This window comes from Curtobacterium sp. MCLR17_031 (assembly GCF_003234775.2).
Taxonomy (GTDB): Bacteria; Actinomycetota; Actinomycetes; order Actinomycetales; family Microbacteriaceae; genus Curtobacterium; species Curtobacterium flaccumfaciens.
On sequence record NZ_CP126270.1, the window covers coordinates 1,018,295 to 1,075,965 of the forward strand.

Here is a 57,671-nt window from a genome sequence, read left to right on the forward strand (position 1 = left end):
TCGTCCGGGCAGGGGGCGGCGCAGGACGACCAGACGACGCCGACGGCTGCGCCTGCCGCTCCCGCTGCGCCCGCCGCTCCGGCGCCCGCCGCGACGGTGGCCCCGGCGGCGCCGGCTGCGGGGGACCAGAACGGGAAGTGATCGTCTGACACCCTGGAGGCCCGGTGCCGGTCCGGCGGACCGGCACCGGGCCTCCAGGGCGTTGTCCACAGCCGCGCCTGCGCGCCCGACGCAGCCAATAGACTGTGGGGCATTCCACGAACCGATCGACGGAGCACCATGCCTGACATCACGAGCGAGCAGGTCGCGCACCTGGCGAACCTCGCACGTATCGCACTCACGCCCGACGAGATCGAGAAGCTGACCGGGGAGCTGTCGCACATCGTCGAGAGCGTCGCCAAGGTCGCCGAGGTCGCGACCGACGACGTCCCGGCGACGAGCCACCCCGTGCCGCTCGGCAACGTCACCCGACCCGACGTGGTCGGCACGACGCTGACGCAGGAGCAGGCGCTCTCCGGGGCGCCCGACTCCGACGGCGAACGGTTCCGCGTGACCGCCATCCTCGGCGAAGAACAGTAGGGCGAAGAACAGTGACTGACGACATCACGAAGCTGAGCGCCGCGGCGCTCGCCGACGCCCTCGTGGCGCGCGACGTCTCGAGCGTCGAGGCCACCCAGGCCCACCTCGACCGGATCGCCGCCGTCGACGGCGACGTGCACGCGTTCCTGCACGTCAACCAGAACGCCCTGGCGGTGGCGAAGTCGATCGACTCCCGCCGTGCCGCGGGCGATGACCTCGGGCCGCTCGCCGGTGTGCCGATCGCCGTCAAGGACGTCCTGTGCACGCAGGACATGCCCACGACCGCCGGGTCCAAGATCCTCGAGGGCTGGGTGCCGCCGTACGACGCCACCCCCGTCGCGAAGCTCCGCGCCGCCGGCCTCGTGCCGCTCGGCAAGACCAACATGGACGAGTTCGCGATGGGCTCGACCACCGAGTTCTCGGCCTACGGGCCGACCCGCAACCCGTGGGACCTCGACCGGATCCCCGGCGGGTCCGGCGGTGGCTCGGCCGCTGCGGTCGCCGCGCACGAAGCCCCCTTCGCCCTCGGTTCGGACACGGGTGGCTCCATCCGTCAGCCGGGTGCCGTGACGGGCACGGTCGGTGTGAAGCCGACCTACGGCGGGGTGAGCCGCTACGGCGCCATCGCCCTGGCGTCCAGCCTCGACCAGATCGGCCCGGTGTCCCGCACCGTCCTCGACGCCGCGCTCCTGCACGACGTCATCGGCGGGCACGACCCGAAGGACTCCACGTCCATCCCGGACGCGTGGCCCTCGATGGCCGCCGCCGCACGCGAAGGGCTGCAGGCGGACACGCTCCGCGGCCTGCGCGTCGGCGTGGTGAAGGAACTCGCCGGGGGCGACGGGTTCCAGGCCGGTGTCACCCAGCGCTTCCAGGAGACGGTCGCGCTGCTCGAGTCGGCCGGTGCGGTCGTCGTCGAGATCGACGCCCCGTCGTTCGCGTACGCGATCAGTGCGTACTACCTGATCCTCCCGGCCGAGGCGTCGTCGAACCTCGCCAAGTTCGACTCGGTGCGCTTCGGCCTCCGGGTCACGCCCGAGAACGGTGCCACCGTCGAGGACGTCATGGCCGCCACGCGTGAAGCCGGCTTCGGACCCGAGGTCAAGCGGCGCATCATCCTCGGCACCTACGCCCTGAGCGCCGGCTACTACGACGCCTACTACGGCTCGGCGCAGAAGGTCCGCACGCTCGTGCAGCGGGACTTCCAGGCCGCCTTCGAGCAGGTCGACCTGCTCGTCAGCCCGTCGGCGCCGACGACCGCGTTCCCGATCGGTGAGCGCATCGACGACCCGCTGGCGATGTACCTCAACGACCTCACGACGATCCCGGCGAACCTCGCCGGCGTCCCCGGCATGAGCATCCCGAACGGCCTCGCGCCCGAGGACGGCCTGCCCGTCGGCGTGCAGCTGATGGCGCCCCAGCGTGAGGACGCCCGGCTGTACCGCTACGGTGCCGCCCTCGAGCGTCTGCTCGAACAGCAGTGGGGCGCGCCGCTCATCGCGTCCGTCCCGGACCTCGACCAGAGTCAGCAGTCCGCTGCGCAGGAAGGTGTGATCTGATGGCGCAGAAGGACGCGCTGATGGACTTCGACGAGGCGCTCGAGCGCTACGAGCCGGTGCTCGGCTTCGAGGTCCACGTCGAACTCGCGACGAAGACGAAGATGTTCTCGGACGCCCCGAACTTCTTCGGCGGCGAGCCCAACACGAACGTCACCCCGGTCGACCTCGGGCTGCCCGGGTCGCTGCCGGTCGTGAACGCACAGGCCGTGCGGTACTCGATCCAGCTCGGGCTCGCGCTCGGCTGCTCGATCGCCGAGTCCTCGCGGTTCGCCCGGAAGAACTACTTCTACCCGGACAACCCGAAGAACTACCAGGTCTCGCAGTACGACGAGCCCATCGCCTACGAGGGCGAGGTCGAGGTCGAGCTCGCCGACGGCACGATCTACAACATCCCGATCGAGCGCGCCCACATGGAAGAAGACGCCGGCAAGCTGACGCACGTCGGCGGTGCCACCGGCCGCATCCAGGGTGCCGAGTACTCGCTCGTCGACTACAACCGTGCCGGTGTGCCCCTGGTCGAGATCGTCACGAAGCCGATCTTCGGTGCCGAGCACCGTGCCCCCGAGCTCGGTGCCGCCTACGTGCAGGTCATCCGCGACCTCGTCCGGGCGCTCGGTGTCTCCGAGGCACGCATGGAGCGCGGCAACCTGCGGTGCGACGCGAACATCTCGCTGCGCCCCCGCGGGCAGGAGAAGCTCGGCACCCGCACCGAGACGAAGAACGTCAACTCGTTCCGCGCCGTCGAGCGTGCGATCCGCTACGAGATCCAGCGCCAGGCCGCGATCCTCGCCGCCGGTGGCACGATCACGCAGGAGACCCGGCACTGGCACGAGGACACCGGCCGCACCTCGGCCGGTCGTCCGAAGTCGGACGCCGACGACTACCGGTACTTCCCGGAGCCCGACCTGCTGCCCGTCGTGCCGGACCCGGCCGTCATCGCGGAGCTCCGTGCCTCGCTGCCCGAGGCCCCGGTCGCACGTCGCCGTCGCCTGAAGGGTGACTGGGGCTTCGCCGACCTGGAGTTCCAGGACGTCGTCAACGGCGGGCTGCTCGACGAGGTCGAGGGCACCGTCGCCGCCGGCGCCGCACCACAGGCCGCCCGCAAGTGGTGGACCGGTGAGATCAGCCGCGTCGCCAACGCGCAGGACGCCGCTCCCGGTGACCTGGTGTCGCCGAAGCACGTCGCCGAGGTCATCGCGCTCGTCGAGTCCGGCGACCTGACCGACCGCCTGGCACGCCAGGTGCTCGAGGGCGTCATCGCGGGCGAAGGTTCGCCGGCGCAGGTCGTCGAGGCCCGCGGGCTCAAGGTCGTCTCGGACGACTCCGCTCTGACGGCCGCGGTCGACGAAGCACTCGCGGCGCAGCCCGACGTGCTGGCGAAGATCCAGGACGGCAAGGTCCAGGCGGCCGGCGCGATCATCGGCGCGGTCATGAAGGCCATGAAGGGCCAGGCCGACGCCGCCCGCGTGCGGGAACTCGTGCTGGAGCGCGCGCAGCAGTCGTAAGCGGTCCCACCACGGAGGGCACGGCACCGATCGGTGCCGTGCCCTCCGTGCGTCCCGTCGCCGTGCGTCCCGTTGCCGTGCGCATCCTGGGGACGCGTCAGCGATCCGGTGACAGGATGAGTCGTGTCCGCAACGATCCGCGCCATCGGAACCGCCGTCCCCGAGACGACCCTCGACCAGCCCCGGGTGCGTGACCTGTTCTCCGCCCAACCCGACCTCGGGCGGCTCGGCAAACGGCTCGTCCCCGCCGCCTTCGACGGGTCGGCGGTCGACCAGCGGCACACCGTCCTCGAGGAACTCGACTCCGCGCGTGCCGGTGGGGCCTTCCGTGACGACGACGGCACCCTGCGCTCGCCGTCCACCGGCTCGCGCAACGACCGGTACCGCGAACTCGCCCCGCCGCTGTTCGTCGCGGCCGCCCGTGACGCCGTCGCACGCGCCGGCATCGCGCCGGAGGCCGTCACGCACCTGGTGACCGTGTCGTGCACCGGGTTCACGCAGCCCGGGCCCGACATCGACGTCGTCGAGCAGCTCGGGCTCCCCGGGGGCGTCTTCCGGCACCACATCGGCTTCATGGGCTGCTGCGCCGCGTTCCCCGCGCTCCGGATCGCCGCGGCGTTCGTCGACCAGGACCCGGACGCCGTCGTGCTCGTCGTCTGCGGCGAACTCTGCACCCTGCACGTCCGCGCCTCGAACGACCCCGACCAGATCGTCGCGAACAGCGTCTTCGGCGACGGTGCGGCCGCCGCGGTGGTCGCCCGCGACGGAGCCGGTCTGCGCTTCGACGACTTCACGACGGCCGTGGTGCCCGAGGGGGCGTCCGAGATGGCGTGGAACATCGGGGACGAGGGCTTCGAGATGGTCCTGTCCACCGCCGTGCCGAAGCTCGTCGGCCTGCACGTCCCGAGCGCCGTGCAACCGCTGCTCGACGGCGGGCCGGCGTCGGACGTGCCGGTGTGGGCGGTGCACCCGGGCGGCCGGGCCATCCTCGACCGCACGCAGGAGTCGCTCGGCCTGCCCGACAGCGCCATGGAGTCGAGCCGGCGGGTGCTGCGGGAACACGGCAACATGTCGAGTGCCACCGTGCTCTTCGTGCTGCGGGACGCCGTCGACGCCGGCCTCGAGGACGGCAGTGCCGTCGTCGCGCTCGCCTTCGGCCCCGGCCTCACCGTCGAGAGCGCACGGCTCACCGCGGTGCGGACCGAGGCGTCGCTCGCAGCGGAACCCGCGGCGTCGCCCGCGGCGGAACCCGCGGCGGAACCCGTCGTCGCACCCGCCCGCGTGCCCGTCGCGACCACGGGCACGGCGTGAGCCGTCAGGACGGCGGCACCACGGGCCTCCCGGCCGTCGACCTGCGCACCCGCGCGCTCGACCTGACCGAACTGATGGACGACCCGGACTGCGACCCGCGCGCCCTCGCGCGCACGTTCCGGCGCTTCGCCGTCGTGAACGCGCTCGTGAGCGGCTGGCGTGCGGCCTGGCGGTCCCACGTCGTGCCGGCCCTGCCCGCCAGCGGGCGCGGCCGGGTCCTCGACCTGGGGTGCGGCGGCGGCGACCTGGCCCGCTCGCTGGTGCGGTGGGCGGCGAGCGACGGTTTCGACCTCGAGGTCGTCGGGGTCGACCCGGACGAACGAGCCATCGCCGCGGCACGGCGGTCGTCCCCGACCGGTGTGACGTTCCGGCAGCAGTCGAGCGGTGACCTGGTCGCGGCGGGTGAGCGGTTCGACGTCGTCGTGTCGAACCACGTGCTGCACCACCTGGGCGACGAGGAGCGGCGGGGGTTCCTGGCCGACTCCGAACTGCTCGCGAGCGGGCGCAGCCTGCACTCCGACATCCGGCGGTCGCCCGCGGCCTACCGGGCGTACGCGCTGGCGTCACCGCTCGTGGCGGCGGGGACGTTCATCCGCGTCGACGGCCTGCGGTCGATCCGCCGGAGCTTCACCGTGCCCGAACTCCGCGAGGTGCTGCCCGGCGGGTGGCGGGCCGAGGCGGCTGCGCCGCACCGGGTGCTGGCGATCCGCGACGCGTGAGCGGGCGGGCCGCCGGTTGTCCGACGCGACCAGACGACGGACGGGAGGCCCGTGGCGACGCCGCCACGGGCCTCCCGTCCGCTTGCCGCTGCGTCCACGACGCGCACCGCTACGGCCGCAGCAGCACCTTGATCGCCCGGCGCTCGTCCATGGCGCGGTAGGCCTCGGCGGCCTCGTCGAGCGGCAGCTCCAGGTCGAAGACGCGACCGGGGTCGATCGCGCCGGACAGCACGTCGGGGAGCAGCTCGGGGATGTACTTCCGGGCCGGGGCCATGCCGCCCGCGATCGCGATGTTCGTGTCGAACAGGTAGCGCGTGCCGATGGTCGGCACCCCGTGCGGGACCCCGACGAAGCCGACGTTGCCGCCGGGGCGGACGGAGTGCAGCGCCTGGTCCATGCTCTCCTCGGTGCCGACGGCCTCGACGGCGCAGTCGGCCAGGTCGCCGCCGAGCAGCGCGCGGACCGCCGCGACGCCATCGTCGCCGCGCTCCGCCACGATGTCGGTGGCACCGAACTCGCGGGCGAGTGCCTGACGGTCGGCGTGCCGGCTCATCGTGATGATGCGGTCCGCCCCGAGCCGCTTCGAGGCGAGCACGGCGGACAGGCCGACCGCGCCGTCGCCGACCACGACGACGGTCTTGCCGGGGCCGACCGCTGCCGACACGGCGGCGTGGTGGCCGGTCGAGAAGACGTCGGACAGGGTGAGCAGCGACGGCACCAGGGCGGGGTCGACCGGGCCGGGGACCGCGACGAGCGTGGCGTCGGCGTCCGGGATCCGCACGTACTCGGCCTGTGCGCCACCGACGGGGTCGCCGTACGCGTCCGTGCTGCCGAACCCGGACAGGTGGTCGCAGCCGGTGGTCATGCCGTTGCGGCAGGCCTGGCAGGTGCCGTCGTTCATGGTGAAGGGGGAGATGACGAAGTCGCCCTCGTGCAGGCCGGTGACGTCGTCACCGACGGCGACGACCTCGCCGACGAGCTCGTGGCCGATCGGCCGCGGCTGCTTCGTCTCGGTGACGCCGCGGTAGGGCCAGAGGTCCGATCCGCAGACACAGGCCGCGAGGACCTTGACGACGACGTCCTTGCCGGACAGGAGCCCGGGTCGGTCGCGCTCCTCGACGCGGATGTCGTTCGGGGCGTGGATGATCGCTGCGCGCACGGGCGGGCCTTCCGTCGAGATGATGGGGAACCGGCGCGGTCGACGTCGTCCGGGCCGTCGTCGACAGTACCCTCGTGCGGGTGGACGACGACCGGTACGGCGGCGATGTGCTCTCGGGGGACTGGCGCTCGCGCGGGGTGAAGAAGGTGCGGCAGGTGCCGCTCGAACGGGACATGGTGCTCGAGGACCCGGACTCCGGGTGGGCCGGTGCCGTGGTGGGGCTCGAGGCGGGCAACATCGCCCTCGAGGACTGGAAGGGCCGTACGCGCTCCTTCCCCTTCACCGGGCAGTTCCTGCTCGAGGGTGAGCTGGTGACGCTGGGGCGGCCGTCGGCGCCGGTCGGGCGGTCGGCCGGGGGTGCTGTTGGGGCTGGTTCCGCTGGCCGTGCGGGTGCCGCGGGTTCCGTCGGTGCCGTCCATGCGGACTGGAGGCCCGGGGGCGCGCCCGCCGTGCGGCAGGCGTCCGACGGTGGTCGTCTCCGCACCGCGTCCGGATCGTTCGCCGTGGAGTCGCAGCGTGCTCGGGTGGCGCTCCCCAGCCGCATCATGGTCGAGGGCAAGCACGACGCGGAACTCGTCGAGAAGGTGTGGGGCGCCGACCTGCGCGTCGAGGGCGTCGTGGTCGAGGAACTCTCCGGCGTCGACAACCTGGCCGCCGTGCTCGACGAGTTCCAGCCGACGCGGGAGCGCCGGGTCGGGGTCCTGGTCGACCACCTGGTGCCCGGGTCGAAGGAGTCCCGCTTCGCCGACGCCGTGATGCGTGGCAAGTGGGGAGCGCACGTGCTCGTCGTCGGGCACCCGTTCGTCGACGTCTGGCAGTCGGTCAAGCCGGCGCGGGTCGGGCTGCGGGCGTGGCCGACGATCCCGCGCTCGATCGAGTGGAAGGCGGGCATCTGCCAGGCACTCGGCTGGCCGCACGCCGAGCAGGCCGACATCGCCCGGGCGTGGCAGCGGATCCTCGGGCAGGTGCGCACCTTCGCCGACCTCGAGCCGGAGCTGCTCGGCCGCGTCGAGGAGCTGATCGACTTCGTGACGGAACCACAGGCCTGAGAACCGGCGTATTGCCCGACCGGCGCGGTGTGCCGGGGGTGATCCGCGCCTCCAGGCCTACTGTTGAGGGATGGACGGCATCGACGGTCGCGTGCGGGGCGCGGTCGACCTGTGGTTGCGCTGGCTGCCGCGCTGGCAGATCGGGACCGCCCGCCCGCGCACGCGCATCTGCCGGAAGTGCACCGGGTCCCCGATCGCCGCGGCCGCGGGGTTCGGACCCGACGTGCCGCACGCCGTCCAGCACGCGCTGATCGGCCGGATCTCGACGATCGTCGAGGACGCCGTCGACGACTACACGGCGAAGAACCTGCCGCTGCTGCAGCGGGAACTCGAGCGGGCGGCGGCCCGGAAGCGGCACGCGGGGTACCAGCCGGCCGAGGGGTTGTCGCCGGAGTTCCAGGGCCTCGACGTGGACCCTGAGCCGTCGCCGGGGTCGCCGTTCCTGTTCACCCTCGGCGAGCTGGCCGGCACCGGTGCGGGGGAGCAGACGCCGCGCGAGCCGCTGTCCGACGAGGCGAAGGCTGCGCTCCGGCACGAGATCGCGCTGTCCGACGAGTGTGCGCGGTCGACCGGCACCGCGGTGTGCCTGGCGCTCATCGACCACCGGCCGCGGATCGCCGAGGCCGTCGAACGGCTCGTGGAGCCCCAGATCGAGGCGCTGGTGTCGGACATGTTCCGCGGGTTCGACGGGCCGGAGGACGGCCCGCGCAGCGGGTTGTTCTAGGCGCGGGCGCGGGCGCTGCGGGTGCGAACGGTGCGAGGTTCCGTACTCGGTGCGAGCGTCGTCTGTCCGCACCGAGCACGGAACCTCGCACCGTTCGCACGGCCCCTCGCACCGTGCGAGGTCAGCGGGCCAGCGGGCCGGCGTCAGCGGGGGAGCAGGGTGCGGCCGGGGATCACGGTGCCGCGCAGTGAGCGGTGCTCGACCGGGCGCGTGGGGTCGTCGATGCGGCCGATCACGAGGTCGATGGCTTCGCGGCCGATGCGCTCGATCGGTTGCTCGAGGGTCGTGAAGCCGATCCAGTCGCTCGCCAGCGGGTAGACGCCGTCGAACCCGGTGACGGAGAGGTCGCGCGGGACCTCGACACCGCGGCGGGCCAGCGCCTCGCACACGTCGAGCATGAGCCGGTCGGTCGGGCACATCACCGCGGTCACGCCCGACTCCTGCACGGCGTCCACCAGGTCGGCGGCGAGGTCGTCGGGTGGCCGCACGAAGCTCGCGTCGATGTCGATCACCCGGATGCCACGTGCTCGGAGTCGCTCGAGCATCGCCGACGACCGCGCGTGCTGCGTGATCGCGTTGTCGAGCGGGACGGTGAACACCACGGCCGTGGTGTGGCCGGCATCGGCGACGGCGTCCGCGATGGAGGCCCCACCGTCGACCTCGTCGCAGTAGACGCTCGAGAGTGCCGGGTGCAGCTCGGGCCGACCTGCGACGACGGTGGCGATGCGGGGCGCGAACTCGGCGATGTCGGCGGACGGCATCAGCCCGCTGCACACGACCAGGCCGTCGACGCGCATCGACACGAGTGCGGCGAGGGCAGACTTCTCGTCCTCGACCCGACCGACGCCCGTCGTGGTCACGACCCGGTACCCGAGTTCCGATGCGCGGCGCTCCATCACGGCGTGCAGTGCGGTGTAGACCATCGACGAGGCGTCTCGGACGAGCATCCCGATCGTGTTCGTCCGCCCGCTGACCAGCCCGCGAGCCATCGCGTTCGCGACGTACCCGAGCTCGGCTGCCGCTCGTTCGACGCGTTCGCGGGTCTCGTCCGAGAACCGTCCGGTCCCGGAGAGCACGCGGCTCACCGCCGACTTCGAGACCCCCGCACGTGCGGCGACGTCGAGGATCGTCGGCTGGGAACCGCGGCTGCCGTTCACGCGTCGGACGCTGCGGCGTCCTGCCGCGACCGCGACCCGGTGAAGCGGAGCACGGCGCGGGCGATCGCGCGCCAGCCGAGCAGGAACACCCCGAGCACGATCGTCGCGACGATGACGAACGAGATCGGCAGCGGGTTGCCGTCGACGTCGCCCTGCCCGGTGGCGACGCGGATGGCCAGACCGACGAAGACCGTGAGGACCCAGACCACGACGCCGGTCGGCCAGAAGCGCAGCGGTCGAGCCCAGGCACCGCTCGTCACGTACCCGATCGCCCAACCGGCCAGGAACGGGTACGCGGTGGTCCAGAGCTCCAGTGCCGTGTTGGCCTCACCGTGCGACGAGCGCCCGATGAGTGCGAAGACGACGATGAGGACGACGTCGATGACGGCTGCGAGCCAACCCCAGGTGCGTGCGTTCACCCGCTCATTCTCGCAGCTGCTGATTCATCCGCTTGCGACTGTGGACGGATGCGGCTGTCCACAGTCTGATCCGGCTGCACTCGCACCGTGCGAGGTGTCCGCCAGCATCCGGTGCATGGCTGCTCATCCCCGTTTCCCCGCCGTCCCCGACTGCACGGTCCTCGTCGCGCACGAGTCACGGCCGGACGAGGCCGCGGCGATCCGGGTCCGGGCCCGCGCCGGGGAACTGGTCCGCATCGCGCACGGCCGGTACGCGGACGCCGAGCGGTGGAAGGGCCCCCGCCCCGAGCAGCGGCACCACGTGCTCGTGCGATCACTCGTCGACCGGATCAGACCCCGCTTCGTCGTGTCGCACCTGTCGGCGGCGGCGGTCATCGGTGTGCCGCACGTGGGTCGGTGGCCGGAACGAGTCCACCTGACCAGGCCCGGGCGCGATGCGCGGAGGACCAACGCGACGTTCGTCGTGCACGCCGACTTCGACTCGTCGATGGCGGGCACGTGGCGTTTCCGCGCGGACGACCTGACCCTGACGGGGTTCGACCGGACGGCCGTGGACCTCGCCATGACCTTGCCGACGACGGAAGCGGTGGTGGCCCTCGACCGGCTCCTCGCCCTGGGCGCGGACCGCGACGCCGTTCTGGACGGGGTCGCGCGGCGGGGACGGAAGGGCCGGTGCCGGGCTCTGCGGTCCGTCGGTTTCGCGGACCCAGCCGCTGACTCGGTCGGGGAGTCGCTGGTCCGGGTGCGCCTGGACGAGTACGGCGCTCCCACCCCGGTGCTGCAACGACGCTTCACCACCCCGGGCGAGCCGGACATCGTCGTGGACTTCTGGCTCCCGGACCAGGGCGTGGTGATCGAGTTCGACGGCGAGGTGAAGTACCGCGATCCAGGGCTCCGCGGAGGACGGTCGGCGGAGGACGTCGTCATCGCGGAGAAGTACCGCGAGGACCGCTTGCGCTCCTTCCCGGAGGTACGCGGTGTGATCCGGTACGGCTGGAAGGACGTGTGGGACGAGTCCGCGTTCCGCGCCAAGCTCCGGAATACCCGGGTACCGATGTCGCGGTGACCTCGCACGGTGCGAGGGGCGGCGCGAACGGTGCGAGGTTCCGTACTCGGTGCAGGGATCCAGGGCGGGCACGGAGTACGGAACCTCGCACCAGACGCACAGCACCGCGCCCGCACGCACCCACCGCACGCCCGCACCCGGAGTTCACCCGGCGGCGACGCCGGCGGCACCCGGAGTTCACCCGGCAGCGCCACACTCGACCCCAGCGCGGGAACGTTCCCACACGGCCCGCACGTACGACGCCCCGCACACCCGCACACCCGCACGCCCATAAGCCCCCACCCCCGCACAACCCCACGCACCACGGAACAGGGAGAACCCACGTGAAGACCCGAGTCCTCGCCGGCCTCGCCATCGCGGCAGCCGCGACCGTCGCACTCTCCGGCTGCGTCCAGAGCGCCAACGCCTCGAACGCCTCCGACACCGACGGCACCACCGACCTCACCGTGTTCATCAGCGGCGACACCAACGTCCAGGACCTCTGGGACAAGTCGCTCATCCCCGCCTTCGAGAAGGCCAACCCGAAGATCCACGTCAGCACGAGCATCGACCTGCACGGCGAGCACGACGCCCAGACGCAGGCGAACCTCGCCACCGCGGTCAAGGCCGGCAAGTCCGTCGCGTACGACCTCGTCGACGCCGGCTTCGTCACCACCGCCGGCAAGGCCGGGCTGATGGCGCCGGTCAGCGACAGCTCGATCCCGAACCTGAAGGACGTCCCGGACGCCACGAAGCAGCAGGGCGGCGACAGTGCCATCCCGTACCGCGCCTCGAGTGTGCTGCTGGCGTACGACGCGAAGAAGGTCACGGACCCGCCGAAGACCCTCGACGACCTGCTCGCCTGGATCAAGGCCAACCCGGGCGAGTTCGCCTACAACTCACCGTCGTCCGGCGGTTCGGGTGGCTCGTTCGTGGCCACGGTGCTCGCGAAGTACCTGACGCCCGCCGAGCAGGAGACGATGCAGACGAAGTACGACAAGTCGCTCGAGTCCAAGTGGGACAAGGGCTTCGCGGCCCTGAAGGACCTCGGCCCGTCGACGTACCAGAAGGGTGTCTACCCGAACGGCAACGACCAGGTCGTGCAGCTGCTCGGCAGTGGCCAGATCGCGATGGCCCCGGTCTGGAGCGACCAGTTCATCACCTCGCAGAAGACCGGCATCATCCCGAAGACCACCAAGGCCGTGCAGATCGAGGACCCGTCGTTCACCGGCAGCGCGAGCTTCCTCGGCATCCCCAAGACCGAGCCGAAGGCCAAGAAGGCGGCAGCCGAGAAGCTCGCCGACTTCGTGCTCAGCGCGAAGGGGCAGCAGCTCGTCGCGAGCGCCGTCTCCGGCTACCCGGTGATCCCGCTCGACAGCCTGCCGGCGTCGGTCGCCGAGCAGTTCGCCGACGCGAACCCCTCGCAGCTCCGCCTCGGGTTCCAGAGCGACTTCGCCGCCGACATGAACGCGGCGTGGGACGCGAAGGTCCCGCAGTGACCCAGACCGTCCAGGACGGCCCGGCAACCGGCCGGGAGGCCCGTGGCGACTCCGCCACGGGCCTCCCGCCCGTCCCGCCCCACGCCCAGGGCCCGGCGCACCCCGCCAGTGGGCGCACGGCGCAGGAGCGGCTGGCCCGCCGCCGGCGGTGGCAGGGCCTCGCCCTCGTCGCCGCCCCGGTGCTGGTCGTCGTCCTGTTCGTCGGCGTCCCGGTGGTGAACGCCGCGTTGTTCAGCCTCGGGTTCACCGGCGGCCTGAACCAGGCGCTCGCCGACATCGGCGGCGACACCGTGCGCGGCTTCTCGTTCGCGGTCTACGCGACCCTGCTCGGCAACGCCACGTTCCTGCGTGACCTGGTCGCGACGCTCGGGGTCACCGCGCTGTCGACCGGCCTGACGGTGGGGCTCGCCGTCGTCGTCGCGGTGATCCTGCGGCTCCGCGGCGGCTTCCTCGGCAAGACCCTCAGTGTCCTGGCCGTGGTGCCGATCTTCGTGCCGGTGGTCATCGCGAGCTGGTCGATCCTGACCTTCACCGACGCGCAGGGGTTCCTCCGGAGCCTGGGTGCGCAGTTCGACCTGGATGTCCCGGTGTGGGGCTACACCCTCGTCGCCGTGGTGTTCGGCAGCGTCTGGACCAGCCTGCCGTTCGCGGTGCTGATGATCGCCGGGGCGCTGCAGGGCACCCCGGACGCCCTGGTCGAGGCCGCGAAGGACGCCGGGGCGAGCACCTGGCGCGTCGTCTGGCAGGTGCTCCTGCCGATGGCCGCGACCCCGCTCGTCATCGCGACGACGTTCACCGTGATCGGGGTGCTCGGTTCGTTCACCGTGCCGTACTTCACCGGTCCGAACGCGCCGACGATGCTCGGCGTCGACATCTCGAAGTACTTCCAGGCCTACAACCGTCCGCAGCAGTCGACGGCGATGGCGTTCATCGTGTTCGCGTTCGCCGCGGCCGCGAGCGTCTTCTACCTCCGCTCGACGGTCCGCTCGAACGCGGGCGAGCTCGACAAGAAGCGTCAGGAGCAGCAGTGATCAAGCGTCTGACCGGCAACGCCCTCGTCTGGGCGACGGCGATCGTGCTGGCCGTGTTCATCCTCGGGCCGCTCGTCTGGCTGGCCGCCCGGGCCTTCGCCACGACGTGGACCTACCCGAACCTGCTGCCCGACGGCTGGACCCTGCAGTGGTGGGGCACCGTGTTCGAGGACCGCAGCCTGGCCGTCGCGGTGCAGAACTCGCTCGTCCTCGCCCCGCTCACGGTCCTCATCGCCGCCGTGGTCTGCCTGCCCGCCGCGTGGGCGATCAGCCGCATCGAGTTCCCGGGGCGGCGGCTCGTGCTCGTCGGGCTGTTCGCCACGAACGCGTTCCCGAAGATGGGCCTCTTCGTCACGATGTCGGCGATGTTCACCGCGCTGAACCTCATGAACACGGTCACCGGCATCCTGATCGTCCACGTCCTGGGCTGCGTCGTGTTCATGACGTGGCTGCCTGCCGCAGCGTTCTCGGCCGTGCCGCGGTCCCTCGAGGAAGCCGCCCGCGACGCCGGGGCGAGCCGCTGGCGCACCTTCTGGAAGGTGACGTTCCCGATCGCCTGGCCCGGGATCCTCGTCGCGATGGTGATGTCGTTCCTGGCGTCCTTCGACGAGGCGCAGGGCACGTACCTGGTCGGCGCCCCGACGTACATGACGATGCCGACGGCGATGTACTCGCTCGTCCTGAACTCCCCGCGCCAGGTCTCGGCGGTGTTCGCGATCGCGCTGAGCATCCCGTCCGTGGTCCTGCTGCTGCTCGCCCGGAAGCACATCATGGGCGGCCGACTGGCGGACGGCTTCCAGATCCGATGACCCACACCAGCACGAAAGGCGACCAGATGACGGACGCGACGCTCGTCTCGGAACGCGCACCGGGCCTCCAGGCCGACGGCAGCACGACGGACCGGACCCGATCCGGCGGCCTCACCATCCGCGGACTGCGCAAGACGCTCGGCGGGCGCGACGTCGTCGCCGGCATCGACCTCGACGTCGCGAAGGGCGAGCTCGTCTCGCTCCTCGGGCCGTCCGGCTGCGGCAAGACCACGACGCTCCGGATGGTGGCGGGGTTCCTGCCCGCAGACGGCGGCGTCGTGACCATGGGGGACCGCGACGTCACGTCGCTCGGTCCGGAGCGCCGGCCGAGCGCGATGGTGTTCCAGAACTACGCGCTCTGGCCGCACATGACGGTGACGCAGAACGTCGCGTTCCCGCTGCGGACCCGACGGGTGCCGAAGGCGCGGGTCGCCGAGCGGGTGCGCGACGCGCTCGAGCTCGTCGGCCTCAGCCACCACGCCGGCTCGAAGCCGACCGCGATCTCGGGCGGTGAGCAGCAGCGCGTGGCCCTGGCCCGCGCCATCGTGCAGGAGCCCGACGTCCTGCTCCTCGACGAGCCGCTGTCGAACCTCGACGCGAAGCTCCGCGTGAGCGTCCGCGACGAGATCCGCCGCATCCAGCAGCGGCTCGGCATCACGACCGTGATCGTCACGCACGACCAGGACGAAGCGCTCAGCATCTCCGACCGGATCGCCGTGATGCACGACGGCCGCATCGAGCAGATCGCGACCCCGACGGAGCTCTACGCCCGCCCCGCCACGAGCTTCGTCGCGTCGTTCATCGGGTCGACGAGCGTCGTCACCGGCCGGTTCCTCGCCGGCACGTCGGTCAGCCCGACGGCGGCCGACACGGTGGTGATCCGCCCTGAGCAGGTCGTGCTCACCGACGACTCGCCGATCCGCGCGACGGTCGCGCGGGTGCTCATGCGGGGGCACTTCGCCGAGGTCGTGCTCAGCACCGACGGCGCGGAGCTCCGTGCCTACGTCACCGGGCCACCGCCCGCGGTCGGCACCGAGACCGGGGTGCGCCTGGGTGAAGTGCTCGTCCACCGCGACGGCGTGCTGCTCGAGGTCGCCCGATGAGCGCCGGGGTCCCGACGTCGGTTGCGGCCGTGTCGGCTGCGTCGGCTTCGGCTTCGGCTTCGGTTGCGTCTGCGGCTGCGGCTGCGGCTGCGGTCGACCAGGTGGTCGCCACCAGTCCGGACGGGAGGCCCGGCGTGCGTCCGCCACGCCTCGTCGCCCACCGCGGTGCGCCGCGCGTCCGGCGTGAGAACACCCTGCCCGCCATCGCGGTCGCCGAGGCGCTCGGCGCCGAGGTGATCGAGGTCGACGTCCGTCGCACCGCCGACGGCGTCGCCGTCCTGCTGCACGACGAGACCCTCGGCCGGATGTGGGGCGACGCCCGCCGGGTGTCCGACGTCGACTGGTGCGACGTCGCCCGGCTCGGCAACGGCCTCGACCGGATCCCGCGGCTCGACGGCGCGCTCGAACGCCTCGACGGCTGCCGGTCCACCCTGCTCGTCGACCTGACCGACGCCGAGGACGCCCTGGTCGCCGCCCGCACCGTCGCGGGCTTCACCGGTTCCACCGCGGTGGCCTGGTGCGGGGCGCCGGCGGCGATGGCGGCCGTCCGCTCCGTGCTGCCCGATGCCGACGTCTGGCTGGCGTGGGAGTCGCTCGACCCGCCGGTGTCGGCGGACCTCGAGGCGCTTGAGCCGTCGACGCTCAACCTCGACGTCGCGTTCCTCACCCCGCGCACGGTCGAGGTCGCGCACGCTCTGGGCCTGCGCGTCGCCGTCTGGACCATCGACGACGTCGAGCCCGCGATCTGGGCGGCCCGGCTCGGTGTCGACTCGATCACCACGAACGACGTCGGGTCCATCGGAGCGGCCCTGTCGGCGGCCGAGCGCGACGGCTGGTCCGAGCGCGACCGGGAGCCCACCGAGACCGAGGTCGCTTCGCGCGCCCAGGCCCTGGCCCACCGCATCGCCCACGAGGTCATCGCCTACACGCGTGAGCACCCGGTCAGCGTGGTCCACACCAAGGCGAACCCCGCCGACCTGGTCACCGACGTCGACCGCCTGGTGGAGCAGCACGTCCGCTCCCGAGTGCGGATGGTGTTCCCGACGCACGGGTTCACCGGCGAGGAGTACGGCGAGGCCCCCGGCGACCGGCACCGCTGGTTCCTCGACCCCGTCGACGGCACCACCAACCTGGCCAACGGCGTGCCCTGGACCTCGATGTCGCTCTGCCTGACCCGTGGCGGCCGTCCGCTCGTCGGCGTCGTCGCGGACCCCTGGCGCGGCGAGGTGCTCGAGGCCCGACGCGGCCGCGGCGCCACCCTGCGCGACCGCCAGCTCCGACTCGACGACACACCCCGTCCGCTCGCCGGTGCCGTCGTCGGCACCGAGCTCGACGGGCACCGCCCGTGGCCGGGGTTCGGGGCGTTCCTCGACGCCCTGGCCGACCGGTCGTGCACGCTCCGGGTGCAGGGATCGGGGACATTGACGATCGCGCAGGTCGCGGCCGGGCGGGGGATCGGCGGCTGTGTCTCGGCGTTCAACCCGGTCGACCACGGCGCCGCGGTGCTGCTCGTGCACGAGGCCGGGGGCGTCGTGCTGACGCCGTCCGGCCCCGTCGAGGGCTTCCCACCCGTGGGGGAGCCGTTCCTCGTGGCGCACCCGGGGGCCGCGGACGAACTGCACGCGGTGTGGACGGCGGCGCTCGCCGCGGGGTGAGCCGCGCGGCGGGGCGGGCCGGAGGCACGGTGCGGGGTCTGCGATGCGGTGCGGGGTTGGCTGGCGGGTGCGGTGCTGCAAGCGCGCACGTGGCTGGGAACCGCGCACGGGGTGTGCAGGTGCGCACGGTGCGGACTGGAGGCGCGGTGCCAGCCCGGCACGCGCCTCCCGGCCGACTCTGAGCGGGCGCTCAGTCATCCGACGCCGGGGGTTCGTAGTGTTGCAGTCCACGACGGGTCCGACCGGGCCCACCGTGCACCCGAAGGAGCATCGACCATGGGATTCCTCGACCGCCTGCTCGGACGTCCGGAGCGTGACCGATCCGCTGACGCACAGCAGAACCAGTGGGGGCAGCCGCCGCAGCAGCAGGGCTACCGGTACGGCCAGCAGTCCTACCAGCAGCCGGCACCGTCCGCACCGCAGGGCGCAGGCGACCAGTACGGCGTCCCGCAGTGGGGCGGCTCACCGACGCAGCAGCAGGGTGCGACGACCGACGACGAGCGTGCGGTCGAGCGCTACCGCTACCTGCTCCGCACGGCACCGCCGGAGCGCATCGAAGAGGTCCACGCCGAGGCCTTCGCCAAGCTGACCGACGAGCAGCGGCGCATGGTCTACGACGAGTTCACCCGGACCGCGCCTCCCGGTGAGGCGCCCCGTGGTGACGACCCCCGCTCGCTCGCCCAGTCGGCGACCCGCTCCGAGATCCGCCAGCCGGGCTTCATGGAGCGCTCGCTCGGTGGCGTCGGCGGTGGCGGCGGACGCTTCGGCGGCCAGCGCGGCGGTCCGTCGTTCGGCAGCATGATCGGCGCCTCGATCCTCGGGACGGTGGCCGGCTACGTCATCGGTTCGGCGATCATGAGCGCGTTCCTGCCGGACCCCGGTTCGTTCGATGGCGGTACCGACGCTGCGGGTGACGGTGGTTCGGAGGACACTGGTGCTGAATCCGGTGATGCCGGGGCGTCCGACGGCGGCGCATCCGACGGCGGCGGCTTCGACAATGCGGGCTGGGGCGACAGCGGATCCGACTTCGGCGGTGGCTTCAGCGACTTCGGTGGTGGTGACTTCGACGTCTGAGTGACGTCCGTCGCTCCACCGGACCCCCGGGTACCCACCGTGTCCGACGAAGGAGCGACATGGCCATCATCGAAGCCTCCGGGCTGACCAAGACCTACAAGTCGAAGTCCGGGCCGGTGCACGCGCTGGCCGGGCTCGACCTGTCGGTGCCGCAGGGCACCGTGAAGGCGCTGCTCGGGCCGAACGGCGCCGGCAAGACCACGGTGGTGAAGGTGCTGACCACCCTCATCACGCCCGACTCGGGCACCGCGACGATCGACGGCATCGACGTGATCGCCGACCCGCAGGCCACCCGGCGGTCGATCGGGGTGTCCGGGCAGTACGCGGCGGTGGACGAGAACCTGACCGGGTTCGAGAACCTCGAGATGATCGGGCGGCTCTACCACCTGGGCCGCCGGACAGCGCGCGACCGTGCCCGGGAGCTCATCGACGTCTTCGACCTGTCCGAGGCGGGCGACCGTCCGGTGAAGGGCTTCTCCGGCGGCATGCGGCGACGCATCGACCTCGCCGGGGCGCTGGTGATGAACCCGCGCGTGCTGTTCCTCGACGAGCCGACGACGGGCCTCGACCCCCGGAGCCGTCTGGCCCTCTGGGGCATCATCGAGGACCTCGTGGCCGAGGGCGCGACGGTGCTCCTCACCACCCAGTACCTGGAAGAAGCCGACCGGCTCGCCGACGACATCGCGGTCATCGACGACGGCGCGGTCATCGCCGAGGGCACCGCGGACCAGCTCAAGGCGCAGGTCGGCGGGCACCGCGTGGTCGTGACCCTGGTGGACGAGGCCGACGGCGACGCGGCGACGACGGTGCTGCGGCGGTACGGGGTCGGCGAGGTCGAGACCTCGGGCGACGGCCGAACCCGTGCCATCGCGGTGGAGGCCGGTCCGGCAGCCCTGCAGCGCGTGCTCGCCGACCTGGGCGAGGCCGGCATCGAACTCCACGACGCCGGCATGCGGCGCCCGACCCTCGACGACGTCTTCCTCCGCCTGACCGGACACGCCGCGACGGACGACGACGCCGGCGCACCCGCGGCCACCAAGCAGAAGGAGACGGCACGATGACCACCACGTCCCTCGCGCCGGGCCGCCAGCTGCCCGTCGTCGTCACCTCACCGCTCGCCGTCTGGGTCGAGGACGGCTGGACCGTCACCAAGCGGAACCTCATCAAGCTCAAGCGGTCGCCGGACATGCTCGTGTTCGCCGTGCTGCAGCCGATCATGTTCGTGCTGCTGTTCAGCCAGGTCTACGGCGGCGCCATCCAGGTGCAGGGGACCGATTACACGCAGTTCCTGATGGCGGGGATCTTCGCGCAGACCGTGGTGTTCGGTGCGACGTTCTCCGGGTCGGCGATGGCGCAGGACCTGAAGGAGGGGCTGATCGACCGGTTCCGCACGCTGCCGATGTCGGCGTCCGCGGTGCTGGTCGGGCGCACCAACTCCGACCTCGTCCTGAACTCGATCTCGATGGCGATCATGATGCTCACCGGGCTGGCGGTCGGGTGGCGGGTGAACTCGTCGCCGCTCGAGTTCCTGGCCGGCATCGCCCTGCTGCTGCTGTTCAGCTACGCGTTCAGCTGGGTCATGGCGCTGCTCGGCATGAGCGTCAAGACGCCCGAGGTCATCAACAACGCCTCGTTCATGATCCTGTTCCCGCTGACGTTCATCTCGAACGCGTTCGTGCCGAGCGACACCCTGCCGCTGGTGCTGCGCGTGTTCGCGGAGTGGAACCCGGTGTCGTCGCTCGTGCAGGCCGCGCGAGAGCTCTTCGGCAACGTCGGGTCCGCGCCGGTGCCGGACATCTGGACGATGCAGCACCCCGTGCTGACCGTCCTGATCGGGATCGCCGTGATGCTCGTGGTCTTCGTCCCGTGGGCGGTGAACAAGTACACCAGGATCAGCGCGAAGTGAGACGGATCGGGTCCGCGTGGGCGCTCAGAGCAGCTTGCGCTGCAGCGCCCACGCGGTCAGCTCGTGCCGGTTCGACAGCTGGAGCTTCCGCAGGACCTTCGACACGTGCGTCTCGACGGTCTTCACCGAGATGAACAGCTCCGTCGCGACCTCCTTGTAGGCGTACCCGCGCGCGATGAGCCGCATGACCTCCTGCTCGCGGGCGGACAGGCGGTCCAGCTCGGCGTCGTGCTGCGCCGTCTCGCCGCTGACCGCTCCGAACGCGTCGAGCACGAAGCCCGCCAGGCGCGGCGAGAACACCGCGTCCCCGTCCGCCACACGGGTCACGGCCTCGGCGACCTCGGCACTCGACGAGCTCTTCGTGATGTACCCGCGGGCGCCGGCGCGGATGACCCGCACCACGTCGTCGGCGGCGTCCGACACGCTCAGCGCGAGGAACCGGGTGTCCGGGTTGTCCGGGGCGGACCGCGTGATGACCTCGGCGCCGCCGCCGCCGGCGCCGCCCGGCAGGTGCACGTCGAGCAGGACGACGCGTGGGCGGGTGGCCGCGACGAGCGTCACGGCTTCGTCGACGGTAGCCGCCTCACCCACGACCTGGAGGCCCGGTGGCAGTCCGGCGCGCACGCCGGCTCGGAAGATGGAGTGGTCGTCGACGATCGCGACGGTCAACGGGGCGGGCTCGGTCATGCGTGCTCCTCGTCGTGCGCCGCGGGTGCGAGCGGCAGGGTCAGCCGGACCTCGGTGCCGGTGCGGCCCGGCCCCGGTGCGATGGTCGCGTGGCCGCCGAGGCGCTGCATCCGGCCGACGATCGACTCGCGGACGCCGTACCGGCCCGCGGGCACGGAGTCGACGTCGAAGCCCGGGCCGCGGTCGCGGATGCTGAGCTCGACCCGGTCACCGGCGGTCTCGGCGTACACGCTCACGGTCCCACCGGCGTGCCGGGCGGCGTTGAGCATCGCCTCGCGGGCGGCGGCGACGAGCCCGTCCGGCAGGTCGCTGCGGGCGGGTCCGACCGCGATGACCTCGATGCGGGCGGGGTACTCGGCCTCGATGTCCACGGCTGTGTCCCGCAGCTGCGCGCCGAGGTCGCGCGCCGGTTCCGCCCGCTCGGTGAAGAGCCAGGACCGCAGTTCGCGCTCCTGCGCCCGTGCCAGCCGTGCCGCGTCCGAACCCGGCTCGGCCTTCTGCTGGATGAGGGCGAGGGTCTGCAGCACCGAGTCGTGCAGGTGTGCCGCGAACTCGGCCCGCTCGAGGTCGCGGACGCGGGCGGCGCGTTCCTCGGCGAGGTCGCGGACGAGCCGGACCACCCACGGGGCGACCACGACGGCGACCCCGACCAGGACGGCGACCGCGGCGGTGAGCACGGTCCAGACGTTCGGGCGGCTGCTCGTCGTGAAGAACAGCAGGATGCCGAGCACGACGAGCACCAGGGCCCCGAGCGCCCGGACGACGAGGGCGGAGGACCCGGCGGTGCGGACGTTGCGGAGCGCGTCGAACTGCCGCCAGGCGAGTGCGGCACCGGTGACGACCACGACGCCGGGCACGACGAACTCGAGGGGGACCGCCACGCCCATCCGCGCTGCGACCACCGCGCCGGCGGCGGCGAGCAGTGCCACGCCGAGCAGGATCTCGACGACCGGGGCGCGACGGGCGGACACGGGGTCGTCGTCGTCTCCGTCGACGGCAGGCGTCAAGAAGGACTTGAGCGGTGCGCGGCCCGAGGCCGAACCGGCGGGCGCACTCGGGACGGTCGCCCAGAGCCAGGCGTAGAGCAGCAGCCCGGCGCCACCGCAGACCACCAGGACCGCGGTGGCGAGCCGGACGGCCCCGACCGGCAGCCCGGTGTGCGCCGCGAACCCGCTGCAGACCCCGCCGACGACCCTGGGGGTCGGGCGCGTCATCGTCGCGGTGGCCATGGGGCAATCCTGGCACCCGGACGGCCCCCGCAGCAGGGTCCGGGGCCGGGATCAGGGACCGGTCAGGGGGAACCCCGATGGTGTCGGCGCAGCACAGCCGGGATGCTGGTGGCCATGACCGATCACCAGCACGACTCCGCTCCCGGCACCGCCGCCGGCAGCGCCGACTCGACAACCCGGTTCTTCGCCTGGGTCCGCGGCCTCGGCATCGCGCGCACCGACGACCGCTGGCTCGCCGGCGTGTGCGGTGCCGTCGCCCGCCGCACCGGGCTCGACCCGCTCGTGGTCCGCGGCGTGACGATCGTCGTCGCGCTGCTGGGCGGGCCGGTCTTCCTCGCCTACGCCGCCGGCTGGGCGCTGCTGCCCGACACCGCCGGACGCATCCACGTCGAGCGGATGATCCGCGGTGTCCTCGACCCGGCGCTCATCGCGATCGGCGCCTTCGTGGCGCTCACCTTCGTGCCCGCCGCCCGCGGCCTGTGGTGGCAGGGGGTCCCGGATGCCTGGGGGATGCCCGGCTGGCTCGAGGCGACCCTGGCCACCGCGTGGAGCATCGTGCTCGTCGGCGGGATCGTCTGGCTCATCGTGGTCCTGGCCCGACGCGGGGTGGACGGCGAGGGGACCGCGAGCACCGGCACCGGCACCGACCCGACCGCTGCCCCGCGGGGCGACTTCTGGACCAGCCCCGAGGAGCCGCACCCGGCCCGGAACGCGTGGACCGCGGAGGCGACCGGCGCGGCGGACGCGGGACGGGCCTCCTGGCAGTGGGGTGCGCCCGCGAGCCCCGAGGACCGGCGACGGCAGCACGAGGAGCGGATGCGCGCCGAACGCGAGCGGGCGGCCGAACGGCGGGCCGAGCGGGTGGAGCGTCGACCCGGGGCGGCGTACGTCGCCGTGTCCCTCGGACTCGCACTCGTCGCCGGAGCCGGGGTCGCGTTCTGGGCGCAGCAGGCCGGGTGGTCCGTCCCGGTCCTCGGGATCGCCGCGGCGCTCGCGGTGCTGGCGATCGCGACGATCGTCGCCGGGATCCGCGGCCGCGACGACGACGTGCTCGGACTCTTCTCGACGGTCGCAGCGGTGGCCCTGGTGGTCACCGGGGTCCTGCCCGCCGGCACCCAGGTCTCGCTGATCGGTGGCACCACGTGGCAGGTGGAACGGGCTGCGTCGGGGAGTGAACGGAACTTCGCGATGCTGGCCGGCGGTCCGACGCTGGACCTCCGTGAGCTCGAACCGTCGGCGGTCGGGGGCGACGTGAGCCTCTGGCTGGGCGCCGGCGGGGCCGAGGTGCTGCTGCCGACCGACCTGCCGGTTCGGGTCGAGGTGAGCGGTGTCGGCTACGGGGTCGACACCGGCGGAGGCGACGACGACGGCACCGGTGGGGTGCTCCGGACCACCACGCTCGAGAACCGTGCGGCACGCACGGCCGATGCGGACGAGATGACGACGGTGCACCTGTGGATCCTCGGCGGCGGCGTCGACGTGCCGCGGGCGATCACGGTCGGCGAGTGAGGAACGGGACGATGACGAACGACGGAACGACCAACGACGAGACGACTGCGCCGATGGCTCCACCGGCGGCTCCCGACGGGCCCGTCCGGCGGCCCGCACGCCGTGGCGCACGGTTCGGCACGATCCTCTGGGGCGTGCTGCTGCTGGTGTTCGCCGGGGCGATGGCCGTGAGTGCGCTGCCGATGTTCTCAGTGGACACCACGACCCTGCTGTTGGCCGCCTGCATCGCCGCCGGCGTGCTGCTGGTCGTGGCGGGGATCGTGGCGGCCCTGTCCCGCACACGGCGGTAGTCCGACCGCTCCGTGCACAGGGCTGTCCAGGTGTGCACGGGGGCCACCCGGACGGCTTAGCATCATCCACGTGACCGCGACAGACGCCGAGCGGGCCGCCCAGCGCGACGCCACCGAGCAGCCCCTCGACCGCAGCACCCGCCTGCGCCGGTGGATGCTGCACGGGGCCGACCAGGGAGCCTCCCACCAGGGCCCGCACCAGGTCGAGGTCGAGAAGACCCACCCGTGGTGGCGGGTCATGTGCCTGACCGGCGTCGACTACTTCTCCACGCTCGGGTACCAGCCCGCCATCGCCGCGCTCGCCGCGGGGCTGCTGTCGCCGATCGCGACGATCGTCCTCGTGCTCGTCACGCTGTTCGGTGCGCTGCCGGTGTACCGACGGATCGCGCACGACAGCTTCCGGGGTGCCGGGTCGATCATGATGCTCGAGAAGCTCCTGCCGTGGTGGGCGGGCAAGCTGCTCGTGCTGGTGCTGCTCGGGTTCGCCGTGACGGACTTCATGATCACGATGACCCTGTCGGCGGCAGACGCCACGGCGCACATCGCCGAGAACCCGTACACGCCGCACTGGTTCACCGAGATCCCGGTGCCGCTCACCCTGGCGCTGCTGCTCCTGCTCGGCATCGTGTTCCTGCGCGGGTTCAAGGAGGCCATCGGCATCGCGGTCGGCCTCGTCGCGGTGTTCCTCGCCCTGAACGCCGTCGTCATCATCGTCGCCCTCTGGCACGTGTTCGAGAACCCGATGGTGGCGAGCGACTGGTGGTCCGGGCTGACGGCACAGCACAGCAACCCGCTCGTGATGGTCGGCATCGCCCTGATCGTGTTCCCGAAGCTCGCGCTCGGGCTCTCCGGGTTCGAGACCGGTGTCGCGGTGATGCCACAGGTCCGCGGCGACGCCACCGACGACACCAGCGACCGACCCGAGGGCCGGATCCGTGGCACCAAGCGCCTGCTGACCGTCGCGGCGCTCATCATGAGCTCGTTCCTCATCACGTCGTCGATCGTGACGACGTTCCTCATCCCGCAGCACGAGTTCCAGCCGGGCGGCGGTGCGAACGGGCGCGCCCTGGCGTACCTGGCGCACGAGTACATGGGCGGCGTGTTCGGGTCGATCTACGACTTCTCGACGGTCGCCATCCTGTGGTTCGCCGGCGCGAGCGCGATGGCGGGGCTCCTCAACCTGGTGCCGCGGTTCCTGCCGCGCTACGGCATGGCACCGCAGTGGGCTCGTGCGGTGCGTCCCCTCGTGATCATCTTCACGCTCATCGCGTTCGTGATCACGATCATCTTCCAGGCCGACGTCGACGCGCAGGGCGGCGCCTACGCCACCGGCGTGCTCGTGCTCATCACGAGCGCCGCGGTCGCGGTGACGCTGTCCGCGCGCCGCAAGCAGCAGCGCAAGCGCACCATCGCGTTCGGCGTGATCTCGGTCGTGTTCGTCTACACCACCGTCGCCAACGTGATCGAGCGGCCCGACGGCGTGCGGATCGCGGCGATCTTCATCATCGCGATCGTCGTGGTGTCGCTCATCTCGCGCGTGCGGCGTTCGTTCGAGCTCCGGGCGTCGTCGATCGAGCTCGACGCGACGGCCCGCCAGTTCGTCGAGGCCGACGCCGACCAGTTCAGCTCGATCTGCATCATCGCCAACGAGCCCGGCGCCGGCACGGCCGAGGCATACCGGGCGAAGGGGCGCGAGGAACGCCGCGACTCCGGCATCCCCGCCCGCGTGCCGACGATGTTCCTCGAGGTCCTGCCCGCCGACTCGTCCGACTTCGAAGAGGACCTGGTGGTCGAAGGCCACGTCATCCACGGGTTCCGCGTGCTCAAGGTCCGCTCCGGCAACGTCCCGAACACCATCGCGTCGACACTCCTCGCCATCCGCGACCTCGCCGGGGTGGTGCCGAGCATCTACTTCGAGTGGAACGAGGGCAGCCCGATCCGCAACGCCCTGCGCTTCGTGTTCACCGGTGCCGGCGACGTCGCCCCCGTGACGCGCGAGGTCCTGCGCGAAGCGGAACCCGAGGTCAACCGACGGCCCAACGTCCACGTCGCGTGAGCCACGGACCGGGCGCGGGGCGTGCCTCCAGGCCCGTCGGCGGTCTGGCGGCGATCGCGGTCGCCGCAGCGGTCTGGGGCACCACCGGGACCGCGACGCACTTCGCGCCCGGTGTGCCGGCGTTCGTGTTCGGTGCGGTGACCTTCGGGCTCGGCGGGCTCGTGCTCGCCGCCACCGCGGGCCGGGGCACGCTGCGTGCCGTCACGCAGCGCCGGACGCGCGGCTGGGCACTGCTCGGCGCCGCGTCGCTCGTGGTCTACGCGGTCGCGTTCTACGCGGCCCTCGCCGACGCCGGGGTCGCGCTCGGCACGACCCTGGCCATCGGCTCGTCGCCCGTCTTCGCCGGTCTGGTCGAGTGGATCGCCGACCGCAGACGCGTCACCCGCCGGTGGGTCGTCGCCACCCTGGTGAGCGTGGTCGGCATGGTCGTCGTGACCCTCGCACGCTCCGAGCACGACGGCGGCGGGCGGTCACTCGCGGTCGGCGTCGGCAGCGCGCTGCTCGCCGGTCTGACGTACGCGCTGTACTCGTGGGCGGTGGCGCGGGGGATGCACGCCGCGACGAGCCGTATGCCGATCGCCGTCGGTCGCACGGAGTCCGACAGCATGCCGGTCGGCGGGGACGTCGGGGTCGCGGCCGCACGGGCTGCCCGCGGGCCGAACGAACGGGGGCTCGTCGGCGCGGTGTTCGGGGTGGCGGCGGTGCCGCTCGTCGTGCTCGCCGTGGTGGCGGGCGGGCCGTTCCTGACCGACGCCGGCAACTGGCCGGTGTTCCTGTACCTGGCGCTGGTGCCGACGGTGATCGGTCACTCGCTCTACGCGCTCGGCCTCCGGACGGTGACGGCGTCGGTCGCGACGCTGCTGTCCTTGCTCGAGCCCGTCGTGGCCGCGGTGCTCGCGGTGCTCGTGGTGGGGGAGCGCCTGGGCGTCGGCGGATGGGCCGGCATCGTGCTGGTGGTCGCTGGGCTGTCCGTGCTGGCGCTGCCTGCGCGGCGGGCGGGCTGAGCGGCGCCGCCCGGTACCCGCCCGGCGCGCGAATTGAGCCGCGCCACCCGGTGCCCGCGCGTCAGCCGTCCAGGATCTGGTCCCGCACCTTCCGCCGCAGCACCTTGCCGATCATCGAGCGCGGCAGGTCCTCGACCACCACGACCCGGCGCGGCACCTTGTACGCCGCCAGGTGCTCGCGCGACCAGGCCCGGAGCGCGGCCGCGTCGAACGTCGAGGGGTCCTTCGGCACGACCGCGGCGACGACCTGCTCGTTGCCGCCCTGCGTGATGCCGACCACCGCGACCTCCTTGACGCTGGGGTGCTTGAGCAGGGTGTCCTCGACCTCGGACGGCGACACGTTGAAGCCGCCGGTGATGATGAGTTCCTTGAGGCGGTCGACGATCCGGACGTACCCGTCGGCGTCGATGGCCACGATGTCACCGGTGCGGAACCAGCCGTCGGGCGTGAAGACCTCGTCGGTGGCCTCGGCCTTGCCCCAGTAGCCGCGGAACACCTGCGGGCCACGGACCTGCAGTTCGCCGGGCTCGTCGATGCCGAGCACCTTCGTGTCGTCGTCGGGGTCGACCACGCGCGCCTCGGTGGAGGACAGCGGCAGACCGATCGACCCGAGTCGACGCTCGGGGGAGACCGGGTTGGCCATCAGGACCGGGGAGCACTCGGACAGGCCGTAGCCCTCGACCAGGTAGCCGTCGGTCCGGGCCTCCCACGGCTCGACGATGTCCTGCGACAGCGGCATGGCCCCGGAGATGCCGATCTCGATGCCCTTGAGCGACACCTTTGCCGAGTCGGCCGCGTGCTGCAGCCGGGCGTAGATCGGCGGCACGGCCGGCAGGAACGTCGGCGGGTGGCGCTTGATCGCCGTCAGGACGAGGGCGGGGTCGAACGCGGGGAAGAGCACGAGCCGCGAGGCCATGCTCATCGCGAAGGTCAGGCAGAGCGTCAGGCCGTAGGCGTGGAACATCGGCAGCACCGCGTACACGACGTTGTCGCCGCGGCGGATCTGCGGCACCCACGCCCGGGCCTGCGCGGCGTTCGCCAGCAGGTTCCGGTGGCTCAGCACCGCACCCTTCGGTGTCCCGGTGGTGCCGGACGTGTACTGGATCAGCGCGACGTCGTCGGTGGCCGGCCGCGGGTGCCGCTTCGACAGCTTGCGGGTGTCGGCGAGGTCGTCCCACTTGACCGTGCCGCGGACCTTCGCCGTCAGCTTCGCGCGGGACTCGCGGGCCTTCGCGACCGGCAGCGACAGGGCGAGCCGGGTGCTCCGGGGCATGGCCCGGGTGATGTCGACCGAGACGATCGCGTCGAGGTGCACGTCGGCCGGGAAGTCCTGCAGCGTCGCGACGGACTTGTCCCACGCGATGGCGACCTTGGCGCCGTGGTCCTCGAACTGGTGGCGGAGCTCCCGCGGCGTGTACAGCGGGTTGTGCTCGACCACGATCGCGCCGAGCCGCAGCACCGCGTAGAACGCCACGATGTGCTGCGGGCAGTTCGGCAGGACGATGGCGACGCGGTCACCCGCCCCCACGCCGAGCTTCCGGAGGCCGTTCGCCGCGCGGAGGATCTGCTCCTCGAGGTCGGCGTAGCTCGTGGTGCGCTTGAAGAACTCGAGGGCGACCTGCCTGGGGAACTTCCGGGCCGACTGCTCGACCAGGTCGTACAGGGAACCACTCTGTTCCTCGATGTCGTGCGGGACCCCCGGGGCGTACGAGGCAAGCCAGGGACGAGGCGTGTCGATGCTCACCCGACCCAACCTAGTGGGCCACCCCCGTGCACGCTGGGAGGGCCACTTTGCGCGATGCCACCCCCGCGCCCAGGTGACGGACGGAACATGACGACATGTCCACTGTCTCCGACGTCTTCCGGTCCCGCCTCAACCAGACGTTCACGGGTGGTTCGACCGGCACGGAAGCCTGGATGGACGACCTGGAACACGGCACCGACGCAGGCTTCTTCGGTCCGGGCTCCGCCACGTGGGCGGTGCACGGCGGCAGCCACGGCATCGTGGCCGGCGTGCGGGCACTGCTCGTCCAGGCGCTGCACCCCGGCGCACTCGCCGGCGTCGCCGACCACTCCCGGTACCGCGAGGACCCGTTCGGCCGTCTGGCCGGCACCAGCCGGTGGATCGCCACCGTCACGTACGGCGACCGCCAGACCGCCCGCAGCGGCAGCGACTGGGTGCTCCGGCTGCACGAGCGCGTCCGCGGGCAGTACGTCGACGCGCACGGCACCACCCGCCCCTACGCGGCGAACGACCCGGACCTGGCGCGCTGGGTGCACCTCGCCTTCACCGATGCGTTCCTCCGCGCCGCCCAGCGCTGGGGCGGCCCGATCCCCGGAGGCGCGGACGCCTACGTGCGCGAGTGGGCAGAGGCCGGGCGGCTCATGCGCATCGTCGACCCGCCCGAGTCCGAGGCGGAGCTCCGTGCCCAGATGAACGGGTACCTCGACCGCGGCGAACTCCTGGTCGACTCGCGCACCCGCGACGTCGTCCGGTTCATCAAGGACCCGCCGCTCTCCCGTCTGCTGCGACCCGGCTACCGCGCGGTGTTCCAGGGCGCCGTGTCCACGCTCGACCCGCGGCACCGGTCGCTCCTCGGCCTCCGTGCGCCGATCGTCGGCCCGGTGGAGCTGCCCGTGGTCCGCACCACGAAGCTCGTGCTCGACGGGATCGGTGCGGTGCTCGACGACCAGACCGGTTCCGAACGAGCCGCGCGGCGGCGCATCGCGCGCCTGCAGCGCGCTGACGGCAGCGCGGTCGCCTGACCACGGCGGTCACCGCGACCACGTGACGGACGGGAGGCACGGTGCCAGCTGGCACCGTGCCTCCCGTCCGCTCGTGGGGGCGTCAGAAACCCGACGGCACCCGGGGCGTGTAGGCGGACTCGAGTCGCGTGACCTCGTCGTCGGTGAGCGTCAGCGACGCTGCGGCCACCGCGTCGTCGATGTGGTGCTCCTTCGTCGCGCCGACGATGGGCGCGGAGACCGCGGGCTTGCCGGCGACCCAGGCCAGGGCGACCTGCGCCATCGGGATGCCGCGCTCCGTGGCGACGGCCTCGACCGCGTCGACGATCGCCCGGTTGGCGTCCTCGTCCTGCTTGTACAGGGTCATGCCGAACTCGTCGGTCTGCGCGCGCGAGCCCGACCCGGAGGCGTCCCAGGGGCGGGTGACGCGGCCGCGGGCGAGGGGGCTCCACGGGATCACGCCGACGCCGGTGTGCTCGCAGAAGGGGAGCATCTCGCGCTCCTCCTCGCGTTCGAGCAGGTTGTACTGGTCCTGCATGCTCACGAACTTCGTCCAGCCGTGGCGTTCCGCGGTGTGCTGCATCTCGGCGAACTGCCACGTCCACATGCTGCTCGCGCCGATGTAGCGCGCCTTGCCGGCCTTGACGACGTCGTGGAGGGCCTCCATGGTCTCCTCGATCGGCGTCACCGGGTCGAAGCGGTGGATCTGGTACAGGTCGACGTAGTCCGTGCCGAGCCGGGTCAGGGAGGCATCGATCTCGTGCATGATCGCCGCGCGGGACAGCCCGGCGCCGTTCCGGCCGGGACGCATCCGGTTGAAGACCTTCGTGAAGACCTGGACGTCCTCGCGCGGAGCCAGCTCGGCGAGGAGCGTGCCGGTGATCTCCTCGCTGCTGCCGTCGGAGTAGACGTTCGCGGTGTCGAAGGTCGTGATGCCGGCCTCGAACGCGCGACGGACGAACGGGCGGGCCTCGTCGATGCCGACGCTCCAGGCGTGCGAGCCGCGGTCCGGGTCGCCGTACGACATCATGCCGAGGACGATGCTGCTGATCTCGAGCCCCGAGTTGCCGAGGCGCTTCGTGTCGGTGGTCATGCAGTCACTCTGGCATCACGGCCTGTGACGGCGAGCAGACGGACCTGGAGCGGGGAGTCCTCGGTGACGTCGACCGGGGGTGCGTACAGGCCGGTGGCGGCGAGGTCCTCGATCTGCGGCTCGAAGTACTCCCACACGGCCCGGACGAGCTCGTCGGGCAGGGACTCCTCGGTGCCGGTCGCCCGGGCGAGGTCCCACGTGTGGATCGTGATGTCGCTCGTCTGCTCCGTGAGGTACTGCGCGGCGGGCACGACGTCGGTGCTGAGGTGCACGGGGGTGTCCTGCGGGGCGTTCCGCCAGGCGTCGGTGGCCGCCGTGGCGAACCGGTGCCACTCGGACACCAGGTCGTCGCCGATCGGCTCGAGGTCGGCCTGGGCCTGGGCGTAGTCGCACCCGGTCAGGAGCTTCGGGATCCAGCGCTGCTCGTCCACGACGTGGGCGACGAGGTCGCGGGTGGTCCACTCGGAGTCGGGCGTGGGGGCGTCCCAGTCGGTGACGGCGGCGACGCGGCGGCCGAACTCGGCTGCCGCGAGGGCCTGCATCGCGATCCAGTCGGTGGCCATGGTGGTGCTCCTGTTCGTCGTGCGGGCGTGCTCTTGGTCGGTGCTTCTCGTGCAACTCGGGGTCCGGCGTGCGGATTCCCCTCGGTGCCGTCGCACGTGCCAACGTTACGCGGGGGCGGGGGCCGGGGCGGGGCGGGGGCTGCGCCCGGGCGCTCGTGCGCTGCCCTTGCTCCCTGTCCCGGGCGTCCTCGCGCCTCGTTCCGCGAGCGGGCGAAATGCCGCACTTCGTCCCCGCCGTGTCCCGGGCATTCCGCCCGCTCGGCCGCGCTTCCGATCTCCGCCTGGGTCGCTCGCACCTGCCGCCCGGGTCCTTGCGCGAGCGGGCGAAATGTCCGGCGTGCTCGGGGGATCGACGTGGTGTTTCGCCCGCTCGTGAGCGTGAGCGTGGGCGTGGGGCGCACGGGTGCCGACGTGGGGCGTGATCGCGGGGATCGGCGTCGACTTCGGCGCCCGGCATCGTCGAGCGGGCGGAATGCCTGACGAGACAGGACGAGGCTCCGGGGTGTTTCGCCCGCTCGTGGTCGGGGGAGCAGTGCGGGCAACGAAGAACGCCCCGACTCCGTGCGGAGTCGGGGCGTTCTTCTCGGGTTCGGGGAGTGCTGCTCGGTGCCCTCAGTCGGGCGTTGAGTCAGAGGTGGCTCAGGCCGCCTGGAGGACGAACTGGACGTCGAGGTTGATCGTGACGTCGTTGCCGAGCGTGAAGCCGCCGGCCTCGAGCGCCGCGTTCCAGTTCACACCGAACTCGGTGCGGTCGATCTTCGTGGTCGCCTCGGCACCGAACTTGACCTGGCCGTAGCCGTCCGTGGTGAAGCCGCCCAGCTCGGCCTTGAGGACGACCGGCTTGGTGACGCCGCGCAGGGTCAGGTCGCCCGCGATGTGCAGGTCGTCGCCCTTCGCCTCGATGCTCGTCGAGCGGAAGGTCAGCTGCGGGTGCTCCTCGGTGAGGAAGAAGTCGCTCGTCTTGAGGTGCTGGTCGCGCTGCTCCTGGCCGGTGTTGATCGACGCGACGTCGATGTTGGCCTCGACGGTCGACTCGAGCGGGTTCTCGGCGGTGACGACGGTGGCGTCGAACGTCTCGAACTTGCCCTTGACCTTGCTGATGGCGAGGTGGCGGACCGAGAAGGTGACCTCGGAGTGGGTCGGGTCGATCTTCCAGGTGCCGGTCTTGTAGCCGGGAACGGTGTCAGCGGTGAGCGTCATGGTGGTCCTTCTTCCGAACGAGAGTCTGCGGTGCGACGCGTTCCATGCGCCTGCATCGAGTTGATACTACGACAGTGTGCACCGTTTTGGTTGAAGCGTCAACCATTGTTCACCCAAGTGTCGCAAACCGCGTGTCGTGGGCTCCTCTGACGCCGACCTCGAGCAGCCGACGGATGCGGTCCACGAAACGGTCGACGCCGTGCGCGACGTCGTCTGCTGTTGCTCTGACGAGCCACCAGTCGACGTCCTTGAGGTGCTCTCCGCGCGTCAGGTCCTTCCGGAAGGTGGCTGGATCGGTCCGGTGCAGATCGCTCTCGTACTCGATCGCGACCCTGGCCTCGGGGTAGGCGAGGTCCACACATGCGATCCACTGCCCGTCGACGACGACATCGTGGTTGAGTGCCGGTTCCGGGAGTCCGCGGCGGACGAGTGCCAGCCGTGTCCGGGTCTCTCCGGGAGACCGGGATCCCCTCCGGATCTCGTCGAGCGCGAGGCGGAGCTTCACGATCCCGCGAATGCCCCGTCGTCGTCGGACGGCCTGGGCGAGTTCGTCGAGCGTCGCCCAGCCGAGCCAGCCCACGAGCGCATCGCCCGCGACGATGAGTTCGTCGAGCGTCAGTATCGAGCCCAGTGCGACGAACGTGTCGGCCGGAGTGGTCAGTGGCACTCCTCGTGCGATCGTCGCGCGGACTGATCCGTACCGGGCTCGGTGGCCGACCGTGCCGCGGACCCGGAGTGCTTGGTCGGTCCCGATCGTCGTGACGTGCAATCGCTGATCGCGTTCGAGACGACGGGGGAGCGGGACGCCGATGATCGCTGCCGCAGTGACGTGACTGAAGACCTGATCGGGGCGGAGTCGAGGAGCGAGCGCCCTTGCACGTTCGTCCACGGATTCCGGCGGGAACGCGGATCGGATGCCGTGGAACGGGCGCACCAGATCTCGAGCGTCGAGCCGGCCCCGCGAAACGCCTCTGTGCAGCGCGTCCCGTACCCGGAACGAAGCGTCGCGGAGTGCCATCGGGAGTCGGCGTCTTGCGGTCATCTCCACAGCGTGACGGCGAGCCGACCCCGAGGACGGGAGTCGCGCCTCCTCTGTGGACGACTTGCCCGCCCTCGCCCATGTGGAGGGGTAGTTGCCCCCGCGAGCGGGCGAAACACCGTGCCGGCTGCCGACCGCACCGCGGTGTTTCGCCCGCTCGCGGGGGTGGAGGCGATCGCAGGGAGCGCGGAAGTCGCAGCCCGGGGTCATCCAGGCGAGCGGGCGAAATGTGTGGGTCGGCTGGCAAGAAGACCGTGGCATTTCGCCCGCTCGCGGGTCCCGACCCCGACCCGACCCGACCCGACCTGACCACCGCACACGCCCCACACGCCCGCCACCCCGACAGGCACTCGCGGGACCCCTCACGTGCGCGCTCACTCCAGTAGCGTCGGCACCATGGAATTCAGGTACCTGGGCAACTCCGGACTCAAGATCTCCGAGATCACCTACGGCAACTGGCTGACGCACGGCTCGCAGGTCGAGAACGACGTCGCCACCCAGTGCGTGCGGGCAGCGCTCGACGCCGGCATCACCACGTTCGACACCGCGGACACGTACGCCAACACCGCCGCCGAGACCGTCCTCGGCGAGGCGCTCAAGGGCGAGCGGCGCCAGTCCCTCGAGGTCTTCACGAAGGTCTACTGGCCGACCGGCCCCAAGGGGCACAACGACGTCGGCCTCAGCCGCAAGCACATCATGGAGTCGATCGACGGCTCGCTCGAGCGACTGCAGACCGACTACGTCGACCTCTACCAGGCGCACCGTTACGACTACGAGACCCCCCTCGAAGAGACGATGCAGGCCTTCGCCGACGTCGTCCGCCAGGGCAAGGCGCTCTACATCGGCGTCAGCGAGTGGTCTGCCGAGCAGATCCGCGCCGGTGCCGCACTTGCCAAGGAACTCGGCTTCCAGCTCATCTCGAACCAGCCGCAGTACTCGATGCTGTGGCGGGTCATCGAGGGCGAGGTCGTCCCCGCGTCGAAGCAGCTCGGCCTGTCGCAGATCGTCTGGTCGCCCATCGCGCAGGGCGTCCTGACCGGCAAGTACAAGCCGGGTCAGCCCCTGCCCGAGGGCTCGCGAGCCACGGACGAGAAGGGCGGCGCGGACATGATCAAGCGGTTCATGCGCGACGAGGTCCTCGAAGCCGTGCAGCGCCTGCAGCCCGTCGCCGACCAGGCCGGCCTCACGCTCGCGCAGCTCGCGATCGCGTGGACCCTGCAGAACGAGAACGTCGCGAGCGCCATCGTCGGCGCCTCGCGTCCGCAGCAGGTCACCGACAACGTCAAGGCCGCCGGCGTCAAGCTCGACGCGGACGCCCTCGCGGCGATCGACGAGGCACTCGGCGACATCCCGGAACGGGACGCGTCGAAGAACGTGTCCCCGTCGTCGCGCCCCGCGTAGACGCAACCGACCGACGGACGGGAGGCCCGGTGCCAGCTGGCACCGGGCCTCCCGTCCGTCGTTCGTGCGCCCCCGACCACCGCAGCTGACGGATCATCAAGATGAACGGCATGTGTCGCGCATCTGGCAGAGGCCTGGCAAGTCGCGTACCCCGCCCAAACCACCCAGCCACGCCCCCCGAATCGGGGGCATGACCCGAACTCGTACCCCCGTTCTGGTGTCACCCGACACCGGTGCGGTGCGGACCGTGCGCCCTGGCACGGTCCCGCGCCTGCTCGCCACCGCGAGGCAACTCGCGTCGTTCGGCACCATCGGTGCCGTCTGCTTCGTCATCGACCTGGGTGTCTACAACCTGCTCCGCGCCACCGTCATGTCGGACGGTCCCATCGCCGCGAAGATCGTGTCGGCCATCGTGGCGACCTCGGTCGCGTGGCTCGGCAACCGCTTCATCACCTTCCGTTCCCAGCGCCAGACCGGCCGCCGCGAGACCGTCCGCGAGGGGTTGCTCTTCGCTGCCACGAACCTCGTCGGCCTCGGCATCGCCGCTGCCTGCCTGTTCGTCTCGCACTACGTCCTCGGCTTCACGTCCACCCTCGCCGACAACGTCGCCGGCAACGGCGTCGGCCTCGTCCTCGGCACCGCGTTCCGGTTCGCCGCGTACAAGGCCCTCGTCTTCCGGTCCACCGACACACGTCCGAAGGGGTTCCCCGAATGACCATCTCAGCCGTGTTGCTGACGGCCGCAGGGCCGCTGCTCCAGCCCGACGAACGCCCCGGCACGACCGGGGACGTCCCGAACCGCGGGACCACGGACGTGCCGACGGGAGGCTCGGGGCAGCTCCCACAGGCCGCCTGGTCGCTGGGCGAGTGGCTCGGCTACTCGACCCTCATCGCCCTCTCCGTGCTGCTCACGATCATCGCGTTGACCACCCTCTGGTGGATGCTGCACGCCTGGCGGTCCCGGGACGCGCTGAAGTCCACCAGCTTCAGCCAGACCCCGCGGCCGGCGGCACACCGGTTCACGCTCCTGGTGCCCGGTCGGCACGAGCAGGACGTGATGGGGCAGACGCTCGACATGCTCGCGACCCAGGACCACCCCGACTTCGAGATCATCGCGATCGTCGGGGAGGACGACCCGGAGACCGACGCCGTCGTGCGTGCTGCGGCGGCTCGGCACCCCTCCCTGATCAAGGTCGTGGTGGACGACACCCTGCCGAAGAACAAGCCGAAGGCGATGAACCTGGCGCTCCAGCACGCGACGGGCGACATCGTCGGGGTGTTCGACGCCGAGGACGAGGTCTACCCGCGGCTGCTCTCCCTCGTCGACTCGCGGTTCCAGGAGACCGACGCCGACGTGGTGCAGGGCGGCGTCCAGCTGATGAACTTCACGTCGAGCTGGTGGTCGCTCCGGAACGTCCTGGAGTACTACTTCTGGTTCCGCTCGCGCCTGCACTTCCACGCCGGGTCCAAGTTCATCCCGCTCGGGGGCAACACCGTCTTCGTGACGCGCTCCCGCCTGGAGTGGTCGAACGGCTGGGACGCGCACTGCCTCGCCGAGGACTGCGAGCTCGGCGTGCGGCTCTCCGCCGACGGCGCGAAGGTCGTCGTCGCCTACAGCCCCGAGGCCGTCACCCGCGAGGAGACCCCGCCGACCTTCGCCTCGCTGCTCAAGCAGCGCACGCGGTGGAACCAGGGCTTCCTGCAGGTGCTGGGCAAGGGGGAGTGGAAGAAGCTGCCGTCCTTCCGGCAGCGGTTCTTCGCTCGCTACATGCTCACGATGCCGTTCATCCAGGCGGCCACCGGGCTCCTCATCCCGCTGAGCGTCCTGATGATCCTGTTCGTCAAGGTGCCGACGGCGATCGCCCTGGTGTCGTTCATCCCGGTCGCACCGACGCTCATGCTGCTCGCCGTCGAGATCGTCGGGCTGAACGAGTTCGGCCGCCTGTACGGCGAGAAGGTCCGGCTCCGCGACTACGTGCGGCTCGTGCTCGGCCTGGTGCCCTACCAGGTGTTCCTCGCCGCCGCGGCGGTCCGGGCAGTCGTCCGGCATGCCAAGGGCCAGAACGGGTGGGAGAAGACCGAGCACACCGGCCAGCACCGCAACGGACAGGTGGTCGGCTTCGCCTCGGACCTCGACGGGTCGGGCGCAGCGTCGTCCGCGGGCGCAGCGTCGTCCGACCGTGCGTTCGCCGGCACCACCACGGGAGGCACCCGATGACCGCCAGCATCACCGACACCACGGGCATCCCGATCCGTGGTGGCTCCACCGCCCACCGCACCGGCATCGGGGCGTGGTTCCGCCGGCACGCAGCCAGCCTGACGTGGTTGCTGCCCGTCGTCGCGGTGACCGTGCTCGTCCAGGCCTGGAACATGTCGGGCACACCGCAGCGCATCGACGACGAGGGGACGTACACCGCCCAGGCGTGGGCGATCACGAACCTCGGCGAGCTCACCCACTACACGTACTGGTACGACCACCCGCCGCTCGGATGGATCCAGATCGCCGGGTACACCGGGCTGACCGGGGCGTTCGCGCGGTACCCCTTCGCGGTGGAGGCCGGGCGCGAGGCCATGGTGTTCTTCTCCGCCGTCTCGAGCATCCTGCTGTTCGTCCTGGCCCGGCGGCTCGGTGCCGGACGGATCACCGCAGCCGCGGCCGGACTCGTCTTCGCGCTGTCACCGCTCGCGCTGCAGTACCACCGCACCGTGTACATCGACAACGTCGCGACGCCCTGGCTGCTCGCCGCGTTCGTCCTCGTGCTGAGCCGTCGCCAGCAGCTCGCCGGGTTCGCCGGTGCCGCTGCCTGCCTCGGCATCGCCGTGCTGTCCAAGGAGACCTACCTGCTCGCGCTGCCGTTCCTCATCTGGATGGCCGTGCGTCGCGCCGACAAGAGCACCCGCCGGTACACGCTCAGCGTCGCCGGGGCCGTGCTCGTGCTGATCGGCGGCGGGTACCTGCTGCTCGCCGCGGTGAAGGGCGAACTCGTTCCGGGTGCCGGGCGGGTCAGCCTGTGGGAGGGCGTCACCTACCAGCTCGGGTCGCGGACCGCTTCCGGATCGGTGTTCGACGGGGGCAGCCTGGCGAACGAGGCCGCCGCGCAGTGGTGGGCACTCGACCCGGTGTTCATCGTGCTCGGCTCGGTCGCCGCCGTCGTCGGGCTGTTCCTGCGCCGGGTCCGACCGATCGCAGCGATGCTCGTGTTCCTGCTCGCGGTGATGTTCCGGCCGAACGGGTACCTGCCGGTGCCGTACGTCATCATGCTCATCCCGTTCGCGGCGCTCCTCGTCGCGTACACCGCCGAGCGTGCCGTCCTGACGATCGCCGGTCGGGTCCACACCCGGAGCCGGTTCGGCCCGAGGGCACGGCGCGGCCTCGGCATCACCTGGGCAGTCGTCACGGCTGCGGCGCTCGTCGTCGCGGTGCCGCTGTGGGGGACGCAGCTGCGCGGGTTCCTGCTCGGCAACCTCGACCTGCCGATGCAGCAGGCCGAGCAGTGGGTGGGCGACAACGTGCCGAAGTCCTCGCGTCTGCTGGTCGACGACGCCATGTGGGTCGACCTGGTGGACGACGGCTTCGCCCGGAACAACGTCGTCTGGTACTACAAGCTCGACACCGACGGAGCGGTGGAACGGCAGTCCCCGAACGGCTGGAAGGACTCGGACTACGTCATCACGACGGACTCCATGCGCACCGGCGGCAACTCGTCCACCGACGTGCGGCAGGCGATCGAGAACTCCACCGCCGTCGCGACCTTCGGCACCGGTGACCAGCAGGTCGAGGTCCGCCGGATCCACGCCGAGGGAGCCAGTGCCGCCGAGACCGCGATCACCCGGGCCACCGACGTCCGGAAGACCCTGGGGACCGAGCTCGCCTCGAACCCGGCCCTGCGTGCGGACGACGGCACGAAGTCGCAGTTCCGCGCCGGACAGGTCGACTCGCGGGCGATGATCGCGCTCGGTCAGGTGCTCGCCGACCAGGACGTGCGGGTCGACCGGTTCGCCCCGCGCACCGGGGAGACCGGCCAGCCGTTCCGCACCGTCGTCCTGCACACGAGCGACGACGCCTCGGCAGCACGGGTCGCTCGGACCTTCGACGCCATGTCCCAGGCGTTCCGGCCGGACTCGGTCGAGCGCGAGGGAGCACGGCTCACGGTGACGTACGCCCCGGCCGACCCGACGACGACCGCGACGAGCGCCTCGTGACCCCCGATCGCTCGGCCGAGCGGGAGCTGGCCGAGCTGGCGTCCGGCGAGCGGGCGTTCCGCGAGCGGGCGTCCCGCGAGCGGGCGAAATGCCCGGAGGGCTCCGGCGCGGGCCCCGGCATTCCGCCCTCTCGCCCGCGCGGCCGCGGAACCGTTCTCCGCGAACACGTCGGGGCGGAGCGCCCGTTGGACGAGCGGGCGAAAATGCCCGGAGGGCTCCGGCGTGGACCCGGGCATTCCGCCCGCTCGTCCGGAGGCCCACACGAACCGCACGGCCCGCACCTCGACACGACACCCGCACGACACCCGCACGCCAACCGCACCTCGACCCGAAGGAGCACCATCATGACCGCACGCACCACGAACCGCCGCCGCACCGTCGTCGTCGGAGCGCTCGCCGCCACACTCGTCGCGGCGACGGTCGGGCTCGCCGCCCCGCAGACCGCCTCCGCCGCGACGGCCGACCAGGGCTGGCTCCGCGTCGGACACCTGTCGCCGGACACGAAGGGCGTCGACGTCGAACTGTCCAGCCTCGCCGGGGGCAAGACCGTCTTCGAACTCGACGACGTCACCTACGGCCAGGTCAGCCCGTACGAGAAGCTGCCGGTCGGCACCTACGTCCTCTCGATGCGCGCCGCCGACGCCCCGCGTTCCACCCCGGTCATCTCCACCGACGTCACCGTGCAGAAGGGCGACGCCAGCACCGTCGTCGCCTACGGCAAGAACGACGGGCTCAAGACGACCGCGTTCACCGACGACCTGCAGCAGCCCGGCGACGGCAAGGCGAAGCTCCGGCTCGTCCAGGCCGCCACCACTGCGAAGCGCGTCGACGTGCAGACCTCCGACGGCACCCCGATCGCCGAGGACGCCACCTTCGGCAGCGCCACCAAGTACGCAACGGTCGACGCCGGCAAGTGGTCGCTCGACGTCTCCGGCAGCGGCCAGCGGGGCACCGCCAAGGTCGACCTCGCCGGCAACACGGTCTCGACCCTGTTCGTCCTCGACGACAGCAAGGGCAACCTGACGGTCGTGCCCGTGACGGACGCCGCGGCGACCGCCGCCACCCCGTCCGGCGGTGTGCAGACCGGCGGTGGCGGCGCAGCCGCCGACCGACCGGTGACCGAGGCGGTCCACGCGGCCGTCGCGATGCTCCGTTCGCTGTTCCGCTGACGCCCCGGACTGGAGGCGCGGATCACGTGCGCTGAACGACCCACGTGATCCGCGCCTCCCCTTCGACCCCCCCCACCATCCCCGGAGAGGCAGGCCAGCATGACCCGCAGGACCTGGATACCGGTCGCCGCTGTGGCGGCGGTCCTCGTCGCCGTCGTCGTCGCGATCGTCGCCGTCCGTCCCTGGTCGTCGAGCACCACGACCGCCGATCGCGGCACGGCGACCCCGACCTCGACCACCGCGCCCGACGGGGCGCGCTCACCGCAGCAGCTGCGGTCGGCGTTCCTGGACCGCTACGTCGAGGGCGGTCGCGTCGTCCGCACCGACCAGGGCGGTGACACCGTCAGCGAGGGGCAGGCGTACGGCTTGCTCATCGCCTACGCGAACGACGACCGTGCGCGCTTCGACGCGATCTGGGAGTGGACGAAGGACCACCTGCTCACGGGCGACGACCTGCTGGCGTGGCGGTGGACGTCCGACGAGGGCGTCGCCGACGAGCAGTCCGCGAGCGACGCCGACCTCGACGCAGCCCGGGCGCTCGTGCTCGCGGGGAAGGCCTGGGACGACGACCGGTACACCGCCGCGGGCAAGCGCATCGCGGCGGCGATCCTCCAGCACGAGACGGCCCGGACGGACCTCGGCACGATCCTGCTGCCCGGACCCTGGGCGGATCAGGAGCCCTACAGCTACAACACGTCGTACGCGTCGCCCGCGGCCTTCTCGGTGCTGGCGGACGCCACCGGGGACGACCGCTGGAACGCGCTGAACCGGGGTTCCCGCGCCGTGACGGCCGCCGTGCTGGACGCCACCGACCTGCCCAGCGACTGGTCCCAGGTGCACGCCGACGGATCGGTGGACCCGATGCCGGCCGTCGGTGGCGACGGGCAGGTGCTCTACGGCTACGACGCGATGCGGACGCCGCTCCGGTACGCCGAGGCGTGTTCGGCGCCCGACCGGGAGCTCGCGGCGGCGCTCGCGCCCACGCTCGGACGGACGACGCGCCTCGCCTCGCAGCTCGACCTCGGTGGCACCCCGGTGACGCAGGACACGAACGCGCTGGCCTACACTGCGCGGGCCGCGGCCGAGCAGGCCGCCGGTTCCTCCCGTGCGGCTGCCGCCGACCTCGAGCGGGCCGACCGCACGGCGGCGACCACACCGACCTACTACGGAGACGCCTGGCTGGCCATCGGTTCGACCATGCTGACCTCCGACGTGCTCGGGGGATGCGCCAGCGACGTGGGAGGCGGCTCGTGAGCGGCCGTCGGAGCGCCGGGCGCGTCTCGGCCGTCCGGCGCCGAGGCGTGGTGATCGGTGCCGTGGTCGCCGCCGTCGTGGTGGTCGGGGGCGTGGCCGGGGTGGCGGTCGCGTCGACCGTCGGCGGTGGCGCGTCGTCCCCGCCGCAGTCCTCGTCGTCTCCGTCGCAGTCGTCGTCGTCGTCCTCGGGCTCCGGCACCGACGGGTTCCAGGACCCGGCCGCACCCGATGCCCGCTCGACGGCCACCCCGGTCAGCGTGTCGATCCCGGCCATCGGCGTGCGGTCCTCGCTCGAGGACCTGCACCGCGGTGCTGCCGGAGAACTCGACCCGCCCGTCGACTGGGACAGCGCGGGCTGGTTCAGCGACGGGATCGTCCCCGGCGAGGTCGGCCCCGCCGTCATCGCCGGTCACGTCGACAGCCCGACGAGCGCCGCGGTGTTCTTCCGGCTCGACGAACTGGTCGCCGGCGACGAGGTCCACGTCCGGATGTCCGACGGCACCACCCGCACCTTCACCGTCGACCGTTCCGAACGCGCCGCCAAGTCGGCGTTCCCGACGAGCGACGTCTACGGCCCCACCCCCACCCCGCAACTCCGACTCATCACCTGCGACGGCACGTTCGACACCGCCACCGGGCACTACACGGACAATCTGATCGTGTTCGCAGACCTCTCGTCGGATTGACCCACCAAGCCAGCGATACATTCGACTGCGAGCACGAGGAGCACCATGAGCGAGACCCTGGTCATCATCCCGACCTACGACGAAGCCGAGAACGTCCGGCCGATCGTCGAGCGCACGTTGGCCGCGACCGACGACTCCGTGCACGTGCTCGTCGTCGACGACAACTCACCCGACGGCACCGGCGACATCGCGGACGCGATCGCCCGCGAGACCGGTCGGGTGCACGTCATGCACCGCACCGTCAAGGACGGCCTGGGCGGCGCGTACCTGTCCGGCTTCGCGTGGGGCCTGGAACACGGCTACGCCAAGCTCGTCGAGATGGACGCCGACGGCTCCCACCACCCCGAGTACCTGCCCTGGATGCTCGAGCTCGCCGACTCGAACGACCTGGTGCTCGGCTCCCGGTGGATCAAGGGCGGCAAGGTCGAGAACTGGCCCTGGTACCGCCTCCTGCTCTCCCGCGGGGGCAACCTGTACACCCGGCTCGCCCTGGGCATCGCGGTGCGTGACGCGACCGGCGGGTTCCGGGTGTTCACCTCGCGGGCGTTCGAGCGGATCGACCTCGCCGGGGTTGCGTCGAAGGGGTACTGCTTCCAGGTGGACCTGTGCTGGCGTGCCCTCGAGGCGGGCCTCCGGGTCGTGGAGACCCCGATCACGTTCACCGAGCGGGAGTTCGGCGTCTCGAAGATGAGCGGCAACATCGTGCGCGAGAGCCTGGCGCTCGTGACGAAGTGGGGCATCGACCGCCGGATCCGCGAGACCCGCTCCCTGGTGAAGGACCACCGCAAGCTGCCGTCCGTGCGGAAGAACGCGCACGCGGTCGCCGACCACGCGGGCTGACGCCGGGGACACACGAACGTCTGCACACACGAACGGCGACGGACCCAGGGGTTCGTCGCCGTTCGTGTGTGCAGCCCGCGGGTGGCTCGCGCAGCCCGCGGGTGGCTCGCGCAGCCCGCGGTCGGCTAGCGCAGCACGACCACGCCGCGGCCGCGGAACCGGACGACGCCGGCATCGACCTCGGTCGCGCCGAAGCCGTAGAGCTCCTCGCCCACGGCGTCGGGCACCGGCACCTCGGCTGCGTCGTCGGCGAAGTTCACCACGACGTGCACCGGCGCCACGTCGGGGCCGAGCAGCCCGCGCGTGAGCACGAGCCAGCGGCGGTCCTCGCTGAAGCGGACGGCGTTCGCCTCGTAGCGGTGGTCGACGAACGCCTGGTCGGTGCGCCGCAGGGCGATGAGCACCCGGTAGGCACGAAGGATCGCCGCACCGCGCTCCGAGCTGACGTCGGCCCAGTCGAGCTTGGAGTTGGTGAACGTCGTCGGGTCCTGCGGGTCCGGCACCGCTGACTCGTCCCACCCGTGCTCGGCGAACTCGGCGATGCGCCCCTCGGCGGTGGCCTTGCCGAGCTCGGGCTCCGGATGCGAGGTGAAGAACTGCCACGGTGTCGAGGCCGCGAACTCCTCGCCCATGAACAGCATCGGCGTGAACGGCCCGAGCAGCGTCAGGGCCGCGGCGATCACGAGCCCCTCGTCGTCGAGCGTCGCGGCGAGCCGGTCGCCGGCGGCGCGGTTGCCGATCTGGTCGTGGTTCTGGTTCGCGACGACCAGGGCCGTCGCGGGGGAGGTCCCGCGGTCGATCGGTCGACCGTGCCGCTTGCCGCGGAACGACGACCAGGTGCCGTCGTGGAAGAAGCCGTCCTCGAGCACCTTCGCCAGCGCCGACAGCGGAGCGAAGTCGGCGTAGTAGCCGTTCGTCTCGCCGGTGAGCGCCACGTGCACGGCGTGGTGGAAGTCGTCCGACCACTGCCCGGCGAGGCCGTACCCGGCGGCCTCGCGCGGCCGGAACATCACCGGGTCGTTGAGGTCGGACTCCGCGATGAGCGACAGCGGACGCCCGATGAACGACGAGTAGGCGTCGGTCTCGTCGGCCATCGAGGCCAGCACGTGCGGGCGGGTGGTGTCGCGGATCGCGTGCACGGCGTCGAGCCGGAGCCCGTCGACGTGGTGGTCGCGGAACCACATGCGCACGTTGTCGAGCACGTACCGGCGGACCTCGGGGTGCTCGACGTTCACCGAGTCACCCCAGGTGTTGCCGAGCCCGGCAAGCAGGTACGGGCCGTACAGCGGCAGGTAGTTGCCGCTCGGTCCGAGGTGGTTGTAGACGACGTCCTGGATGACCCCGAGACCCAGCGCGTGCGCCGTGTCGACGAACCGGTCGTAGGCGTCCGGGCCGCCGTACGGGGCGTGCACGGAGAACCAGCCGACCCCGTCGTAGCCCCAGTTCCACTCGCCGTTGACGGCGTTGACGGGGAGCAGCTCGACGAACTCGACCCCGAGCTCGACCAGGTGGTCCAGCCTCTGGGCGGCGGCGTCGAGCGTGCCCTCGGGCGTGTAGGTGCCGACGTGCATCTCGTAGATCACGGCGCCGCGGGCCGGGCGTCCGGTCCACGACTCGTCGGTCCACGCGAACCGTGCGGGGTCGACGACCTCGGACGGGCCGTGCACGCCCTCGGGCTGGTACCGGCTGCGCGGGTCCGGTCGGACCGCGTCGTCGTCGCCGATGCGGAACCCGTACCGGGCGCCGACGACCGGCATCACGGCGTCGGTGGACCACCAGTCGTCGTCGCCCTTGGTGAGCGGGTACTCGACGTCGTCGACGACGAGCCGGACGCGGTCCGGCTCGGGCGCCCAGACGGCGTAACGGTCGGGTGCGGTCATGCGTGACCCTCCAGGATGTCGATCTCGGCCTGCGCGTCGGTCTCGGTGGCGTCGGTCGTGCGCTCGGCGAGGGGCCGGGAGGCACCGCTCGCGTCGGACACGGCGGCCACCGCGTCGGCGTGGCCGGCTGCACCGACCGCGTCGGCGGGCACGAGCAGCGCGACCGGGTAGGTGGTGAGCAGGTCGGCCAGCGGGATCCCGCGGTCGGCGGGGACGTGTCGGCCGGTGAGCAGGTCGATGCGCTCGACGGGGACGGCGTGCACCAGCGTGTCGCCCCAGCCGCCGACCCGGTCGAGGCCGATCGGCAGACGCGTCGCGATCGTCACGGCACCGCCGCGGTCGAACGCGATGACGTGGTCGGCCGCGCTGCCGGTGGCTTCGAGCTCCAGGTACCGGGTGAACAGCTCCGGGTGGTCCCGACGGATGCGCAGTGCACGGGTCGTGACCAGGAGCTTCGCGGCACCGTCGATGCCGATGGCCGGCAGGTCCTCGGGGCCGTCGTCGTCTGGGCCGTCGAGCTCGGCGAGCACGTGACGCCGCTCGGCGTAGTCGACCGGACGACGGTTGTCGGGGTCGACGAGCGAGCGGTCCCAGAACTCGGTGCCCTGGTAGACGTCGGGGACGCCCGGGGCGGTGAGCTGGACGAGCTTCTGGGCGAGACCGTTCGACCACCCCGCGGCGTCGATCTGCTCGTCGAGGGCGTCGAGCACGGCGACCACGTCCGGGTCGTCGAACGCGGCGTCGACGATCGCGTGCATCTGCTGCTCGAACGCCTCGTCGGGCTCGGTCCAGGTGGTGCTGTCACCGGCTTCGCGGGAGGCCTTCTCGGCGTAGGCGTGCAGACGCTCACGGCTGGCGGGCCGGGCGCCGACGATCGCCTGCCACAGCAGGTCGGCGAACACGCGGTCCTGCAACGGCACGAGCGACTGCAGACGCTCGAGCGTGGCGGCCCACTCGTCACCGAGCTCGGCCAGCACGGCGATGCGGGCGCGGGTGTCCTCGCTGCGCTTGGTGTCGTGGGTGGTGAGCGTCGTCATGGTGTGCGGCCAGCTGCCGAGCCGTTCGCGCTGTGCCTGGTGGAAGTCCGCCACTGAGACCGCGAAGACGCTCGGGTCGCCGCCGACCTCGCTCAGGGACGACAGGCGCGAGGTGCGGTAGAACGCCGTGTCCTCGACGCCCTTCGCCATCACCATGCCGCTGGTCTGCTGCAGTCGGACCGCCGCGGCGTTCGTCGGGTCGACGAGTGCCGGTGCGATCCGGTCGATGACGTCGTCGAGGTCCGGGCGAGCCTCGGCGGCGCGCTCGAGCGCGGTGATGAGGTGGTGGGCGCCCTCGGGCAGGTACGTGCGGTACACGTCGAACGAGGCCACGATCTCGGCGACCGCGTCGACGATCCGCTCGTGCGTGATCGTCTCCGTCACGGTGCTCGGCGCGAGCAGGCGTGCGAGCCGCTCGACCTCGCTGCCGAGGATGCCGTCGGCGATGCCCCGTCGGGTGTCGTGCGTGAGCTGCTGCCAGTCGGTCGGTTCGGCGCCCGACGCCGCGGTCAGCACCTGCTCGCCCGCGGGGTCGACGAACACGCGGTCGAGCACCCCGAGGGCGTCGTACCCGGTGGTGCCGTCGACCGGCCACGAGCTCGGCAGCTGCTCGCCGGGCTCGAGGATCTTCTCGACGAGGGTGTAGGCCCCGCCGGTCAGCTCCGCCAGGTCCTGCAGGTAGCCCGCCGGGTCGTACAGCCCGTCCGGGTGGTCGATGCGCAGGCCGTCGACGAGTCCGTCGCGGAACCAGCCACCGATGACCCCGTGCGAGGCCGCGAAGACCTCGGGCTCCTCGACCCGGATCGCCGCGAGGGTGTTCACCGCGAAGAACCGGCGGTAGTTCAGGTCGTGGTCGGCACGCTTCCAGTGCACGAACGCGTAGTGCTGGCGGTCGTGGACGGTCTCGACGGTGTCGCCGTCGTGCACCGTTCCGGGTGCGGTGGGGTAGGCGGTCTCGCCGACGCGGAGCACCGGACGCTCGGCGTCGGACGTGTCCAGCGTGATCGCGTCGAGCAGCCGGTCGTCGAGCACGGGGACGCGGAGCTTGCCGTCGCCGGCTTCCCAGTCCACGTCGAAGGCCCACGCCACGGGGGAGCCCTGCCCGAGTTCGAGCAGGGACCACCACCACGGGTTCGACTCGGGGGTCGCGACGCCGACGTGGTTCGGCACCACGTCGACGATGACCCCGAGGCCGACGGCGTGCGCGGCCTCGGCCAACGCCCGCATGGCCTGGTCGCCACCGCGGTCGGTGTCGACCCGCGTGTGGTCGACCACGTCGTAGCCGTGGTTCGACCCGGACTCGGCCTGCAGCACCGGCGACAGGTACAGCCAGTCGGCGCCGAGGTCGTGCACGTAGTCGACCAGGTCGCGTGCAGCGTCGAGGTCGAAGTCGGCCGAGACCTGCAGCCGGTACGTCGACGCGGGGACGCGGTTCGCGGCGCCGGGCGTTCCTGCGGTCATCGGGTGGTTCCGCTCGGTGCGGTGGAACCGGCCGGGTTCACCGGGGTGACGGCGTCCTGCGGGGCGTCCGGTTCGGGGGCGCCGTCCTGCTCGGCGTCGACCGGGGTGCTCGTGACCTCGTGGTCGGGCTCCGCACGCAGCACGATCATCGACCGGGCGGGGACGTCGAGCGGGGTGCCCGCGTCGAGCACCTCGTCGCGGGCACCGGGGTCGGCGGTGTCGATCCGGACGGTCCAGCCGGGGGAGTACTCCTCGGGTGGGAGTGTGAAGGTCACGACGTCGTCGTGGGCGTTGAAGTACGTGATGAAGCCGACGTCGGTGACGCGCTCACCACGGGCGTCGCGTCCGCGGATGCCCTCGCCGTTCAGGTACATGCCGACGCTCTTGCCGAAGCCGGAGTCCCAGTCCTCGGGGTCCATGGCGTCGCCCGAGGGGGTCAGCCACACCACGTCGGGCAGCGGCTCGCCCTCGCCACGTCGGACCGGACGGCCGTTGAAGTACCGGGTCCGGCGGAACGTGGGGTGGTCGTGCCGCAGCTTCACCACGTCGGCGGTGAACTGGACGAGGTCTTCGTCCGCGCTGTCCCAGTCGATCCAGCTGAGCTCGGAGTCCTGCGCGTAGACGTTGTTGTTGCCGGACTGCGACCGGCCGAGCTCGTCGCCGTGCGCGATCATCGGCACACCCTGGCTCAGGAGCAGGGTCGCGAGGAAGTTCCGACGTCGCTGCAGGCGCAGGGCGTTCACGGCCTCGTCGTCGGTCGGGCCCTCGGCGCCGGAGTTCCACGACCGGTTGTGGCTCTCGCCGTCGTTGTTGTCCTCGCCGTTGGCCTCGTTGTGCTTCTCGTTGTAGGCCACCAGGTCGTACAGCGTGAAGCCGTCGTGCGCGGTGATGAAGTTGATGCTCGCCTTGGGCGTGCGGCCGTCGTGCTCGTACAGGTCGGCCGAGCCGGAGATCCGCGAGGCGAACTCGCCGAGCGTCGACGACTCGCCGCGCCAGAAGTCACGGACGGTGTCGCGGTACTTGCCGTTCCACTCGGACCACTGGGGCGGGAAGTTGCCGACCTGGTAGCCACCGGGGCCGACGTCCCACGGCTCGGCGATGAGCTTGACCTGCGACACGATCGGGTCCTGCTGCACCAGTTCGAAGAAGGCCGACAGCCGGTCGACCTCGTAGAACTCGCGGGCCAGTGCCGACGCGAGGTCGAAGCGGAACCCGTCGACGTGCATCTCGGTCACCCAGTAGCGGAGCGAGTCGAGGATGAGCTGCAGCGAGTGCGGGTGCCCGACGTTGAGCGAGTTCCCCGTGCCCGTGTAGTCCATGTAGAACTTCTTGTCGTCGTCGACCAGGCGGTAGTAGGCCGCGTTGTCGATGCCGCGGAACGACAACGTCGGGCCGAGGTGGTTGCCCTCGGCGGTGTGGTTGTAGACGACGTCGAGGACGACTTCGATGCCGGCGCGGTGCAGCTCGCGCACCATCGTCTTGAACTCCTGGACCTGCTGGCCCTGGTCGCCCGACGACGAGTACGCCGAGTGCGGCGCGAAGAAGCCGATGGTGTTGTAGCCCCAGTAGTTCGACAGCCCCTTGTCCTGCAGGGTCGAGTCGTTCACGAACTGGTGCACCGGCATGAGCTCGAGCGTGGTGATGCCGAGGCGCTGCAGGTGCTCGATGACCGCGGGGTGGGCGACGCCGGCGTAGGTGCCGCGCTGCTCTTCCGGCACGTCCGGGTGGGTCTCGGTGAGCCCCTTGACGTGCGCTTCGTAGATGACGGTCTCGCCGTAGGGCGTGCGCGGCGGGCGATCCCCCTGCCAGTCGAAGAAGGGGTTGATCACGACGCCCTTCATCATGTGCGACGCGGAGTCCTCGTCGTTGGTCGAGTCCGGGTCGCCGAACGTGTACGAGAAGAGCGACTGGTCCCAGTCGATCTCACCGCTCGTTGCCTTGGCGTACGGGTCGAGCAGGAGCTTCGACGGGTTGCAGCGTGCGCCGGAATTCGGGTCGTACGGGCCGTGCACGCGGAAGCCGTACTCCTGCCCGGGGCCGATGTTGGGGAGGTACGCGTGCCAGACGTAGGCGTCCACCTCGAGCAGGCGGACGCATTCTTCGTTGCCGTCGGAATCGAACAGACAGAGTTCGACGCGCTCGGCGACCTCGGAGAACAGCGCGAAGTTCGTGCCGCTCCCGTCGTAGGTCGCCCCGAGCGGGTACGGGTTTCCGGGCCAGGTGTGCAAACGGTCCTCCAGGTGTGGGTGCGGCCAACATATCGGCGGCGCTCGTCCGCGTCCGCAGACAAGCCCCAGCTGTGGATGCGTCAGGCGCCCCGCGGCTTGTGGAGGAACGGACGAGTAGCGTCGCGCGCATGGCCAACATCGTCTCGAAGATCGCAGACCAGGTCCGCCCGCTCGGGGTCTCCACGAACTACGGAGAACCCGTCGATGTCGGCGACCAGACCCTCATCCCCGTGTCCGTCAGCTGGTTCGGCTTCGGCGGCGGCGGGGACGACGAGAACGGCGGCGGCGGTGGCGGCGGCCTGTCGGCCCCCGTCGGTGCCTACGTGCGTCGTCCGGGCAAGGACCTGGAGTTCGAGCCGAATCTGATCTCCCTGATGGTCGTGAGCATCCCACTGGTCTGGGTGACCGGGCGTGTCGTCCGCAAGCTGGTGCGCGCGCTCAAGAAGTGACCACCTGACGGACGGGAGGCCCGTGGCGACGCCGCCACGGGCCTCCCGTCCGTCTTGCCGTCACGCGGTCGCGACCGCGTCTAGACTGCTGGCACACACACGGGAGTCCGGGACCGCCGGGCTGAGAGGGAGCGATCGGCGCTCCGACCGTCGAACCTGATCCGGATCATGCCGGCGCAGGGAGGAGTCAGCAGCATGCCTTCAGGCACGTCCACAACCGTCACCACCGCTCCGCGACGATCGCTGCGTTGGCGGGTCGTCGACATCGTCGTCGCGAGTGTCCTCGCGGTGGCCCTCGGAGTCGTCTTCCGGCTCTGGGAGTTCGGCTACGAACCCATCAGCGCCGTCATGGACCTCGTGCTCCCCGGCACGAAGGCCCTGTTCGGCGGGGTCTGGCTGCTCGCCGGCCCGATCGTCGCGATCGTCGTCCGCAAGCCCGGCGCCGCGCTCTACGGCGAGATGGTCGCCGCCTCGGTCGAGGCGTTGTTCGGAACCCAGTGGGGATGGCTCACGCTCGAGGCCGGGCTCGTCCAGGGCCTCGGCGCGGAGATCGTCCTCGCGTTGTTCCTGTACCGCGTCTACCGCCTGCCGGTCGTCGTGCTCGCCGGGGCCGCGGCCGGACTCGCGCTCGGCATCAACGACACCGTCCTCTGGTACCCGGGGCTCGACGTGGCCTTCAAGGTCGTCTACGTGATCTGCGCGGTGATCTCCGGTGCCGTGATCGCGGGGGCGGGCTCGTGGCTCATCGTCCGGGCGCTCGCCCGCACCGGGGTGCTGTCGTCCTTCGCGGCCGGCCGCGAGCACAGCCGCCGCGAACCCCGCGCCCTGGTGTGACCGTGCCCGCTCCGTCGGCGACGTCCCCTTCCGCCGGGGGCGACGCCGGCGCAGGTGCCGGCGTCCGCGGGGCGCGCATCGTGTTCCGTGGATGGGGCTGGCGGTACCCGGAGCGCGACGCCTGGGCCGTCCGCGACGTCGACCTGACCGTCTCGCCGGGCGAGCGGGTCGCCGTCGTCGGGCCGTCCGGTGCCGGCAAGTCGACGCTCCTGCGAGCGGTCGCCGGCGTGCTGCCCGACGAACCCGACGCCTCGGACGACACCGCTGCTTCGGTACAGGGGACGCTCCTGGTCGACGAGGCCGACCCCCGCGCGGTCCGCGGGCGTGTCGGTCTCGTCATGCAGGACCCCGAGGCACACACGGTGATGTCCCGCGTCGGCGACGACGTGGCCTTCGGCTGCGAGAACGCCGGCGTCCCCCGCGACGAGACCTGGGACCGGGTGCGGACGGCGCTCGACGTCGTCGGCCTCGACCTGCCGCTCGACCGCTCCACCGCGCAGCTGTCCGGTGGGCAGCGGCAGCGGTTGGCGCTCGCGGGCGTGCTCGCGATGCGGCCGGGTGCGCTCGTGCTCGACGAACCCTGCGCGAACCTCGACCCGGACGGCGTGGCGCAGGTGCACGACGCCGTCCGGGCGCTGCTCGACGAGACCGGCGCGACGCTGCTCGTGGTGGAGCACCGGATCGGCACCTGGCTGGACCTGGTCGATCGGCTCGTGCTGCTCGAACCGGGCGGCGGCGTGGTCGCGGACGGTCCGCCGGCCCGGGTGCTGGCGGACCACGGCGAGGCACTCACGGCGGCCGGGGTCTGGGTGCCCGGTGCCGAGCCGGGGCGTGGTTCTGCGCGGCGGCGGCAGCGTGCGCGCGGACGAGCGGGCGAAATGCCCGGGGCGTCCGGCGGGCCGACCGCGGCATTCCGCCCGCTCGGCGAGGGGGAGCGTGACCAGGGGACAGCGGTGCTGCTCGAAGCCCGGGGGCTCGGCACGGCCCGGGCGAAGCAACCGGTCGGGAACGGCATCGACCTCGGGCTCCGGGCCGGGCAGGTCCTCGCCGTCACCGGACCGAACGGCGTCGGCAAGTCGACGCTCGGGCTGACCCTCGCGGGCTTGCTCCCACCAGCCGCCGGCGAGCTCGACGCCACGGACGCCCTCGCCGACGGCATCGGCACAGCGCCCCACGCCTGGACGAGCCGGGAACTCGCCGCCCAGATCGGCACGGTGTTCCAGGACCCCGAGCACCAGTTCGTCGCCCGCTCCGTCCGCGAGGAGATCGAGGCCGGCCCCAGAGCACTCGACGCGCCGGACGCCGCCGAACGGGCCACCGTGCTGCTCGACGAGTTCGGGCTCGCACACCTGGCCGACGCCAACCCCTTCACGCTGTCCGGGGGCGAACAACGACGACTCGCGATCGCCTCGGTCATCGCGGCCCGGCCGCCGGTCGTCGTGCTCGACGAGCCGACCTCCGGGCAGGACCGTGCCATGTGGCAGGCCGTCGTCGGTCGGCTCGGGGCCCTCGCCGACGCCGGCACCGCGGTGGTGGCGGTCACCCACGACCGCGACCTCGTCCGGGCACTCGACGCCGACGAGGTCGTGCTCGGGCCGGACGGCGCCCGGACTGTCGGGCGCGACCAGTGGCCGTCGGACGCGACCACCCCGGAGACGGGACCGACAGCCGGGAGCCGCCCCGGGCCTCCAGACCGGACCGACACGGCCGACCACACAGCCGACCGGACGGACACGGCGGACGCGGCCGACGGAACCGACGCGACGAACCTCGTGCGACGACCGCTGCCGGCCCGCGCGACCGGCATCCCCGGTGTCCAGCCGGTCGCGTCGCTGATCGGTGTGCTCGCCCTCGGCGTCTGCCTGGTGCTCAGCCTCGACGTCGTCTCCGCCGCCGTCGCCCTGGCGCTCGAACTCGCACTCCTGCCGCTCCTGCGCCTGCCGGTCCGGACCCTGCTGCTCCGACTCGCACCGGTGCTCCTCGCGGTGCCGCTGACGGCGGTGAGCATCGCCCTGTACGGCAGGCCCTCGGGTCGGGAGTGGTTCGACCTCGGGTTCGCGCACGTCACCGACGGGTCGCTCACGCTCGCGTTGGCGACCGCGCTCCGGGTCCTCGCGGTAGGGGTGCCAGCCATCGCGCTCTTCGTGCGGGTCGACCCGACCGACCTGGCCGACGGGCTCGCGCAGGTGCTCCGGCTGCCCGCGCGCTTCGTGCTCGGCGCGCTCGCCGCTGTCCGGATGATGACCTTGCTCGTCGACGACTGGCGACAGCTCGCGATGGCGCGGCGTGCCCGAGGGCTGGCCGACTCCGGACGGCTCCGCCGCGGGGCGACGATGGCGTTCGCGCTGCTCGTGCTCGCGCTGCGGCGTGCGACGACGTTGGCGGTGGCGATGGAGTCACGGGGGTTCGGTGCTCCCGGACGGCGGACCTGGGCGCGGGTCGCGCGGTTCGCCGGGCCGGAGTGGGCGATGGTGGCGGCGCTGGTCGGCATCGGCGTGGTGTCGATCGCGGTCGCGGTGAGCGTGGGGACGTGGCGTGCCTGACGCGGAGCGCGCAGCCGGCGCGACGGGCGGCGACCGTGCGACGGGCACCACCGCCGGTGACCTCGCCCCCGGCCTGGCCGCTGCAGCTGCCGGTGTCGCCGCTGCCACGGGCCGGCGCGCCGTCGTGCTCATCGACGGCCGGTCCGGCACGGGCAAGACCACCCTCGGAGCACAGGTCGCGGAGCAGCTCGGTGCGCAGCTCGTGCACCTGGACGACCTCTACCCCGGGTGGGACGGCCTGCGTGCGGCTGCCGACGCCGTGGTGACGGACGTCCTCGGAGCGCCGAGCGGGTACCGACGCTGGGACTGGGCGGCCGATGCGCCCGCGAACTGGGCGTCGGTGGACCCGGACCTGCCCATCGTGGTCGAGGGCTGCGGGGCGTTGTCCCGGGCGTCGGCGCCGCTGGGGTCCCTGCGGGTGTGGCTCGAGGCCGACGACGCCGTGCGGTGGGACCGGGCGATCGGCCGCGACGGCGAGGTCTTCGCGCGCGAGTGGGACCGCTGGGCCGCGCAGGAGCAGTCCTTCATCGCCGCCGAGGACCCGGCCGCCCTGGCCGACGTGGTCCTGCGGACGTAGCGCGCGGCGGGCCCGCGCCGCACCGAGGCGGCCGACGGCCCGCGGCGCAGGCCGGCGGCGAGCACCGAGGTTTCGCGCTCAGCGACACCTCATGGCCTCCGGAAGGCGAGAACTGTCGCTCAGCGCGAAACGTCAGCCCGCCGCGCCACCGCCCGCGGATCCACCGCGAACACCGCCGCCACGATCGTCAGCACCGCGTACACCCCGAGGTACCCGCACAGGATCCACGGCGAGCCACCCCCGAGCTGCACGAACACCGCGGCCAGCAGCGGCGTCAGCCCCACCGAGAAGATCGACCCGATCTGGTACCCGAGCGACATCCCCGAGTACCGCCGCCCGGTCGGGAACTGCTCCGCGAACCACGCCGCCTGCGGCCCGTAGATGCTGTCGTGGAACACGCACATCCCGATCAGCGCCACGAGCGGCAGCAACACGAGCGGCCCGGCGTCGAGGAACGCGAAGAACGGCCAGATGAGCACCGCGATGCCCACCGCCGACCAGATCGTCAGCACCCGCCGCCCGACCCGGTCGGACAGCCACCCCCAGAACGGCGTGGACACGAGCGACACCGCCGAGATCACGAGCACGGCCTGCAGCCCCGCGTCCGAGCCCGATGGCCCCCGCACGTTGCCGAGGTACGTCAGCGAGTACGTCGTCAGGATCGAGTACAGCGCCGGCTGCACGAGGCGCAGGCCCGCCGTCACCAGGATCGACCGCGGGTGCTGCCGGATCGCCTGCCACACCGGGAACCGCTCGACCCCGCCAGAGGCGCGCAGCTCCTGGAACACCGGGGCGTCCTGCACGCCGAGCCGGATGACGAGCCCGACCGCCACGATCACCGCCGAGAACAGGAACGGCAGCCGCCAGCCCCAGGCCAGGAACGCCTCGGTGCCGAGCAGCGACCGCACGAGCGTGAAGACCCCGGTCGCCAGGAGCATCCCACCGGCCGACCCCATCTGCGTGAACGCCCCGAACAGCCCCCGGTGCCGCTCCGGCGCGTGCTCGACGGACAGCAGCGCCGAGCCGCCCCACTCCGCACCGGCCGCGACGCCCTGCAGCAGCCGCAGGAACACGAGCGCCACGACGGCGCCGACACCGATGGTCGCGGCCGACGGGATCACCCCGATCAGCGTGGACGCGATGCCCATCAGCACCAGTGACGCGACGAGCAGCTTCTTCCGCCCGATCCGGTCGCCCAGGTGGCCGGCGATCACCCCGCCGAGCGGCCGCGCCACGAACCCGACGCCGTAGGTCGCGAACGACGCGATGACCCCGACGGCCGGCGTCACGGACGGGAAGAACGTCGGTGCGAACACCAGCGCCGAGGCCGTCGCGTAGAGGTAGAAGTCGTAGTACTCGACGGTCGTGCCGACGAACGACGCGAGGGCGACCCGACGACGGGTCGCGGTGGTCGACGGTGCGGCGGGACGGCCTGGAGGCGCGGTGACGGTGGTCTGGCTCGGCATGCCTCAGGAGCATGGTCGCGTCCAGGACCGCGGGGAACACCGCGCGTAACGGGAGGTCACGTCGCTGTCGTCGGGCGGTGCCCGCCGACCACGATGGGAGGCATGAGCGATGCACCGAACCGCCCGCTGCGCTTCGCGGCCTTCGTCATGAACACGACCTCGCACATCCAGCACGGCCTGTGGCGGCACCCCGACGCCCGGCAGGCGGACTTCGACGACGTGACGCTGTGGACCGACCTGGCGAGGACCCTCGAGCGCGGCAAGTTCGACGCGATGTTCTTCGCCGACGTCGTCGGGACCTACGGCCCCGGTCGCGGCGACTACTCGACCAACCTGCGCGAGGGACTGCAGATCCCCTCGAACGACCCCTCCGTGCTGCTCTCCGCGCTCGCCGTGTCGACCGAGCACCTCGGGCTCGCGTTCACCTCGAGTGTCATCCAGGCGCACCCGTTCGACTTCGCCCGCAAGGTCTCCACGCTCGACCACATCACCCGGGGCCGCATCGGCTGGAACGTCGTCACGAGCGCCCTCGACAGCGCCGCCCGGAACTTCGGCGCCGACCGGCTCGAGGAGCACGACGAGCGCTACGTCTGGGCCGAGGAGTACCTCGAGGTCTGCGCGAAGCTCTGGGAGGGCTCGTGGGAGGACGGCGCCGTGCTGAAGGACCCCGTCCGCGGCTACGCCGACCCCGACAAGGTGCACCGCATCGACCACCACGGCACCCGCTACGACGTGCAGGGCCCGCACCTGTCGGCACCGTCGCCGCAGCGGACCCCGGTGCTGTTCCAGGCCGGGTCGTCGCCGGCCGGCCGTGCCTTCGCCGCCCGGAACGCCGAGGCCCAGTTCATCCTGACCTCGAACCGGGACGCCACCGAACAGCTCATCCGCGAGACCCGCGACCTGGCCGAAGCCGCCGGTCGCCAGCGGGACGACATCGCGTTCTTCCTCGGCCTGACCTTCGTCACCGGCTCCACCGAGGCCGAGGCGAAGGCCAAGGAAGCGGAGATCGACGAGTACCTGGCCGCCGACGGGTTCCTGGTGCACTCGAACCTCGGCTTCGACGCGGACACCGGCGAGCCCCTCGACCCGGACACCCCGCTGTCCGAGGTCCGCACCCACGCCGGGCAGTCGCACCTGCAGTGGCTCCGCGAGGCCGCCGGGGACCGCGAACCGACCATCGCCGACCTCGCCCGGCTGTCCGCGAAGCTCCGCGCCCGGGTCGTCGGGACGCCGGAGCAGATCGCCGACGAGCTCGCCGACTGGCAGCGGGTGGGCGTCGACGGCGTGAACGTCATCAACTGGACGCTGCCCGGATCGTACGAGGAGTTCGTCGACCACATCGCGCCGACCCTGCAGGAGCGCGGGCTGATGCAGTCCGAGTACCGCGAGGGCACCCTGCGCGAGAAGCTCTTCGGCCACGCACAGCTGCCGGACTCGCACCCGGCCCGGCAGTGGCGCGGGGCGTTCTCGGGCGGTGCCGGCGCGACCGCGGCGCACGCGGACGACGCGACCCGTGCGGTGGAGGTGCCCGCGTGACGGCCGCGACGACGACCGACGGACGTGTGGCGGGCCTCCCGGCCGACCGTCTGGCGACCCTGCGCGAACGCTTCGCGCCCGTGTTCGCGACCATCCGCGACGGCGCGGTCGAGCGTGAGCTCGCGTCCGGGACGCCCGGCGACCGGCCGCTGCCGCACGCCGAGGTCCGGGCGCTCGCCGATGCGGGGTTCGGGCGGTTGCGCGTGCCGGAGGACCGCGGCGGCTTCGGCGTGACGCTGGTCGAACTCGCGCACCTGGTGGCGGACCTGGCGGCGGCGGACTCGAACATCGCGCACCTGTGGCGGGGACACTTCGGGTACACCGAGCTCGTGCTGCTGCGGCCGTCGTCCGCCGGCCGGGACGAGTGGCTCCAACGCATCGTCGACGGAG

50 protein-coding genes and 1 riboswitch (2 of these 51 running past the window's edge) are annotated in these 57,671 nt (G+C 72.0%); of the genes, 36 read left to right on the forward strand and 14 right to left on the reverse strand.

Annotation, left to right across the window (positions count from 1 at the left end; genetic code table 11):
• The 6 genes from DEI96_RS04935 to DEI96_RS04960 form a co-directional block, all read left to right on the forward strand.
• Window positions 1-141, forward strand: partial view of a transglycosylase domain-containing protein gene (locus DEI96_RS04935; RefSeq protein ID WP_111022648.1) — the 3' end only. 2,178 nt of this gene lie to the left of the window's left edge; only the last 141 of its 2,319 coding nucleotides appear in the window; its start codon lies beyond the left edge, outside the window; its stop codon occupies window positions 139-141.
• A 138-nt stretch (window positions 142-279) separates the two neighbouring features.
• The gene (gene gatC, locus DEI96_RS04940; protein WP_017887005.1) at window positions 280-579 is read left to right on the forward strand and encodes an Asp-tRNA(Asn)/Glu-tRNA(Gln) amidotransferase subunit GatC; all 300 of its coding nucleotides are present in this window, start codon (window positions 280-282) and stop codon (window positions 577-579) included.
• An 11-nt stretch (window positions 580-590) separates the two neighbouring features.
• Window positions 591-2,138, forward strand: a complete 1,548-nt coding sequence (gene gatA / locus DEI96_RS04945) for an Asp-tRNA(Asn)/Glu-tRNA(Gln) amidotransferase subunit GatA (RefSeq protein WP_111022649.1) — start codon at window positions 591-593, stop codon at window positions 2,136-2,138.
• On the forward strand, window positions 2,138-3,643 hold the full coding sequence (gatB, locus tag DEI96_RS04950; protein WP_035807593.1) for an Asp-tRNA(Asn)/Glu-tRNA(Gln) amidotransferase subunit GatB: 1,506 nt from the start codon (window positions 2,138-2,140) through the stop codon (window positions 3,641-3,643). Before gatA ends, gatB begins: the two co-directional genes overlap by 1 nt.
• A 123-nt stretch (window positions 3,644-3,766) precedes the next feature.
• Window positions 3,767-4,954 (forward strand): type III polyketide synthase, encoded by a 1,188-nt coding sequence (locus DEI96_RS04955; protein ID WP_111022650.1) that lies wholly within the window; start codon window positions 3,767-3,769, stop codon window positions 4,952-4,954.
• Entirely contained in the window at window positions 4,951-5,673 is a 723-nt protein-coding gene (locus DEI96_RS04960) for a methyltransferase domain-containing protein (protein ID WP_111022651.1), read from the forward strand. Before DEI96_RS04955 ends, DEI96_RS04960 begins: the two co-directional genes overlap by 4 nt.
• Before the next feature lie 109 nt (window positions 5,674-5,782).
• On the opposite strand, the gene DEI96_RS04965 is transcribed toward DEI96_RS04960, so the two are convergent.
• Window positions 5,783-6,832: a zinc-dependent alcohol dehydrogenase family protein gene (locus DEI96_RS04965; protein WP_111022652.1), complete on the reverse strand. Its 1,050-nt coding sequence runs from the start codon at window positions 6,830-6,832 to the stop codon at window positions 5,783-5,785.
• A gap of 80 nt (window positions 6,833-6,912) precedes the next feature.
• Here DEI96_RS04965 and DEI96_RS04970 point away from each other — a divergent pair, with 80 nt between their 5' ends.
• Entirely contained in the window at window positions 6,913-7,881 is a 969-nt protein-coding gene (locus DEI96_RS04970; RefSeq protein ID WP_111022653.1) for a DUF3097 domain-containing protein, read from the forward strand.
• A 70-nt stretch (window positions 7,882-7,951) separates the two neighbouring features.
• Window positions 7,952-8,605, forward strand: coding sequence for a hypothetical protein (locus DEI96_RS04975; RefSeq protein ID WP_017886998.1), 654 nt, complete (start codon window positions 7,952-7,954; stop codon window positions 8,603-8,605).
• Window positions 8,606-8,748: 143 nt separating this feature from the next.
• Here DEI96_RS04975 and DEI96_RS04980 read toward each other — a convergent pair whose 3' ends face one another.
• On the reverse strand, window positions 8,749-9,762 hold the full coding sequence (locus tag DEI96_RS04980; RefSeq protein WP_111022654.1) for a LacI family DNA-binding transcriptional regulator: 1,014 nt from the start codon (window positions 9,760-9,762) through the stop codon (window positions 8,749-8,751).
• Complete coding sequence (locus DEI96_RS04985) at window positions 9,759-10,181, reverse strand: DUF3054 domain-containing protein (RefSeq protein ID WP_220039110.1); 423 nt, start codon at window positions 10,179-10,181, stop codon at window positions 9,759-9,761. Before DEI96_RS04985 ends, DEI96_RS04980 begins: the two co-directional genes overlap by 4 nt.
• A gap of 115 nt (window positions 10,182-10,296) precedes the next feature.
• Between DEI96_RS04985 and DEI96_RS04990 the strand changes: the two genes are divergently transcribed.
• The 9 genes from DEI96_RS04990 (at window position 10,297) to DEI96_RS05030 (ending at window position 20,303) form a co-directional block, all read left to right on the forward strand.
• Window positions 10,297-11,247, forward strand: a complete 951-nt coding sequence (locus DEI96_RS04990) for a hypothetical protein (protein WP_146246868.1) — start codon at window positions 10,297-10,299, stop codon at window positions 11,245-11,247.
• A gap of 323 nt (window positions 11,248-11,570) precedes the next feature.
• Complete coding sequence (locus tag DEI96_RS04995) at window positions 11,571-12,725, forward strand: extracellular solute-binding protein (protein ID WP_111022657.1); 1,155 nt, start codon at window positions 11,571-11,573, stop codon at window positions 12,723-12,725.
• Window positions 12,722-13,756: an ABC transporter permease gene (locus DEI96_RS05000; RefSeq protein ID WP_111022658.1), complete on the forward strand. Its 1,035-nt coding sequence runs from the start codon at window positions 12,722-12,724 to the stop codon at window positions 13,754-13,756. The genes DEI96_RS04995 and DEI96_RS05000 overlap by 4 nt, the downstream gene beginning before the upstream one ends.
• The gene (locus tag DEI96_RS05005; RefSeq protein ID WP_017886992.1) at window positions 13,753-14,565 is read left to right on the forward strand and encodes an ABC transporter permease; all 813 of its coding nucleotides are present in this window, start codon (window positions 13,753-13,755) and stop codon (window positions 14,563-14,565) included. Before DEI96_RS05000 ends, DEI96_RS05005 begins: the two co-directional genes overlap by 4 nt.
• Before the next feature lie 26 nt (window positions 14,566-14,591).
• On the forward strand, window positions 14,592-15,668 hold the full coding sequence (locus DEI96_RS05010; protein WP_246521570.1) for an ABC transporter ATP-binding protein: 1,077 nt from the start codon (window positions 14,592-14,594) through the stop codon (window positions 15,666-15,668).
• A 134-nt stretch (window positions 15,669-15,802) separates the two neighbouring features.
• Window positions 15,803-17,323, forward strand: coding sequence for an inositol monophosphatase family protein (locus DEI96_RS05015; protein WP_181440464.1), 1,521 nt, complete (start codon window positions 15,803-15,805; stop codon window positions 17,321-17,323).
• Between the two features lie 276 nt (window positions 17,324-17,599).
• Window positions 17,600-18,397, forward strand: coding sequence for a hypothetical protein (locus DEI96_RS05020; RefSeq protein WP_258372731.1), 798 nt, complete (start codon window positions 17,600-17,602; stop codon window positions 18,395-18,397).
• A gap of 59 nt (window positions 18,398-18,456) precedes the next feature.
• On the forward strand, window positions 18,457-19,458 hold the full coding sequence (locus DEI96_RS05025) for an ATP-binding cassette domain-containing protein (protein WP_111022661.1): 1,002 nt from the start codon (window positions 18,457-18,459) through the stop codon (window positions 19,456-19,458).
• Entirely contained in the window at window positions 19,455-20,303 is an 849-nt protein-coding gene (locus DEI96_RS05030) for an ABC transporter permease (RefSeq protein ID WP_051596514.1), read from the forward strand. Before DEI96_RS05025 ends, DEI96_RS05030 begins: the two co-directional genes overlap by 4 nt.
• A gap of 24 nt (window positions 20,304-20,327) precedes the next feature.
• Here the strand turns inward: DEI96_RS05030 and DEI96_RS05035 are convergent, their stop codons facing one another.
• Together DEI96_RS05035 and DEI96_RS05040 are read right to left on the reverse strand one after the other, a co-directional pair.
• A complete protein-coding gene (locus DEI96_RS05035) occupies window positions 20,328-20,990 on the reverse strand; it encodes a LuxR C-terminal-related transcriptional regulator (protein ID WP_111022662.1) in 663 nt (220 codons plus the stop codon).
• Window positions 20,987-22,219: an ATP-binding protein gene (locus tag DEI96_RS05040; RefSeq protein ID WP_111022663.1), complete on the reverse strand. Its 1,233-nt coding sequence runs from the start codon at window positions 22,217-22,219 to the stop codon at window positions 20,987-20,989. Before DEI96_RS05040 ends, DEI96_RS05035 begins: the two co-directional genes overlap by 4 nt.
• Before the next feature lie 114 nt (window positions 22,220-22,333).
• Here DEI96_RS05040 and DEI96_RS05045 point away from each other — a divergent pair, with 114 nt between their 5' ends.
• The 4 genes from DEI96_RS05045 to DEI96_RS05060 all read left to right on the forward strand — a co-directional run bounded on the left by DEI96_RS05045 (window position 22,334) and on the right by DEI96_RS05060 (window position 27,078).
• Window positions 22,334-23,728, forward strand: a complete 1,395-nt coding sequence (locus DEI96_RS05045; RefSeq protein WP_181440465.1) for a PspC domain-containing protein — start codon at window positions 22,334-22,336, stop codon at window positions 23,726-23,728.
• An 11-nt stretch (window positions 23,729-23,739) separates the two neighbouring features.
• The gene (locus DEI96_RS05050) at window positions 23,740-24,018 is read left to right on the forward strand and encodes a hypothetical protein (RefSeq protein WP_111022665.1); all 279 of its coding nucleotides are present in this window, start codon (window positions 23,740-23,742) and stop codon (window positions 24,016-24,018) included.
• A gap of 154 nt (window positions 24,019-24,172) precedes the next feature.
• Window positions 24,173-26,074 (forward strand): APC family permease, encoded by a 1,902-nt coding sequence (locus DEI96_RS05055; protein WP_228516145.1) that lies wholly within the window; start codon window positions 24,173-24,175, stop codon window positions 26,072-26,074.
• The gene (locus DEI96_RS05060; RefSeq protein WP_111022667.1) at window positions 26,071-27,078 is read left to right on the forward strand and encodes an EamA family transporter; all 1,008 of its coding nucleotides are present in this window, start codon (window positions 26,071-26,073) and stop codon (window positions 27,076-27,078) included. The genes DEI96_RS05055 and DEI96_RS05060 overlap by 4 nt, the downstream gene beginning before the upstream one ends.
• A 61-nt stretch (window positions 27,079-27,139) precedes the next feature.
• Here the strand turns inward: DEI96_RS05060 and DEI96_RS05065 are convergent, their stop codons facing one another.
• Entirely contained in the window at window positions 27,140-28,822 is a 1,683-nt protein-coding gene (locus DEI96_RS05065; protein WP_111022668.1) for a long-chain-fatty-acid--CoA ligase, read from the reverse strand.
• 95 nt (window positions 28,823-28,917) lie between these two features.
• Between DEI96_RS05065 and DEI96_RS05070 the strand changes: the two genes are divergently transcribed.
• Entirely contained in the window at window positions 28,918-29,844 is a 927-nt protein-coding gene (locus DEI96_RS05070; protein ID WP_110864492.1) for an oxygenase MpaB family protein, read from the forward strand.
• Window positions 29,845-29,926: 82 nt separating this feature from the next.
• Here the strand turns inward: DEI96_RS05070 and DEI96_RS05075 are convergent, their stop codons facing one another.
• From DEI96_RS05075 to DEI96_RS05090, 4 genes are all read right to left on the reverse strand, one after another.
• Complete coding sequence (locus DEI96_RS05075) at window positions 29,927-30,916, reverse strand: aldo/keto reductase (protein WP_111022669.1); 990 nt, start codon at window positions 30,914-30,916, stop codon at window positions 29,927-29,929.
• The gene (locus tag DEI96_RS05080) at window positions 30,913-31,479 is read right to left on the reverse strand and encodes a TIGR03086 family metal-binding protein (protein WP_111022670.1); all 567 of its coding nucleotides are present in this window, start codon (window positions 31,477-31,479) and stop codon (window positions 30,913-30,915) included. Before DEI96_RS05080 ends, DEI96_RS05075 begins: the two co-directional genes overlap by 4 nt.
• A 639-nt stretch (window positions 31,480-32,118) precedes the next feature.
• Window positions 32,119-32,679, reverse strand: a complete 561-nt coding sequence (locus tag DEI96_RS05085) for a YceI family protein (RefSeq protein ID WP_027464630.1) — start codon at window positions 32,677-32,679, stop codon at window positions 32,119-32,121.
• A gap of 109 nt (window positions 32,680-32,788) precedes the next feature.
• Complete coding sequence (locus DEI96_RS05090) at window positions 32,789-33,721, reverse strand: putative endonuclease domain-containing protein (protein WP_284183636.1); 933 nt, start codon at window positions 33,719-33,721, stop codon at window positions 32,789-32,791.
• Between the two features lie 393 nt (window positions 33,722-34,114).
• Between DEI96_RS05090 and DEI96_RS05095 the strand changes: the two genes are divergently transcribed.
• The 8 genes from DEI96_RS05095 to DEI96_RS05130 all read left to right on the forward strand — a co-directional run bounded on the left by DEI96_RS05095 (window position 34,115) and on the right by DEI96_RS05130 (window position 43,270).
• Window positions 34,115-35,119: an aldo/keto reductase family protein gene (locus tag DEI96_RS05095; protein ID WP_071405490.1), complete on the forward strand. Its 1,005-nt coding sequence runs from the start codon at window positions 34,115-34,117 to the stop codon at window positions 35,117-35,119.
• Window positions 35,120-35,336: 217 nt separating this feature from the next.
• Window positions 35,337-35,834 (forward strand): GtrA family protein, encoded by a 498-nt coding sequence (locus DEI96_RS05100; RefSeq protein ID WP_258320816.1) that lies wholly within the window; start codon window positions 35,337-35,339, stop codon window positions 35,832-35,834.
• On the forward strand, window positions 35,831-37,336 hold the full coding sequence (locus DEI96_RS05105) for a glycosyltransferase (RefSeq protein ID WP_111024965.1): 1,506 nt from the start codon (window positions 35,831-35,833) through the stop codon (window positions 37,334-37,336). Before DEI96_RS05100 ends, DEI96_RS05105 begins: the two co-directional genes overlap by 4 nt.
• Complete coding sequence (locus tag DEI96_RS05110) at window positions 37,333-39,321, forward strand: ArnT family glycosyltransferase (RefSeq protein ID WP_111024966.1); 1,989 nt, start codon at window positions 37,333-37,335, stop codon at window positions 39,319-39,321. Before DEI96_RS05105 ends, DEI96_RS05110 begins: the two co-directional genes overlap by 4 nt.
• 344 nt (window positions 39,322-39,665) lie before the next feature.
• Window positions 39,666-40,490: a DUF4397 domain-containing protein gene (locus tag DEI96_RS05115; protein ID WP_111111288.1), complete on the forward strand. Its 825-nt coding sequence runs from the start codon at window positions 39,666-39,668 to the stop codon at window positions 40,488-40,490.
• Between the two features lie 99 nt (window positions 40,491-40,589).
• Window positions 40,590-41,744, forward strand: coding sequence for a family 8 glycosyl hydrolase (locus DEI96_RS05120; RefSeq protein WP_111024968.1), 1,155 nt, complete (start codon window positions 40,590-40,592; stop codon window positions 41,742-41,744).
• A complete protein-coding gene (locus tag DEI96_RS05125) occupies window positions 41,741-42,430 on the forward strand; it encodes a class F sortase (protein WP_209049524.1) in 690 nt (229 codons plus the stop codon). The genes DEI96_RS05120 and DEI96_RS05125 overlap by 4 nt, the downstream gene beginning before the upstream one ends.
• Before the next feature lie 45 nt (window positions 42,431-42,475).
• Window positions 42,476-43,270, forward strand: coding sequence for a polyprenol monophosphomannose synthase (locus DEI96_RS05130; protein WP_111024970.1), 795 nt, complete (start codon window positions 42,476-42,478; stop codon window positions 43,268-43,270).
• A gap of 125 nt (window positions 43,271-43,395) precedes the next feature.
• On the opposite strand, the gene treZ is transcribed toward DEI96_RS05130, so the two are convergent.
• From treZ to glgX, 3 genes are read right to left on the reverse strand one after another with little or no spacing between them, the layout of a single operon-like run.
• Complete coding sequence (gene treZ / locus DEI96_RS05135) at window positions 43,396-45,150, reverse strand: malto-oligosyltrehalose trehalohydrolase (protein WP_111024971.1); 1,755 nt, start codon at window positions 45,148-45,150, stop codon at window positions 43,396-43,398.
• Window positions 45,147-47,648, reverse strand: a complete 2,502-nt coding sequence (treY, locus tag DEI96_RS05140) for a malto-oligosyltrehalose synthase (protein WP_111024972.1) — start codon at window positions 47,646-47,648, stop codon at window positions 45,147-45,149. The genes treZ and treY overlap by 4 nt, the downstream gene beginning before the upstream one ends.
• A complete protein-coding gene (glgX, locus tag DEI96_RS05145; protein WP_111024973.1) occupies window positions 47,645-49,876 on the reverse strand; it encodes a glycogen debranching protein GlgX in 2,232 nt (743 codons plus the stop codon). Before glgX ends, treY begins: the two co-directional genes overlap by 4 nt.
• A gap of 128 nt (window positions 49,877-50,004) precedes the next feature.
• On the opposite strand from glgX, the gene DEI96_RS05150 reads away from it, so the two are divergent.
• The 4 genes from DEI96_RS05150 to DEI96_RS05165 all read left to right on the forward strand — a co-directional run bounded on the left by DEI96_RS05150 (window position 50,005) and on the right by DEI96_RS05165 (window position 54,279).
• The gene (locus DEI96_RS05150; protein WP_111024974.1) at window positions 50,005-50,325 is read left to right on the forward strand and encodes a hypothetical protein; all 321 of its coding nucleotides are present in this window, start codon (window positions 50,005-50,007) and stop codon (window positions 50,323-50,325) included.
• An 89-nt stretch (window positions 50,326-50,414) separates the two neighbouring features.
• Window positions 50,415-50,526, forward strand: a riboswitch (TPP riboswitch).
• Window positions 50,521-51,159: an ECF transporter S component gene (locus DEI96_RS05155; protein WP_027464637.1), complete on the forward strand. Its 639-nt coding sequence runs from the start codon at window positions 50,521-50,523 to the stop codon at window positions 51,157-51,159. Its footprint overlaps the riboswitch before it by 6 nt.
• Window positions 51,160-51,161: 2 nt before the next feature.
• On the forward strand, window positions 51,162-53,702 hold the full coding sequence (locus DEI96_RS05160; protein WP_258373017.1) for an ATP-binding cassette domain-containing protein: 2,541 nt from the start codon (window positions 51,162-51,164) through the stop codon (window positions 53,700-53,702).
• Window positions 53,695-54,279, forward strand: coding sequence for a nucleoside/nucleotide kinase family protein (locus DEI96_RS05165; protein WP_258373018.1), 585 nt, complete (start codon window positions 53,695-53,697; stop codon window positions 54,277-54,279). The genes DEI96_RS05160 and DEI96_RS05165 overlap by 8 nt, the downstream gene beginning before the upstream one ends.
• Before the next feature lie 119 nt (window positions 54,280-54,398).
• On the opposite strand, the gene DEI96_RS05170 is transcribed toward DEI96_RS05165, so the two are convergent.
• The gene (locus DEI96_RS05170) at window positions 54,399-55,745 is read right to left on the reverse strand and encodes an MFS transporter (RefSeq protein WP_111024975.1); all 1,347 of its coding nucleotides are present in this window, start codon (window positions 55,743-55,745) and stop codon (window positions 54,399-54,401) included.
• A 102-nt stretch (window positions 55,746-55,847) separates the two neighbouring features.
• On the opposite strand from DEI96_RS05170, the gene DEI96_RS05175 reads away from it, so the two are divergent.
• Window positions 55,848-57,281: an LLM class flavin-dependent oxidoreductase gene (locus tag DEI96_RS05175; RefSeq protein WP_111024976.1), complete on the forward strand. Its 1,434-nt coding sequence runs from the start codon at window positions 55,848-55,850 to the stop codon at window positions 57,279-57,281.
• Window positions 57,278-57,671, forward strand: partial view of an acyl-CoA dehydrogenase family protein gene (locus DEI96_RS05180; protein ID WP_284183638.1) — the 5' end (the start) only. Its footprint extends 875 nt past the window's final position; the window shows 394 of its 1,269 coding nt (coding positions 1-394); its start codon is at window positions 57,278-57,280; its stop codon lies off the right edge, out of view. Before DEI96_RS05175 ends, DEI96_RS05180 begins: the two co-directional genes overlap by 4 nt.

Coding starts and splice junctions, on each gene's coding strand:
- DEI96_RS05155 (WP_027464637.1), top strand. CDS start 50,521: ATGCCTTCAGGCACGTCCACAACCGTCACCACCGCTCCGCGACGATCG.
- DEI96_RS05035 (WP_111022662.1), bottom strand. CDS start 20,990: ATGACCGAGCCCGCCCCGTTGACCGTCGCGATCGTCGACGACCACTCC.
- DEI96_RS05085 (WP_027464630.1), bottom strand. CDS start 32,679: ATGACGCTCACCGCTGACACCGTTCCCGGCTACAAGACCGGCACCTGG.
- DEI96_RS05070 (WP_110864492.1), top strand. CDS start 28,918: ATGTCCACTGTCTCCGACGTCTTCCGGTCCCGCCTCAACCAGACGTTC.
- DEI96_RS05105 (WP_111024965.1), top strand. CDS start 35,831: ATGACCATCTCAGCCGTGTTGCTGACGGCCGCAGGGCCGCTGCTCCAG.
- DEI96_RS05050 (WP_111022665.1), top strand. CDS start 23,740: ATGACGAACGACGGAACGACCAACGACGAGACGACTGCGCCGATGGCT.
- DEI96_RS05115 (WP_111111288.1), top strand. CDS start 39,666: ATGACCGCACGCACCACGAACCGCCGCCGCACCGTCGTCGTCGGAGCG.
- DEI96_RS05045 (WP_181440465.1), top strand. CDS start 22,334: ATGACCGATCACCAGCACGACTCCGCTCCCGGCACCGCCGCCGGCAGC.
- DEI96_RS05025 (WP_111022661.1), top strand. CDS start 18,457: ATGGCCATCATCGAAGCCTCCGGGCTGACCAAGACCTACAAGTCGAAG.
- DEI96_RS05030 (WP_051596514.1), top strand. CDS start 19,455: ATGACCACCACGTCCCTCGCGCCGGGCCGCCAGCTGCCCGTCGTCGTC.
- DEI96_RS05055 (WP_228516145.1), top strand. CDS start 24,173: ATGCTGCACGGGGCCGACCAGGGAGCCTCCCACCAGGGCCCGCACCAG.
- DEI96_RS05090 (WP_284183636.1), bottom strand. CDS start 33,721: ATGACCGCAAGACGCCGACTCCCGATGGCACTCCGCGACGCTTCGTTC.
- treZ (WP_111024971.1), bottom strand. CDS start 45,150: ATGACCGCACCCGACCGTTACGCCGTCTGGGCGCCCGAGCCGGACCGC.
- DEI96_RS05110 (WP_111024966.1), top strand. CDS start 37,333: ATGACCGCCAGCATCACCGACACCACGGGCATCCCGATCCGTGGTGGC.
- DEI96_RS05080 (WP_111022670.1), bottom strand. CDS start 31,479: ATGGCCACCGACTGGATCGCGATGCAGGCCCTCGCGGCAGCCGAGTTC.
- DEI96_RS04975 (WP_017886998.1), top strand. CDS start 7,952: ATGGACGGCATCGACGGTCGCGTGCGGGGCGCGGTCGACCTGTGGTTG.
- DEI96_RS05095 (WP_071405490.1), top strand. CDS start 34,115: ATGGAATTCAGGTACCTGGGCAACTCCGGACTCAAGATCTCCGAGATC.
- gatB (WP_035807593.1), top strand. CDS start 2,138: ATGGCGCAGAAGGACGCGCTGATGGACTTCGACGAGGCGCTCGAGCGC.
- DEI96_RS05175 (WP_111024976.1), top strand. CDS start 55,848: ATGAGCGATGCACCGAACCGCCCGCTGCGCTTCGCGGCCTTCGTCATG.
- DEI96_RS05170 (WP_111024975.1), bottom strand. CDS start 55,745: ATGCCGAGCCAGACCACCGTCACCGCGCCTCCAGGCCGTCCCGCCGCA.
- treY (WP_111024972.1), bottom strand. CDS start 47,648: ATGACCGCAGGAACGCCCGGCGCCGCGAACCGCGTCCCCGCGTCGACG.
- gatC (WP_017887005.1), top strand. CDS start 280: ATGCCTGACATCACGAGCGAGCAGGTCGCGCACCTGGCGAACCTCGCA.
- DEI96_RS05020 (WP_258372731.1), top strand. CDS start 17,600: ATGGGATTCCTCGACCGCCTGCTCGGACGTCCGGAGCGTGACCGATCC.
- DEI96_RS05040 (WP_111022663.1), bottom strand. CDS start 22,219: ATGGCCACCGCGACGATGACGCGCCCGACCCCCAGGGTCGTCGGCGGG.
- DEI96_RS05130 (WP_111024970.1), top strand. CDS start 42,476: ATGAGCGAGACCCTGGTCATCATCCCGACCTACGACGAAGCCGAGAAC.
- DEI96_RS05120 (WP_111024968.1), top strand. CDS start 40,590: ATGACCCGCAGGACCTGGATACCGGTCGCCGCTGTGGCGGCGGTCCTC.
- DEI96_RS05010 (WP_246521570.1), top strand. CDS start 14,592: ATGACGGACGCGACGCTCGTCTCGGAACGCGCACCGGGCCTCCAGGCC.
- DEI96_RS05075 (WP_111022669.1), bottom strand. CDS start 30,916: ATGACCACCGACACGAAGCGCCTCGGCAACTCGGGGCTCGAGATCAGC.
- DEI96_RS05150 (WP_111024974.1), top strand. CDS start 50,005: ATGGCCAACATCGTCTCGAAGATCGCAGACCAGGTCCGCCCGCTCGGG.
- DEI96_RS04990 (WP_146246868.1), top strand. CDS start 10,297: ATGGCTGCTCATCCCCGTTTCCCCGCCGTCCCCGACTGCACGGTCCTC.